The sequence below is a fragment of the Sphingomonas natans genome, from assembly GCF_030546695.1.
In the GTDB taxonomy this organism is placed as follows: Bacteria; Pseudomonadota; Alphaproteobacteria; order Sphingomonadales; family Sphingomonadaceae; genus Sphingomonas_I; species Sphingomonas_I natans.
The window spans coordinates 112253-167198 of sequence record NZ_JAUOTP010000012.1 but is presented as its reverse complement, the minus strand read 5'-3'; the positions used below and the strand labels follow the sequence as shown (position 1 = coordinate 167198).

Sequence of the window (54946 nt, the reverse complement as noted above, 5' to 3'; positions counted from 1 at the left end):
CGTCGACGATCGCCTTCAGCCGCGCGGCCTTGTCGGCATAAGGCTCCCATTCCATCGCGAAGCCATTGTCCGGATCGACCGAGCCATCCTTGGCGGGCAGATCGCGGACATGGCCATAGGAGGCGAGCACCTTGTGCCCGGCGCCGAGGTAACCCTCGATGGTCTTTGCTTTTGCAGGAGATTCTACGACGACCAGTTTCATAAGACGGCTTTGCCATTCCTTCACGTACACGCACGAGGGTGGAGAGGTCCGCGTGCAACCGTCAAGCGCCCATTCTCGTAACGGATTCGCAATAGGTCGTTTTCGGCCCTTTCACGATCTGCTAAGGGTGCAGGGTTAATGCGGACGCTCATGAAGCTTTCCGTCGCAAAAGAACAAGGGGCTTGGGGCGTGCGGGCGTTCGGGGTTTGGCTTGCGGGTATGGCCGCTGCGCTTTCGGCGCAGGCGGCTGTCGCGCAGGCGCCTGCGGACCATCGCGGGATGGAACAGGCCGTGCTCGCCGCGCTCAATGCGGCGCGCACCGATCCCGCGACCTATACCGGCGGGCTCAAGACCTATCGCGGCTTCTTCAAGGCCAATATCGTCGTGATGCCCGGCAACCCGGTCGATTATGAGACGGTCGAGGGGACCGCGCCGGTGGACGAGGCGATCGCCTATCTCGCGAGCCAGACCATGCTCGCCCCGCTCCAGCCCGCCGACATATTGGCGGCGGCGGCCGCCGACCATGTCGCCGAGCAGAGCATTTCGGGGCGCACCGGCCATTACAGCGCGGACGGCTCGGCGCCGAGCGACCGCGTCGTCAAGCGCGGCGGGGGGCCGCTCGTGGCCGAGGTCATCGCCTATGGCGCGGTGGATGCCGCCGACGTCATCCGCCAGCTGATCGTCGACGATGGCGTGCCCGATCGCGGCCACCGCAACATGCTGTTCGCCGGCCATCTGCGCTATGCGGGCGTCGCCTGCGGCCCGCATCCCGAATTCAAGATGATGTGCGTGATCGACATGGCCGACACGCCCGACGGGCAGAGCGGCGGATCGCTCCGCCGGGTCCGCGTCGCCGCCAGCGACGCGACGGGCAAGAAGTAGCGCGCCTCCTCCCCGCTCACTTGTACGAGACGGACAGGTCCAGCACGAAGATCGCGCGCTTGTTGACCGTGCCCGGCTGGAAGCGTGGCGGCGCCATCGCGACGATATTGCACAGATCGACGCTGCGGCCCTGCATCTGCAGCGGGCGCACGCTCGTGCATTTGCCCATCGATCCGTCGCGATTGACCGCGATTTCGGATTCGGCGAGCAGCAGGTAGAAATCGGGCGTCCTGCCCGCGCCATGCTCGGGCAGGCCCTCGTAGCTGACCTGAAGGCGGATATCGCTGGTCCGCGCCTTGGCATAATCCGCGCCCATCAGATTGGCGAGAAAGCCGCGCTCGCCGAACGGCCCGCAGTTGTTGCCGCTGGTGCCGAAGCGCGCGGGCCCCGATCCGCTCATCGTGCATTCGACGACCTCACCGGTCGGGGCGATGATCGCATGCGCGGTGAAGGTGCGGTCGCTGATCTCCTCGGTGGCGGTCTTGACCGGCAGCCGCCAGCGGACAACCTGATCGAAGGTCGCGGTCGTCGGCTGCCCCTTCTTGTCGATCAGCGGGTGGAAGCGCGCCCTTGCCATCAGCGCCTTGCAGGTCGCGCCGTCCAGCCCCTCGTTTCCGCTGCTCTTCACGATCCGGCACGCCGTCGGCTTGCCGTCCGGGCTGATCTCCACCGCGAAATGGACGATGCCCTCGGCCTTCTGCGCGATCGAGATGGGGGGATAATCCTCCGCCTGGAACCAGCCCGCCTGCTGTCCGATCGGCACGAGGATGCGGTAGGGCTTGGTCGCCGCCGCCGACGTGTCGGAGCTTGCGGCCATCATCATCGCCATCACCGCTATCATCGTCCGCTCCCCCGCCGCCTGATCCGCACTGTGGCGGCGGAGCCGCGCGCACTCAACCGCAAAGGCTGACCCGGCCGCCCGCATGGCGCTCCAGCCGTCCCGCGAGTTCGAACTCCAGCAGCACCGTCTGCACGAGAGCGGGCGCCAGCCCGGAGAGCCGCACGATCTCGTCGACGCCGACGGGGACCGGGCCGAGCAGATCGCCGATGGCCCGCCGTTCGCGATCCTCGACGTCGACCGGCATCGGCTCCTCGCGGAGAAGGCGGACGGGCGCCGCACCAGGACCGCCGAGCGGCTGGAGCGCCTCGATGATGTCGGCCGCGCTCTGGACGAGCGTCGCGCCCTCGCGGATCAGCAGATTGCAGCCCTGCGCGCGCGGATCGAGCGGCGAGCCGGGCACCGCCATCACCTCGCGCCCCGCCTCCGCAGCGAGCCGCGCGGTGATCAGCGATCCCGATCTGGGCGCCGCCTCGACGACGACCGTGCCGCGCGCGAGCCCGGCGATGATCCGGTTGCGATAGGGGAAATGGCGCGCGCGCGGTTCGGTGCCCGGCGGCTGTTCGGCGACGAGCAGCCCGCGCTCGCCGATCGCGCGCTGCAATCGCTCATTCTCGGGCGGGTAGAAGATGTCCGCGCCGCCCGCGACGACCGCGATCGTGCCGCCGTCGAGCGCGCCGACATGCGCGGCGGTATCGATCCCGCGCGCCAGCCCCGAGACGACGATTTCGCCCCCGGCCACCAGATCATGCGCCAGCGCGCGGGCGAAGCGGATCGCCGCCGCCGACGCGTTGCGCGCGCCGACCATCGCCACCGCCGGTCTGGCCGCGAGCGCGGCATCGCCGATCACGATCAGAGCGGGAGGCGCATCCTCCAGTTCGGCGAGCAGATCGGGGTAGCCCGGCCGGCCGAGCAGCAGATAGGCTCCACCGATCGCCCGCACCTTCTCCGCCTCGCGCGCGATCTCGCCGGCGGCGGGCATGGCAGGCGCGCGTCCGCCGCCGCGCCGCGCGAGATCGGGCAGCGCCTCGATCGCCGCGCGCGCCGATCCGAACCGTCCCAGCAACTGGCGAAAGGTGATCGGGCCGATCGACGGCGTGCGGATGAGCCTCAGCCGGTCGAGCGCGTCGGCGTCCAGAGCCGCCGGATCGATCGCCTCAGCGGTCGCCAATGCGCGGCTCGGTCCCAGCAAAGAGGCGGACGATATTGGCGCGGTGCGTCCACAGCACGGTCAGCCCGAATGCCAGGAACATGAGCGTCAGCGCAGATTCGAAGAAATAGGCCGCGCAGACGGGCGTCAGCAGGGCTGCGCCGATTCCGCCGATCGACGAATGGCGCGTCAGCAGCGAGGCCGCCAGCCAGACGATCGCGAAGGTCAGGCCGCACGGCCAGAACAAAGCCAGCGCGATGCCGAGATAGGTGGCGATCCCCTTGCCGCCGCGAAAGCGCAGCCAGACGGGGAAGAGGTGGCCGTAGAAGGCGAAGACGCCGGCGAGCGGCCCCAGCCCGGGCAGGACCCGTTCGGCGATCAGCACCGCGACAGCGCCCTTGGCGGCATCGAGCGCCAATGTCGCGGCGGCGAGGCCCTTGCGCCCGGTCCGCAGCACGTTGGTCGCGCCGATATTGCCGGAGCCGATCGCGCGGAGATCACCCGCGCCGCCGAAATGCGCCAGGATCAGGCCGAACGGAATCGATCCGAGCAGATAGCTGCCGAGTGCGACAAGCGCCGGAACCGTCCAAGCATTCAACCAACCATCCCCCACGCCCGGCAAAATAGAGGAATGGCTTCGCGATGCAATTGATCTCGATCATCGGCTAGGAACAAAAAGAAAACGCGCCGGCCGCAGGCCGACGCGTTTGCTGTCGTTCCGGGAGGGATCAGATCTTGTTGATCACGCCCTTCACGTCGCCCTTGGCGCTCTGCAGATCGCCCTTAGCTTCCTGCGCATCGCCCTCGGCGGTGATGTCGGGGCGGTCGGTATGCTCGCCGATCGCGCGCTTGACCTTGCCGATGGCTTCATTGGCTGCGCCCGTGATCTTGTCCGTGATCTCGCCCATGATGAAACTCCTATGTGTCCGGCGTCGTGCCGGGTTCGAGTGTGAAAACCCCCCACCCCCCTCCCGCGTTCCCACCATGGCTTCCGTCCCGGCGCACAATCGGCCATTGACCGTCCGCGTGACCAGAATTTTCCCCGTCCTATCGTCGATGGCCTTGCTGTCGGTTCTCGCCGGCTGTGCGACCGCGCCACCCCGCGTGGCCACCGCAGCGCCGACGCCGGCCCCGCCCGCCCCAGCTGCACCGGTGGCGACCGACACCGACTGGCGCGATCTGCCGCTTTCTGCCGGACGCTGGAGCTACGCGGCCGAGGCGAGCGGTTCGGCCGCGCGCTTCGGCAGCCCGGACAAGCCCGCGCTCGTGATCCGCTGCGATCGTGCCGCGCGGCGGATACACATGGTGCTGGCCGGCACCGCGACCGGCGCGCTGACGATCACCACCTCTTATGCGGGGCGCGATCTTCCGCTCGTCGCCGGCGCCGCCGGTCAGAGCGAGGCCAGTCTCGCCGCCGCCGATCCCTTCCTCGATCGCATCGCCTTCAGCCGCGGCCGCGTCTCCTATGCGGTGCCGGGGCAGCCCTTGCTGATGGTGCCCGCCTGGGCCGAGCCGGCGCGCGTGATCGAGGATTGCCGCAGCGGCGCCTGACGCGCGGCTTCCCGGCGGAAGCGCGCTATCCTGACGCGAAAAAATTGTGAATCAAGGGCTTGCGATGGGGCTCGATCTGACTCACATTCGCCTTGCTCTTCAACGTAGCGAAAGGAGGTGATCCGATGTCTCATGGTTCAGCTTGGGGGTCGGTTCAGTCCGTTCGGGAGACGCGCTCCTGAAGCCCTGAACACGGCCATCGTCGCATCGCGCGCGATGGAATGAATCAGGATGCTTCAGCGTAGCGCCGGGGGTCTCCCGGGCCGATTATCCGGCCGCTGACCATGTAAGAAGGGCCGTCGGGGCAACCCGGCGGTCCTTTTTTCTTTGAGGCTTCTTCGTCCTCCCCATCTTCGATGAGGAAGATGAGGTCAGCTTCGCTCCAGCAGTTCGTCCCGCACGCGGATCGCGGCGACGGCGATGCGGACCTCGATCAGGAACAGCATCAGGCTCGCGATCAGCAGCAGCAGCGAGATCGCGAACAGCAGCGACAAGGTTCGCGCGAAGCCTACGCCGACCAGCCGGGCGATGAAGATGCCCGCGACGAGGCTGCACAGCACCACCGCGCTCGCCGTCGCCAGGAAGATCGAATTGTTCACGATCGTCATGCGGCGATCGAGGATGCGCAGCTCGGCGACCTGCTGGGCGTGGCGGGGATGATCGCGCGGGGTGAACACCTCCTCGATGTCGCGCGCGCGATCGACGATGCGGCTCAAGCGCCCGGTCAGCATGTTGAGGATCAGGCCGATGCCGTTGAGCAGGAAGACCGGCGCGAGCGCGAACTGGATGTCGCGTGTCAGCCCCGGAAGCCCGGTGATGTGGAAGATGTCGTCGAAATCGACGGGCAGGGCCATCGGCGGCAATCCTCTCAAATCGGCGGCAGTCTCGCAGGCTCCGCGGGGGAGACAGCTCCTCCCCCGCAAGGGAGGAGCCGGGACTCAGCCCACGCGCCGCCCCGTATTGACCCCCATCGACTGGAGATATTTCTTCACGTTGCGCGCCGCCTGGCGCAGCCTCTGCTCATTCTCGACGAGCGCGATGCGGACATAGCCTTCGCCATTCTCGCCGTAACCGACGCCGGGCGCGACCGCGACCTTGGCATGCGTCAGCATCTGCTTGGAGAATTCGAGACTGCCCAGATGCGCGAGCGCCGGCGGCAGCGGCGCCCAGGCGAACATCGACGCGGCCGGGCTCGGAATGTCCCAGCCCGCCCGGCCGAAGCTTTCGACCAGCACGTCGCGGCGCTTGTGATAGAGTTCGCGATTCTGCGCGACGATGTCCTGCGGCCCGTTCAGCGCGGCGCAGGCGGCCGCCTGGATCGGCGTGAAGGCGCCATAATCGAGATAGGATTTCACGCGCGTCATCGCCGCGATGAGCTGCGTGTTGCCGACCGCGAAGCCGATCCGCCAGCCCGCCATCGAGAAGGTCTTGGAGAGCGACGTGAATTCGATCGCGACGTCCTTGGCGCCCTTCACCTGCAGGATCGAGACGGTCGGCTTGCCGTCATAATAAAGCTCGGAATAGGCGAGATCGGAGATGATCCAGACCTTGTTCTCGCGCGCCCACGCCACCAGCCGCTCGTAGAAGGCGAGGTCGACCGTCTCCGCCGTCGGGTTCGAGGGATAGTTGACGACGAGGATCGAGGGCCGCGGCACGGTGAAGTTCATCGCCCGCTCGAGGCTCTCGAAATAATGTTCGTCGGGCGTCGTCGGCACGGCGCGGATCGTCGCGCCGGCGATGATGAAGCCGAACGTGTGGATCGGGTAAGACGGGTTGGGCGCCATCACGACGTCGCCCGGCGCGGTGATCGCGGTGGCGAGGCTGGCGAGCCCCTCCTTCGATCCCATCGTCACGACCACCTCGGTCTCGGGATCGACATCGACGCCGAAACGACGCGCATAATAGCCGGCCTGCGCCTTGCGGAGGCCGGGAATCCCCTTCGAGGCGGAGTAGCCGTGCGCGTCCGGCTTCTGCGCGACCTCGACCAGCTTGGCGATGACGTGCGCGGGCGGCGGCAGATCCGGATTGCCCATGCCGAGATCGATGATGTCCTCTCCGCCCGCGCGCGCCGCGGCCCGCATCGCGTTGACTTCGGCGATGATATAGGGCGGCAAACGGCGGATGCGGTAGAAGTCTTCGGTCATCTCGTCCTCGGGTTGAAGGCCTTGAAAAGGCGCGCGCGGATCGCTCGCCGTGTCCCAGGCGCTTGCGCTATACGGGGTTTGCAGGCCAATTGGCAGTCCGAAGGCCCGGTGGAGAGATTTGATGGCGAAGCCCGGGAACGAGCCGCACGACGGCGGCGCTCTGCTCGCGGAAATGGCGCACTGGACGGGCGTGATCGGCAAGGCGCAGCAGCTTCTGATGGAGCATGGCGCGAGCGCCGCGCTGAAGGCCGGCGATGATTTCATGGCGCAGATGGGGCAGATGCCGGTCATGGATCCGGCGGGCATGGCCGCCGCGCCGGCCGCGATGTGGGCCGAGACGCTCGGCTTCTGGCGATCGATGCTGCCCGAGACCGAAGGCGCCGCCCCCGATCGCCGCTTCGCCGCGCCGGACTGGCAGGAGCCGCTCTTCGACCTGATCCGCCAGACCTATGCCGTCGCCGCCGACCAGTTCCTCTCGATCATCGATCAGGCGCCGGGGCTGAGCCCGCACCAGGCTGAGCAATTGCGCTTCGGCGCGCGCAATTTCGTGGAGGCGATGAGCCCCAGCAATTTCGCCTTCACCAATCCTCAGGTCGTGGCGAAGATCGTCGAAACGCGCGGCCAGAACCTGATCACCGGGCTCCAGCGGATGATCGAGGATGCGTCCAGCGGGCAGCTCCGCCATGTCGGCAAGGATGCGTTCGAGCTCGGCCGCAACATCGCGATGACGCCCGGCAAGGTCGTCTACGAAGCGCCGCTCTTCCAGCTGATCCAGTATAGCCCGACCACCGAGCAGGTCTCCGAAATCCCGCTCATCATCTTCCCGCCCTGGTTCAACCGCTTCTACATCCTCGATCTTTCGCCCGAGAAGAGCCTGGTCCAGTGGGCGGTCGATCAAGGCCTCACCGTCTTCATCGTCTCGTGGAAATCGGCCGACGCCAGCATCGCCCATGTCCTGATGGACGATTATGTCCTGAACGGGGAATGGGAGGCGATCGAGGTCGTCACCCGCCTGCTCGACGTGCCCAAGACGCATGTCGTCGGCTATTGCGTCGCGGGCACGGCGCTGTCGATGATGCTCGCCTGGGCGCATGCGACGGGCAACGAGGCCAAGATTGCCAGCGCGACCTTCTTCACCGCGCAGGTCGACTTCACCGAATCCGGCGATCTCTCGCTATTCGTCGACGATGCGCAGCTCAAGCTGATGGGCACGATGGCCAAGGACGGCGTGTTCGACGGCCGCTACATGGCGATGACCTTCAATCTGTTGCGCAGCCGCGACCTGATCTGGAACTATGTCGTCAACAATTACCTGCTGGCCGAAGACTATAAGAGCTTCGATCTGCTCCACTGGAATGGCGACGTCACCAATCTCCCCGCCGGCTGGCAGCTGCGCTACCTGACCGAGCTCTATCGCGACAATCTGCTGGTGAAGCCCGGCGCGCTTTCGGTCGCGGGCACTCCGATCGATCTGACGATCGTGAAGACGCCCGCTTATATCCAGGCGGGCCGCGAGGATCATATCGCGCCGGCCAAGAGCGTGTGGAAGATGCTCCATCATTTCGGCGGGCCGATGCGCTTCGTGCTCGCCGGATCGGGGCATATCGCGGGCGTCGTCAACCACCCGTCCGCCAACAAATATCAATATTGGACCAACGAGGCGAAGGTCGACACGCTCGACGACTTCGTCGCCGGCGCGACCGAGCATAAGGGCAGCTGGTGGCCGGACTGGCTGAAATGGCTTTCCGCGCACGATGCCGCCAAGGTACCGGCCGAAGGCGCGCGCATTCCCGGCGGCGGCGCGCTGCCTGCAATCGAGGACGCGCCCGGCCGCTACGCGCGGACGCGCTGAGCAGCGACCTGCCGCCTCAGCACGAGCGATATTTCTCGTTGCGCCGGAGCCCCTGCGCGACCTGCGCGACGGTCTCGCCGATCCGCCTTGCGCGCGTCTCGGGCCGCTTCGCCTCGGTCACCCAATCGATATAATCGCGCCGCTGGCCGGGCGCGAAGCCGGCGAAATGCGCCGCGGCTTGGGGATCGGCCGCCAGCGCGGAGGCGAGATCGTCGGGCAGCGCCGCTTCGCCCTTGGCGATGCGCCGCGGACGGGACGGGCGCTCGAGGCGCGCCTCGGCCGCGCGCGCCCGGATCAGCGCGACAAGCTCCGCATCGGGCGGCAGATCGGCGAGCGAGGCGATCCTGCCATATTGGCCGGCGCCCTCCTCTTCCCGGCCCGTCTCGGCGCCCTGCCAGAAGCCGAAGCCGCAATGCGCCTTGAACGCGGCCATGAACGCGAACGGTCGCCCGTCCAGCTCGAAGAAGGGGCGGCCCCACTTGATCGTTTCGACCAGCCCCGGCTCTGCCTCGTGCAGCGCGGCACGCAGCCTGCCGAGGATCGGCTTCGCGAAATCGCCCGCTTTGGCGATCGCGGCATCGACACGGTCATCCTTTGCCATGCCGGCGATCATGACTCCGACCGGCCCCGTTCCGCAAGATGAACGGCGCGTAGTTTGCGGTTCACGCAACCGCGGCCCCGCCGCTCCGTTCAACCCTCATAATAACGAGGAACAGATAATGAAGAGCTTCATCCTGGGCACGGCGCTGGCCGCGATGATCCTGCCCGCGGCCGCACCGGCACTGGCACAGCAGGGTTATTCGCGCGGCGATCGCGACGACCGCGGCGACAATGGCCGCGGCCGCGGCGACGATCGCCAGAATGGCCGACGCGATGATCGCGGCGGCCCGCGCGGTAACGATCGCGGCAATGATCGCGGGCGCGGCGGCCAGGATTGGCAGAGCTATCGCAACTATGACTGGAACCGCCCCGACCAGCGCTATGGCGGCTACGACGCGGCGCGCTACTATCGCGACGGCAATTACAGCGAGCGCCGCATCGGCCGCAACGATCGCATCTATCGCGGCGGCAACGGGCGTTATTATTGCCGCCGCACGGACGGCACGACCGGCCTGATCGTCGGCGGCGCGCTCGGCGGGCTGCTCGGCAATTCGCTCGCCAATGGCCGCTCCAGCACGGTCGCGACCCTGCTCGGCGTCGGCGGCGGTGCGCTGCTCGGCCAATCGATCGATCGCGGCAACGTGCGCTGCCGCTGAACGGCAGGCTAATGTCCGGCTCAGCGACCGTTCAGTCGCGGCCGGGCAAAAGCGACATCAGCATCGGATGAGCCTCCGATCGCAAGGGAGACAGGAACATGCGTCAGTGGATTTTCGCGGCGATGATCGCGGCGACCGCACCGGTGGCTCTCGCCGCGCCGGCCGTCGCGCAGTCGCGCGGCCAGGTCGAGGCACGATGGGCGGATGCCCAGCGCCGCTATCAGGCCGAGACCGAGCGTTATTATGCCGAGCGCGACCTCTATTATAATGCGCGTGGCGGCCCGCGCGGCGGTTACGGCGCGCCCCCGCCCACCGGCGCTTATGGCGGTGGCGGCTATGCCAATGACGATCGCGTCGAGAATTTCGATCCGGCCGCGACCTATCGCCCGGGTCAGCAGGAGCGCGTCCTCGCCCCCGACGAGCGCGTCTATGCCGGCAATGACGGCCGTTATTACTGCAAGCGTTCGGACGGCACGACCGGCCTGATCGCGGGCGGCGCCGCCGGCGGCATCCTCGGCAACGTCATCGACGGCGGCCACTCGCGCACCGCAGGTACCCTGCTCGGCGCCGCGATCGGCGCGCTCGCCGGCAAGGCGGTCGATCAGAACCAGGCGCAGATCAAGTGCCGCTAAGCGTCTGACGGCGTGAATGACGGGCCCATCGTCCTGCGCGGACGGTGGGCCTTTTCATATCGGGCGCAGCTTCGCACCGATGATGTGCCAGCGCCGCTGATCTGCCGTCGATCCGTCGACGTCGTTGACCCGACGCAGCGTGAAGCTGCCGGCGAAATGCTGGCGGCGCCCGCTTCTCAGCACCGCATCCACGCGCACCTTCACCTCGCAATAGACGCTGCCCGCGCCCGCATCCGCTTCAAACGGCGGGATCGGCGTCGCGCGGACATGCACGTTATCGGCATAGCCGGCACGCACCTGCGCCAGGCTGTAGCGCCCGTGCCAGAGCCGATAGGCGGCGCGATAGTCGCGCGCCTCGATCGCCGCATAATAATCACGCACGACGGCCACGGCCGCATCCACGGAAGCCTCGGCGGGCGGCGTCGGCGGCACGGCGGCCGACAGCGCCAGCGCAATCAGCGCCGCCATCATCGTCGGCACGCCTACCAGTAATCCCGCATGATCGCGCGCGCCCATTCGGGCTCATGGATCGGTTCGCGCGGCAGGAAGCCCGACAGGACCGGCTTGATGTCCAGCACCGGCGTCCCCTCGATCGCGTCGAGCCCGGCGACGATCAGCGCGCGCGGCTCCACCGCGATCAATCGGCAGACGGTGACCCCGATCCGGTTGGGTCGCGCCTTGCCGCGCTGCGCGAAGATGCCGACCTTCGGCCAGTCCGCCCGCCCGCGCGGATGGCGCGCGCCGGTGACGATCGCGGCCTCGGCGACGCGATCGAAATGATAGACGATTTCGACATGGCTGAAGTCGGCGAGGCCAGCCAGCGCATCGTCCGGCACATCCTGCGCCAGTTCGATCCGCGCCTGGACGGCATCCCAGCCGTCATCGTCCAGGCTCGCCCGCCCGCCGACGACCCGGCCGACCGGGCGCATCGCGATCATCGTCACGTCAGGCCGTCTCCAGCAGCCTTTCGCGCGCGATCTTCTCGCGCCACACGAGCGGCCCGGTAGTGTGGACGCTGGTGCCCGTCGCATCGACCGCGACCGTGACCGGCATGTCCTGCACCTCGAACTCGTAGATCGCCTCCATGCCGAGATCGGCGAAGCCGACGACCTTGGCCGCCTTGATCGCGCGCGCGACGAGATAGGCCGCACCGCCGACCGCCATCAGGTAAGCCGATTTGGCCTCCCTGATCGCCTCGATCGCCGCCGGCCCGCGCTCGGCCTTGCCGACCATCGCCAGCAGGCCCTGATCGAGCATCATCTTCGTGAACTTGTCCATCCGCGTCGCGGTCGTCGGGCCGGCCGGGCCGACCACCTCATCGCCGACCGGATCGACGGGGCCGACATAATAGATGACTCGGCCGGCGAACTCGACGGGCAGCGGCTCGCCCGCCGCCAGCATCTCCTGGATGCGCTTGTGCGCGGCGTCGCGGCCGGTCAGCATCTTGCCATTGAGCAGCAGGCGATCGCCCGGTTTCCAGCTCTGCACGACTTGCGGAGTCAACGTATCGAGATCGACGCGGATCGATTCCTTGCTCGGCGCCCACTCCACCTTCGGCCAGTCGTTGAGATCAGGCACGGGCAGAAAGACGGGTCCCGAGCCGTCGAGGTGGAAATGCGCGTGGCGCGTCGCCGCGCAATTCGGGATCATCGCGATCGGCTTGGACGCGGCATGCGTCGGATAATCGAGGATCTTCACATCGAGGATCGTCGCCAGCCCCCCCAGGCCCTGCGCGCCGATGCCGAGCGCATTGACCTTGTCGAATATCTCGATGCGCAGTTCCTCGATCTTGGTCTGCGCCCCGCGTTGCTTGAGCTGCGCCATGTCGATGTCGCCCATCAGCGATTCCTTGGCGAGCGTCATCGCCTTCTCGGCGGTGCCGCCGATGCCGATGCCGAGCATCCCCGGCGGGCACCAGCCCGCGCCCATTTGCGGGATCATCTCCAGCACCCAATCGACGATCGAATCGCTCGGGTTCATCATCTTGAACTTGGACTTGTTCTCGCTGCCCCCGCCCTTGGCGGCGAGCTGCACCTCGACATGATGGCCCGGCACCATCTCCACGTTCAGCACGCAGGGCGTATTGTCCTTGGTGTTGATGCGGCCGAAGGCAGGATCCTTGAGGATCGAGGCGCGCAGCCGGTTCTCGGGGTGGAGATAGGCGCGGCGCACGCCTTCATCGACGACGTCCTGCAGTGATTGCTCGCCACCGAGCAGACAGTGCTGGCCCCATTTGATGAAGACCGTGACGATGCCCGTATCCTGGCAGATCGGGCGGTGACCCTCGGCACACATCCGGCTGTTCGTCAGGATCTGCGCGATCGCGTCCTTCGCGGCCGGCCCCTGCTCGGCCTCATAGGCGACGCCCAGCGCGCGGATATAATCCATCGGGTGGTAGTAAGAGATATATTGGAGCGCGTCGGCGACGCTCTCGATCAGGTCTTCGGGACGGATGGTAACGGTCATCTAAGGTCTCCGGCGCGCACTTGGGCTGCCGCTTAGCCAATTTCGGCTGAATGCGAAATGCGCGCCCCGGTCAGTCCGGCGGCGGGCCGTCGGCAAACGGGAACATGTGCCAGTAAGGCTGCGCGTCGGCGACCACCCCTGCAAAGGCCGGCCAGGCGATGAGCCGCGCCAGATAGGTCTCGAGCGCGGGAAAGCGTCCGGCCAGCGGATGGACCTTGTCCGCATAGTAAAGCGACGGCGCGGCGGCGCAGTCGGCCAGCGTCGGCCGCTCGCCCGCCGCCCAGCCCGTGGTCGGGAGGTTCGTCTCCAGCCACGCATAGGCCTTGTCGAGCAGCGCGCGCGCCTGCGCGATCCCATAAGGATCCTTCGCCCCGGCGGGCCGGAGGAAATCGACGGTGAACGCCTGCATCGGCGCCATCACATACTGATCGAACATGCGGTCCAGGAAGCGGACGTGAAGCGCTGCCACCGGATCGGCGGGGATCAGCCGTCCGCCCCCCGCCAGCAGGTCCGCATATTCGACGATGACGCTGCTTTCGGCGAATTGCAGATCGCCATCCACGAGCAAAGGCATCTTCGCGATCGGCCAGCGGCGGGCGAATTCGGCGCCGATCTCGGGATGGTCCGGGTCCAGTTGCTGCAATTCGTAATCGAGGCCCAGTTCGCGCAGCGCGACGAACACCTTCCAGCAATAAGAGGAGAGCGGGTGACCATAGACCTGTAGCATCAGCCCCCTCCGAACAATCCCAGCGCGGCGACCTCCTCGGCCGTCAGGTCGATCCCGAACATCATGCTCAGCCGCATCCGATAGACGCGCGGATCGCCGATCTCGGCCTCGGTCGACTGATCCTTGCTGTGGCGACGATAAGCCCGCCCATTGAGCGTCGCAAAGCCGTGCGGCAGCGGCACGCTGACGATCCGATTTTGAACAAAGCGGCTCTCCGGCGCCTCGCTCACCCAGAAATTGCCGAGCGCGAGATCGGCGGGGAAGACCGGCGCGAGCGTGAAGCTATATTGATCCTGCCAGCCTTCGCCGGGGCTGCGCCCGTCGGTCATCCCGCCATGCCCGTTGCGCGAGAGCATCCAGCCGAATTCGGGATCGCGCGCGAGACGGAAGCGCGCGCCGTCGGGCGATTCGGCTTCCTCGCCATCGGCCAGCGGCATCGGCGGTGCATAGCTGCCGCCGAATCCCGCATCCGCGATCCACTCCGCGCCATCGATCGTCACCAGCGCTAGCGTGTGCGTCAGCGGCGGCACCGCCTCCGGACGCCCGAGCCAGACCCGCGCGAGCAGGGGCCGCGCCGCGAAGCCGAGCGCCTCCAGCGCATCAAGGAACAACTGGCCATGCTCGAAGCAATAGCCGCCGCGCTTGGCGCTCACGAGCTTGGCGAACACGCTCACCGGATCGATGCCGATCCCGCGGCCGAGCGCGATATCCAGATTCTCGAACGGGATCGCCAGCCGGTGCGCGCGCTGGAGCGTCGCCAGCCCATCGGCATCGGCGGCGGGCGCTTCCTTGAGCGCGATCCGCGCGAGATAGGCGTCGAGGGCGAAGGGCAGAGCGGGGATCGTCATGGCGCCGGGCTTTTCCATCCCCCGGCGCCCGCCCGCAAGCCCGAAGCTAGCGGACGAGGCGACGCGCGAGCCGCTGCATCTTCTTCGGCACCCAATCCTCGACGAAATGCCCATAGCGGACCTGCCAGTCGACCTTGTCGCCCGTGCCGGGGCGGGTCTGGAACGTGGTCGTGCGCGTCGGGACCGTCGCGTCGCTGGGAAAGGCGGTGTAATAATAGGTCGCGATCGACCGGCGCGAGCGATCCGGCGGGCAGGTCAGCGGCTCCGGCACGCCGTGGAAGCTCTGCAGCGTCGTGTTGAAGACGACGGCGCGCGCCATCACGGGATCGACCGAGACCGCGGCCTTGCGCATCTTCTTGTCCCACAATTCCAGCTGGCCGCCATAATCGGGACCCCAATCGTCGTTGAGGTAGATGAGCAGGTTCAGACGGCGTTCGACCTTCATTCCGTGATGCACGTTGAAATCGGCATGGACGCTGAGATGTCCGCCCGCGAGCGTCTCATGCAGGCCGCCGCCTGCAAAATAGGGATCGGAGATCAGATGCTCGATCCCCGTCATCTCGCTCAGGAAAGCGAGGAAAGGCTCGCCGTTCAGCTCCGCCAGCAGGTTGCGGACGCGGCCGCTGGCGACCGTGTTGGGATCGAACTGATATTTCAGCCGCTCCTGCGCGCGATCGAAATATCCCCGCCCTTCGCGATCGGGAAATTCCGCGAGCAACCGCCGCAGCACGTCCGCATCGAGGAAATCGTCCATGACGATATGCGGGAAGGGTGCGGCTTCGCGATAGGCTTCGGCGCGCGCCTTGCCTTCGCGCACGCATTGCTCGCGATCGAAATGGAGGTAGCCACCGGTTTCGTGAAGATCGAGTATCGCCATGCTGCCCCGCTGCCCTTACCCGTGCATTATCGCCGACGCGGGAGAGTGCGCAACGGATAAAGCCATCGCGATATCCGGCCGATAAGCGCTCGCTTCCGATTGCCGCGCCCCCCGCCGCACACCATATCCCGTTTATGGCGATCCAGATCCGTACCAGCCTCGACGAGCCCGAAACCGGGCAGAGCTTCATTCCGCACCGCCCGGCGCGGCCGGAGAAGAGCGAGGGCGGCAAGCCGTTCAAGCTCGTCTCCGAATATCAGCCTTCGGGCGACCAGCCGAGCGCGATCGCCGAACTCGCGGCGCAGGCGCAGGCGGGCGAGCGCGATCAGGTGCTGCTCGGCGTCACGGGCTCCGGCAAGACCTTCACGATGGCCAAGGTCATCGAGCAATTGCAGCGCCCGGCGCTGATCCTGGCGCCCAACAAGATCCTCGCCGCGCAGCTCTACGGCGAATTCCGCAGCTTCTTTCCCGAAAATGCGGTCGAATTCTTCGTCAGCTATTATGATTATTACCAGCCCGAGGCCTATGTGCCGCGCTCCGACACCTACATCGAGAAGGAAAGCTCGGTGAACGAGGCGATCGATCGGATGCGCCATTCGGCGACCCGATCGTTGCTTGAGCGCGACGATGTGCTGATCGTCGCCTCGGTCTCGTGCCTCTACGGCATCGGCTCGGTCGAGACCTATTCGGCGATGATCTTCGATCTCAAGAAGGGCCAGACGGTCGATCAGCGCGAGATCATCCGCAAGCTGGTCGCGCTTCAGTACAAGCGCAACGACCAGAGCTTCCAGCGCGGCAATTTCCGCGTGCGCGGCGCCAATCTCGAAATCTTCCCCTCGCATTATGACGACAGCGCGTGGCGGATCGAATTTTTCGGCGACGAGATCGACCAGATCACCGAATTCGACCCTTTGACCGGCAAGACGAGCGCGACGCTTAAGGAAATCCGCGTCTATGCCAACAGCCACTATGTGACCCCCGGTCCGACGCTGAAGCAGGCGGGCGAGGCGATCCGCCACGAACTGGCCGAGCGGCTCAAGGAGCTGATTGCCGAGGGCAAATTGATCGAGGCGCAGCGCATCGAGCAGCGGACCAATTTCGATCTCGAGATGATCGCGGCGACGGGCAGTTGCGCCGGCATTGAGAATTACAGCCGCTTCCTGACCGGCCGCCTGCCCGGCGAGCCGCCGCCCACGCTCTTCGAATATCTGCCCGAGAATGCGCTCCTGTTCGTCGACGAGAGCCACCAGACGATCGGCCAGATCAACGGCATGTCGCGCGGCGATCACCGCCGCAAGATCACGCTCGCCGAATATGGTTTCCGCCTGCCGTCGGCGATCGACAACCGCCCCTTGCGCTTCAACGAGTGGGAGGCGATGCGCCCGCAGACCGTCTACGTCTCGGCGACGCCCGGCACGTGGGAGATGGAGCAGACCGGCGGCGTCTTCGCCGAACAGGTCATCCGCCCGACCGGGCTGATCGATCCGCCGGTCGAGATCCGCCCGATCGAGAGCCAGGTCGACGATCTCGTCCACGAGGCGATGCTGACCGCCAAGGCCGGCTATCGCAGCCTCGTCACCACGCTGACCAAGCGCATGGCCGAGGATCTGACCGAATATCTGCACGAGGCCGGCCTCAAGGTCCGCTACATGCATAGCGACGTCGAGACGCTGGAGCGGATCGAGCTGATCCGCGACCTGCGGCTTGGCGTCTATGACGTGCTCGTCGGCATCAACCTGCTGCGCGAGGGCCTCGACATTCCCGAATGCGGATTGGTCGCGATCCTCGATGCGGACAAGGAAGGCTTCCTCCGCTCGGAGACCTCGCTGATCCAGACGATCGGCCGCGCCGCGCGCAACGTCGACGGCAAGGTCATCCTCTATGCCGATCGCATCACCGGATCGATGGAGCGCGCGATGCTCGAGACGTCGCGTCGGCGCGAGAAGCAGCAGGCTTACAATGCCGAACATGGCATCACCCCCGAGACGATCCGACGCAGTATCACCGACATCGTCAGCCACCTCTCGTCGCGCGATCAGGTGACGGTCGAGACGGGCGTCGAGGACCGACCGCACATGGTCGGCCACAATCTGCGCGCGTATATCGAGGAGCTGGAGTCCAAGATGCGCGCCGCCGCCGCCGATCTGGAATTCGAGGAAGCCGGACGCCTGCGCGACGAGATCCGCATCCTGGAAGCCGACGAGCTCGGCCTGCCCCCCGCCGAGCAGAAAGCCGGCGTGCGCGGCAATTCGACGCTCGGCAAACCGGGCACGCGCCAGACGCGCTACGGCAAGGCGCAAGCCGCACGGGCGGGCAAGAGGGGGCGGCCGAACTGACCCTCAAACCCACTATGACGGATTGGAAACGTCGCTCATGCTTCCCGCGAGGAGCGAGCAATGATTGCGGATTTTGCCGACAAGGAAACAGCGCGTGTGGCTGCCGGCATCCGCAGTCGCAAGTTGCCGCCAGACATCCAGCCACGCGCCCTGAGATTGCTACGCATCATGGATCGTGTGACCGACTGGTCCCAATTGCGCGAGCCGCCCGGCAACGATCTGCACGTCTTGCATGGCGATCGGGCAGGCCAATATGCTATACGCATCAATCGCCAGTGGCGGATCGTGTTCACGCCGCGCGATGGAGCGTGCGCCGATGTCGAAATCACCGACTATCACTGAGGGCAGCTGGTCGAGCGATCCGGCTGACTGGCTTCCGAATCCGAGTGCCAGTGAGATCCTGCGGATCGAATTCCTCGAGCCGATCGGTATGGCCGCAGACGAACTCGGCCGACATATCGATCTGCCCGCCGCGCGCCTAACAGACGTGCTAGAAGGGCATAAGCCCATGGATGCAGAGCTTGATCTGCGGCTTGCGCGGTATTTCCGCATGTCCGAAGGCTTCTTTCTTGGCCTGCAGGATCGCTACGAACTGCTGGAAGCCAAGCGAGCGCTCAATGGTGCGCTCGATCGGATCGTACCCCGCGCCGCCTGATCAGCCAAAAGCGACCCGCGCTCGCCGCCGGCGCATCGCCGCACCCGTGAGGCCGAAGCCCGCGATCATGAGCGCCCAGCCGGCCGGCTCCGGAACCGACGCCCCCGGCACAGGCAGCGCCGACGGATTGTAGGCGCTGAGCGTGAAGCTGCGGCTGACGTAAAAGCCGCGCGTGTCCGGAGTCGCATAGCCGACGTCCATCAGCGTCCGGTTCGGGCCGTCGATGCCGATCGAGAAATCGTAGGTGCCCCCGCTCGCGCTCGTACCGTTCAGCGTGCCGCTGAGCAGGACATAGGGGTAATAGAAGCTGTCGCTGGGCGTCGCACTCGCGATCACGTCCGCCAGACCATAGGACTTGGCACCGACGTTCAGTACGAAGCCGACCAGCGTCAACGCACGCGTGTCGCTATTGTAGGTGACCTTGTAGGCCCCCGTTGCAGACGGCACCGGGGCACCGGCGACGGCCGTGAAATCGGCGACGAAGTTGGTCTGATAGGTCGCCACGACGGCCTGTGCCGGCACGGCTGCAAGACAGGCGCCAACCAGCGCCGCGAAACCCGATGCACGCATACCACTCTCCCACCCCGAGTGGCGGCATTTGTGGCCGAAATAGGCCGATATCGCAAGCAGGCGCGGCGGCGGCGCGATCACCGCACCCTCTAGCGATAGGAGGAGATCTCGATCAGATTGCCGTCGGGATCGCGCACATAGACCGAGCAGATCGGTCCGCGGGCACCGCTCTTGGTAACGGGGCCAAGCTCGATCAGCACGCCGCACTGCCCGACATGCGCGACCACCGCATCCGGCGTTGCCGGGGTCAGAAAGCACAGATCGGCGCTGCCCGCGCAGGGCATCCGCCCCGTGAACCAGGTCTCCTGAGAGGCGTCGACGGGGCGAAGATTGATCTTGTTCTGGCCGAAGGTCATGCTCGTGCGCATCTCGCCCGAGGCAGACCGGGCGTCCGTGCGGTCCATCCCCAGCACGCGCCCATACCAGGCCGCCGAAGCGCCGACGTCACGGACATTCAGGACGAGATGATCAATGGCGTCGACGGTCAGCATCAGCGGCTCCTGCAAGACGGGAGGAACGCACGAGCCCGAACCGGCGATCCGCATGCGCACATCCCGCGGGGCCTCGCGCTTTATGCCAGCACGCCCTCGTGCAGGCGCAGCACGCGGTCCATCGCCGCCGCCAGCCGCTCGTTATGCGTGGCGATCAAAGCCGCCGCGCCCTCGCCGCGCACCAGCCGCACGAATTCGGCGAGCACGCGATCGGCGGTCTTCTCGTCGAGATTGCCGGTCGGCTCGTCGGCCAGCACCAGCAAAGGCCGGTTGGCCAGCGCGCGCGCGACCGCGACGCGCTGCTGCTCGCCACCCGACAGCGCCGCTGGGCGATGGTCGAGCCGTTCGGCCAGCCCGAGCGTCGACAGCAGGTCGTTGGCGCGCGTTTCCGCCGCCGGCTTCTTCGTGCCGCGCACGAGCTGGGGCAGCACGACATTCTCGGTCGCGGTGAAATCGGGCAACAGATGGTGGAATTGATAGACGAAGCCCAACGTCTCGCGGCGCAGCTTCGTCCGGCCGCGATCGTCGAGCGACGCGGCTTCCTGCCCGCCGATCCGGATCGAACCCTCGAACCCCCCTTCGAGCAGCCCTACCGCCTGGAGCAAGGTCGACTTGCCCGAGCCTGACGGGCCTAGCAGCGCCACGATCTCGCCCGCCTTCACCGACAGATCGACCCCGCGCAGCACGTGGATCGTCTTGCCACCCTGCGTGAAGGAGCGGGCAAGGCCGGTCGTGCCCAAGACTTCGCCTGCGAAGTCGTTCAAACGGCGTACCTCGTCACTCATAGCGCAGCACCTGCACCGGATCGGTCCGCGCCGCGCGCAGTGCCGGATAGAGCGTGAACAGCAGGGACATGACCATCGTCATCACGACGATCGACAGCACCTCGACCGGATCGGTGCGCGAGGGCAGTTCGGTCAGGAAGCGGATCTGCGGATCCCACAGATTCTGCCCCGTCACGAGCTGGACGAAGTTCACGACGCCCTGGCGGTAATAGAGGAAGATCGCCGCGAGGATCAGCCCGCCGATCGTGCCGAGCGCGCCGATCGTCAGCCCGACCGTGACGAAGATCCGCACCATCGACGATCGATCCGCGCCGACCGTGCGCAGGATCGCGATGTCGCGAGTCTTGGCGCGCACCAGCATGATCAGCGAGGAGAGGATGTTGAACGCCGCGACGACGATGATGATCGAAAGGACGATGAACATCGTCACCCGCTCCACCTGCAGCGCCTCGAACAGGCTCGCGTTCATCTGTCGCCAGTCGCGCACCTCGGCGACGCCCTTCGCCGCGGCGGCGACGGGCTTCAAGATCTGCTCGACGCGATCGGCATTCACCGTCTGCACCTCGACCATGCCGACCGCATCGCCCATCATCAGCAACGTCTGAGCATCCGCGATCGGCATGACGACGAAGGCGTTATCGTAATCGTAGATGCCGACCTCGAAGACGGCGGCGACGCGATAGGAAACGATGCGCGGCACCGTCCCGAACGGCGTCGTCTGCCCCGCCGGGCTGATCAGGCTGATATCGCCGCCGATGCCGACACCCAATTGCTCGGCCAGCCGCGCCCCCAGCGCGACCGTGCCGGCGCCCGGCGCGACCATCTTGATGTCGCCTGCGACGACGTTGCCGCCGATCTGCTTTCCCTGGATCTCCTGCTCGCGCATGCCGCGCAGCAGCACGCCCTCGACCCGCCCCGCCGCGCTCGCCATCAAGGGCTGCTCGATCAGCGGCACCGCCGAGGTCACGCCCTGCGTCTTCTGCGCGACCTCCACGATCCGCCGCCAGTCGGGCAATTTGCCGTCATAGCCCTGGATCACGGCATGGCCGTTGAGCGCGGTCGTCTTGTCGAACAGTTCGGCGCGGAAGCCGTTCATGACCGACATCACGACGACGAGCGCGGCGACGCCGAGCATCACGCCCATCAAAGCGAAGCCGACGACGACCGCGATGATCCCCTCGCCCTTGCCGGGCCACAGATAGCGCCGCGCGATGAGGCGTTCATAGGGGTTCAGGAACATCGGATATACGCCGATCGGCACTCCGGCGAATGCCGGAGTCCTGGATGAGGGGCGGCGCGCTCAACGGCCTGGATTCCGGCCTTCGCCGGAATATGGAGACTCACTTCGCCGAAACCCGCGCCACCGCATCTTCGGGCGACAACTCGACCTTCTCACCCGTCGCGCGCCGCTTCACTTCGACGACACCGTTGGCCAGCCCCTTCGGCCCGACCACGATCTGCCAGGGCAGGCCGATCAGATCCATCGTCGCGAACTTGGCGCCGCCGCGCTCGTCGCGATCGTCGTACAGCACCTCGACGCCCGCCGCGGTCAGCGTCGCGTACAGATCGTCCGCCGCCGCCGCGCAGGCCGCATCGTCTGCGCGCATGTTGATCAGCCCCACCGCATAAGGCGCGACCGCGTCGGGCCAGACGATGCCCTTGTCGTCATGGCTCGCCTCGATGATCGCGCCCATCAGCCGGCTGACGCCGATCCCGTAGCTGCCCATCTGCGGCACGATTTCGGTGCCGCCCGGCCCCTGCACCTTGAGACCCATCGAGTCCGAATATTTGGTGCCGAAATAGAAGATGTGGCCGACCTCGATCCCGCGTGACGTGCAGAGCGCCTCGCCCGCCTCGCGCTCGCGGTCCAGGTCGCGCTTCTCGTCGGTGGCGGCATAATCGGCGGTCAGCGCGCCGACGAACTCCTGCAAAGCCACCGCGTCGTCCGCATTCACGTCGAGCGCGCGATCCTGCTCCCAGGCAGTGTGATAGAAGACTTCGCTTTCGCCGGTCGGGGCGAGCACGATGAATTCGTGGCTGAGGTCGCCGCCGATCGGGCCGGTATCGGCCTGCATCGGGATCGCGCGCAGCCCCATCCGCTTGTAGGTGCGTAGATAGGCCACGAACATCCGGTTGTAGCTGTGGCGTGCGCCGGCCTCGTCCAGATCGAACGAATAAGCGTCCTTCATCAGGAATTCGCGGCCGCGCATCACGCCGAAGCGCGGGCGGACCTCGTCGCGGAACTTCCACTGGATGTGGTAGAGCGTGCGCGGCAGATCGCGATACGAGCGCGCCGCATCACGGAAGACGCTCGTGATCATCTCCTCGTTGGTCGGCCCGTAGAGGATCTCGCGATCGTGCCGGTCGGTGATGCGCAGCATCTCCGGCCCATAAGCGTCGTAACGGCCCGATTCGCGCCACAGATCGGCCGATTGCAGCGTCGGCATCAGCAATTCGATCGCGCCGGCGCGATCCTGCTCCTCGCGCACGATCTGCGAGATCTTCTGCAGCACGCGCAGCCCGAGCGGCAGCCAGGCGTAGATTCCCGCGGCGGTCTGCCGCACGAGGCCCGCGCGCAGCATCAGCTTGTGGCTGACGATCTGCGCCTCGGCGGGCGATTCCTTCATCACGGGCAGGAAATAACGGGAAAGGCGCATGGTCGTCCGTCGCTGTGGCGGGGGAGGTCGCTGCTTAGGGCCTGATCGTCCGCCGGGGAAGCGCAACGCATCGCAGGCGTACACCTGACCCGAACGCATGACGCACGTTAACCTTCCGCCGGCGACGCACTTCCGGCCGAACCGGGCTCTGTTGCGCGAAAAACACAGGGTGGAACCTTTCGCAATGTTAGCCTCTCATTAACGATGACAACGCAGGGAAGCCTCCGCTAGGCACCTCTCACGGACGACGGCCAATGGCTCGGGTTCGGGGAGGCTACGGCCCCGCACGGTGAAAACCGGAGCGAGTGGGCCGGGCACAGATCGGGGGCTGACGAGCGATCGTCACGCAGGCGCCCGGGCTACCTCAAGGGGTGGCCCGGGCGTTTGCCGTTTCAGCGGCACCTTTCCCGCCGGCCCGGCGTTCTTCTCCCGACAAAGGAGACGCCCATGGCAAGCCAACCCCCAGGCCCCGACGGCCCCGTGCCGACCCCGGTCGACGATCCGGTCCCCTCGCCGATCGATCCCGTGCCGCTGGAGCCGAGCGATCCCGTCGCGAACCCGGCGCCCGCTGGCAATCCGCTCTACGAAGGCCCCTGAGCTTCACCCGGTCTTAACCGCGGGGCGGTATCCCGCCGTCATGGTACCGCTCCGCTGGATCTTCCGCAGCCGCTGGGCGGCCCTGCTCTGGGCCGGCGGCATCTGCTATTCCGCGGTCCAATTCGCGGGCGGGGATGCGCCCTCGGTCAGCGCCGCCAATTCGGCGGACGGTCTGAAGGCCGCGTCCGCCGCCCTCAACGCCGAAGATCCGGAATAGCGAGACGCCGAAGGCGCACTCGCGGAATGCTTACTCGGCCACCTTAGCCACCGACGCCTGTTCCTTGCCATGTGCGTCGAGGATGGCGGCGATGAGTCCCGGAAAGCGCCCGTCCACCTCGCCGCAGCGCGAGGAATTGCGCACCTCTACCCCATGCCGCTCCGAGCGGATCAGCCCCGCTTCGCGCAGCACCTTGAAATGTTGCGACAGCGACGATTTGGGAATCACCCGATCGCCGACCGCCGCGAAGGCCGAGCAATTCTGGATGCAGGCGCCCGTGGCGATCGTGGCGAAGATCTCCGCGCGCACGGGATCGGACAAGGCATGCAGGATCGCCTCCAGCCGCACATCGTCGATCGAGGGATGAACCAGCGTCCGCATCTTTTTTAGTTAGGGGGGCTTGAACGCGAGTTCAATTGTTCCGATTTCCTGAACTACGGGACTAAGCGCGCCACTCCGGCGATCCGCATGTCCCGCAGGACTTGAAATCATGTCGAAACTCGCAGGCAAGGTCGCCATCGTCACCGGCGCATCCAAGGGCATCGGCGCCGGCATCGCCCGGGCGCTGGCAGCCGATGGCGCCGCCGTCGTCGTCAATTATGCTTCGAGCAAGGCCGGCGCCGAGGCGGTCGTGCAGGAGATCGTCGCCGCCGGCGGCACGGCCGTCACCGTGCAGGGCGATGTTGCCGATGCCGCGCAGGCGCAGGGCATCGTCGATGCCGCGATCGAGCATTTCGGTCGGCTCGACATCCTCGTGAACAATTCGGGCGTCTATGGCTTCGCCTCGATCGACGACATCACCGCCGATCAATATCGCTACATGTTCGACATCAACGTGCTCGGCCTGCTGCAGACGACGCAGGCAGCCGCGAAGCATCTCGGCGAGGGCGGCAGCGTGATCAACATCTCGTCCGCGATCACGAAGATCCTGCCCCCGGCATCGGCGGTCTATTCCGCGACGAAGGGCGCCGTCGACGCGATCACCGGCGTTCTCGCCAAGGAGCTCGGGCCGCGCCAGATCCGCGTCAACGGGATCAGCCCGGGCGTCGTCGAGACCGAGGGCTCGCACACGGCCGGCGTCATCGGCTCCGACATGGAGCGCGGCTTCGTCAGCCAGACCCCGCTCGGCCGCACCGGCCAACCCGACGACATCGCCCGCGTTGCGGTGTTCCTCGCCTCCGACGAATCGCGCTGGATCACCGGCGAGACGCTCACCGTCAGCGGCGGCCTGTAACTGCGGCATCGCGGCGCCCCGAAACCGGTTCGGGGTGCCGCGATCAGACCAAACGACTCTGCCGCAGCGCCGCCTCGATGAAGCTCGCGAACAAAGGATGCGGCTCGAACGGCTTGGACTTCAGTTCCGGGTGGAACTGGACGCCGATGAACCACGGATGGTCGGGCCGCTCGACGATCTCGGGCAGCGTCCCGTCGGGCGACATGCCCGAGAAGCGCAGACCGCCTTTCTCCAGCGCGTCCTTGTAATGGACGTTGACCTCGTAGCGGTGGCGATGCCGCTCCGAGATCGTCTCGCTCTCGTAGATCGAGGCGACATGGCTGTTGCCGGCGAGGCTCGCTTCATAGGCGCCGAGCCGCATCGTGCCGCCCATGTCGCCGCCGGCCGCGCGCGTCTGCAGGCCTTCGGCGCTCATCCATTCGGTGATCATGCCGACGACCGGCTCGTCGGTCGGGCCGAATTCGGTGGTCGAGGCGCCCTCGATTCCCGCCGTGTTCCGCGCGCCTTCGATGCAGGCCATCTGCATGCCCAGGCAGATGCCGAAATAGGGCACCTTGCGCTCGCGCGCGAAGCGGACGCTGGCGATCTTGCCCTCGGATCCGCGCTCGCCGAATCCGCCGGGGACGAGGATCGCGTGGCACGGCTCCAGCTTGGCGGCGAGCTCGTCCGAATCCTGCTCGAACATCTCGGCGTCCAGCCAGCGGATATTGACCTTCACGCGGTTGGCGATGCCGCCATGGACGAGCGCCTCGCTCAGCGACTTATAGGCGTCCGCCAGCCCGACATATTTGCCGACGACGCCGATCGTGACCTCGCCCTCGGGATTGGTCATGCGATCGATGATGTCGTCCCAGCGGCGCAGATCGGGGCTGGCGCCCGGATCGATCCGGAACGAGCGCAGCACCGCCTCGTCGAGGCCGGCGGCATGGTATTGGAGCGGCACCGCATAGATGCTCTTCGCGTCGAGCGCCGGGATCACCGCATCCTCGGCGACGTTGCAGAACAAGGCGATCTTGGTGCGCTCGGCCTCGGGCAAGGGATGCTCGCAGCGACAGACGAGCACGTCGGGCTGGATGCCGAGGCTCGTCAGGTCGCGCACGCTATGCTGGGTCGGCTTGGTCTTCAGCTCGCCCGCGGCGGCGATATACGGCACGAGCGTCAGGTGAACGAAGCAGGTATTGTCGCGCCCCAGATCGTTCCGCAGCTGGCGCAGCGCCTCCATGAAGGGCAGCGATTCGATGTCGCCGACGGTGCCGCCGATCTCGCACAGCACGAAATCGAGATCCTCGATGTCGGCCAGCGCGAACGCCTTGATCTCGTTCGTGACGTGCGGGATCACCTGCACCGTCGCGCCGAGATAGTCGCCGCGCCGCTCCTTCGTGATGATGTCGCGGTAGATGCGGCCCGAAGTCACATTGTCCGATTGCCGCGCGGAGACGCCGGTGAAGCGCTCGTAATGGCCGAGATCGAGATCGGTCTCCGCGCCATCGTCGGTGACGTACACCTCCCCATGTTGATACGGGCTCATCGTGCCCGGATCGACGTTGAGATAAGGATCGAATTTCCGGATCCGGACGCGGTATCCACGCGCTTGGAGGAGCGCCGCGAGCGACGCCGCCATCAGGCCTTTGCCAAGCGAGGAGACCACGCCGCCGGTTATGAAAATGAACCGCGTCATGGGAGAAAAGGCTTAGACGGGGGATGCTGCGTTAGGCAAGCGCTGGCGGACCGGCGCGCGATTTCCATCCACAGGAAAAGCATCCTCCCCGGCACGGGGAGGGGAACCAGCCGCAGGCTGGTGGAGGGGGATCGCAATGGGCGCGTCCCCCATCTGGAGAGCCCCCTTCGTCATCGCTGCGCGATACCACCTCCCCGTTCCGGGAGGGATAAGATTATTTCGCGAGCGGGACCGCGCCGTTATCGGCAGCAGGCGCCACGGGCGCGGCCGGAGCCGTCGAGACCGGCGCCGCCTTGCGCGCCAGCGACGTATCGATCTTGCGCGGGCCCGTCTGCAACGTCGCGAGCGCGGCGAGGCCGATGCTCATGACGATGAACAGGGTGCCGAGGATCGAGGTCGCGCGCGTCAGGAAGTCGGCCGCGCCGCGCGCGCTCATCAGCCCGCCCGAATTGCCGCTGGAGGTCAGGCCGCCGCCTTCCGATCGCTGGATCAGGATGACGCCCACGAGGGCAGCGGCGATGATCGCGTGAATGACGAGCAGGAAGGTGAACATGGGCGCGCCGATAAAGGATGCGGGCCTCGGGGGCAACTATCCCTTCGGTGTCTCGGACGCCCGCGCCTCGGGCTCGCGCCGGCGCGCGCTGCCGCCTTTCTCCTTCTCGGCGCGGACCACCTCCAGATCGTGATCGAGCGCGGCGGCAAGCAGCCGCGGCCGCCACGCTTCCTCCAGGCTGCGCGCCATCTGCCGCGCGAAGGACAGGTCGAACAGCAGCCGCCCGTCCTGCGTGATCTTGAGCAGATGGTTGCGATAGCCGCGCTCGATATCGATGCAGCGCCCCATCGCGCCGTCGACGATCTCGCCGCGGCCGGGCTTGAGCTCGGCCCAGTGGGTGATGCTCTCGAGCGCGCAGAGCTTCCAGTCGTTGAGCGCGGTGTCGGCGGCAAGCGCTTCCGCATCGCCGGTGGCACCGTCGTGCCGCGCGATCATTTCTTCGGGCGTGAAGGCGGGCAGTTCCTGCAGGCCGAGGAAATAGGCCGCGCTGACCTTGCCGAGCGCGATCCCCTTGGCGTCCACCTTGGCAGGCGGAGCCTCGGTCTGGGCGGAGACCCCCGTCGCAAGAGCGAAGGCGAAGAGCGGGAGAGCAAGGAGACGCATTTCGCCCGAACGGTCGCGCCGGCCCAAGGGTCCCTCGCTCAGAGCGCAGCCGTTGCTTCGATGATCGGCACGAACAAGGCGGCGGTCAGGCTCGCGCCGCCGACCAAAGCGCCGTCGACATTGGGCACCGCCATCAGCTCGGCGGCATTGTCGGGCTTCACCGAGCCGCCATAGAGGATGCGGACGCGCGGCCCTTCCTCGCCGAGCAACTCGTCCAGCTTCGCGCGAATCAGCCCGTGCATCTCGGCGACGTCGCGCACCGACGGCGTCCGCCCCGTGCCGATCGCCCAGACGGGCTCATAGGCGATCACGAGATTGTCCGCGGTGCCCGCAGGCGGCACAGATCCCTGCATCTGGCCCGACACGACCATGCCCGCCTTGCCGGCGTCGCGCTCGGCCTCGGTCTCGCCGACGCACAAGATCGCGGTCAGGCCCGCCGCCAGCACCGCCCAGGCCTTGGTCTGCACGTCGGCGTCGGTTTCGCTCTGGTCGGCGCGGCGCTCGCTATGCCCGACGATCACATAGGTAGCACCCAGATCGGCGATCATCGTCGCCGAGATGCAGCCCGTATGCGCGCCCTTCTCGGCATGGTGGCAGTCCTGCGCGCCGATCGGCAGCGAGGGCGCCTGCGCGATCGCGGCATCGATCAATGTGAAGGGCGGGCAGATCGCGACATCCAGCGAAGGGGCGCCGGCCGCCGCATCGGCGATCGCGCCCAGCTCGGCCAGCGCGGCGCGCGTACCATTCATCTTCCAATTGCCCGCCACCAGCTTCCGCAACGCCATACTCTGCCCCCGCCCGCGATTCTCTCCGATCGGCTAGCAGGGCGGGCCGATCCCGCCAACGCTTGTCGGCCGGGCGCGTGAGGCCTAAGGGCGATCCCCTTCCCCGCTCTTCATTTCCGGGTTTCCAGATGCTCGCCTTTTTCCGTCGCGCCCTCGGCTCCTGGTATGTCCTGGGATTGTTCGGCATCATCCTGATCGCCTTCATCGTCACCGGCGTCAGCTCGCCTTCGGGCATGGGCGGGCTGACCGGCCCCGGCGCGGACAATGTCGCCACGGTCGATGGCAAGGCGATCCCGACGACCGATATCGAGCGGCGCGCGCAGAACCAGCTTGCCCAGGCGCGCCAGCAGCAGCCCGATCTCGACATGACCAAGCTGCTCGCCGCGGTCGGCGGCGTCGGCCCGATCGTCGATCAATATATCAGCGGCCGCACTTTGGAGGCCTGGGCGACGCGCCACGGCATCGTCGCCAGCGATCGCCTGATCGACGGCGAGGTCGCCAGCATCCCCGCCTTCCAGGGCACGACCGGCCGGTTCGACGAGAAGGTCATGCGCTCGATCCTCGCGCAGCAGCGCATCAGCGAAGTTTCCTTGCGCGACGGCATGCGCGGCGATCTGATCCGCCGCCAGCTGCTCATCCCGATCAGCGCGGGCATCCGCCCGACCCCGGCGATGATCGAGCCTTATGCCGGCGTGCTCGTCGCCAACCGCTCCGGCCTCGTCGGCATGATCCCGGCCAAGCCCGAGGCGGTGAAGCCGCCGACCGACGCCGACGTCGCCGGCTGGTACAAGAGCCACATCGCGGCCTACTCGCTGCCCGAGCGCCGCGTGCTGCGCTATGCCGCGCTCGATATCGCCCCGGCGGTGCCGACCGACGCCGAGATCGCCGCCCAGTACAAGGCCGACGCCGCCAAATATGCGCCGAGCGCCGCGCGCACGCTCAGCCAGGTGATCCTGCCGAGCGAGGCCGCCGCGAAGGCGCTCGCCGCCAAGGTCCAGGCCGGCACGCCGTTCGCCGATGCCGCCGCCGCCGCCGGCTTTGCCGCCAAGGACATCGCGCTCGGCGAGCAGCAGCGCGACATGTTCGAGACGATCACGTCCAAGCCGATCGCCGACGCGGCCTTCACCGCCTCGGCCGGCGCGATCACCGCGCCGCTCAAGTCGGTGCTCGGCTGGCACGTCGTCCATGTCGATGCGATCAACGACAAGCCCGGCAAGACGCTGGAGCAGGCCAAGGCCGATGTCGTCGCCGATCTCGTCAAGATGAAGCGCGCCGAGGGCCTGTCCGCACTCGCGACCAAGATCGAGGATGCGGTCGGCGACGGCGCGACCTTCGACGAGATCGTCAAGGCCAATGCGCTAAAGGTCGCGACGACCCCGGCGCTGACCGCGACCGGCGTCTCCCCCGCCGATCCCGCCTTCAAGCCCGATCCGGTCGTGACGGCATTGCTCAAGCCCGGCTTCGTCGCCGGCGCCGACGACGAGCCCTCGCTCGAGCGCACCGGCCCCGACGGCGCGGCTTTGCTCGATGTCGCGCGCATCGATGCGGCGGCGCCCGTGCCGCTCGCGCAGGTCCGCCCGCGCATCCTCCAGGACCTGATCGTCGATCGCGCGCAATCCACCGCGCGCGCCACCGCCAAGGCCTTGCTCGACCAGATCAACAAGGGTGGCGACATGGCAGCCGCCTTCGCCAAGGCCGGCCTCGCCGCGCCCGCGCCGATCTCGGCGAGCCAGCTGGAGCTGAGCCGGATGCAGCAAGCGCCCGCCGCCGCGCGCACCCTGTTCCAGATCCCCCCCGGCAAGGCGACGCTCGCGCCTGCGCCGACCGGCTGGTTCATCATCAAGGTGCTCAAGATCGATCCCGCCGCACCGCAGATGCGCACGACGATCGCGCAGCAGATGCGCGCCGATCTCGGCCGCGCGATGGGCGATGAGCTGCTCGAGCAATTCTCGCACGCGGCGGCGGCCGAAGTGACCGTCAAGCGCAACCCCAAGGCGATCGCCGATCTCGGCAAGCAGCTCACCGGGCAGGCGCCCGCCGAGGGCCAGTGATCCGGATCGAGACAAGCCTTCTCGACCCGTTCGTGCTGAGCCTGTCGAAGCACCGTCCCTCTTCTGAGCCGAGGCAGGAAGGACGGCACTTCGACAAGCTCAGTGCGAACGGACGGGGAAACTCGATGACGGTTTCAATGTCGTGATCGGCGGAGACGATGCAGTCGCGCGCGCCACGCTCGCCGCGGGCCGCCCCGCGCTCGTCTGGCGGCGCCAGCTCGCCGACACCGACACGCCCGTCGCGGCCGCGCTCAAGCTGATCGAGCCCGGCCGCGGCGATTTCCTGCTCGAATCGGTCGAGGATGGCGCGACGCGCGGGCGCTACAGCCTGCTCGGCCTCGCCCCCGATCTGCTGTTCCGCGCGCGCGGCCGCGAGGCCGAGATCAACCGCCGCTGGCTGACCCAACCCGACGCGTTCGAACCCGTCCCCGGCGATCCGCTCGCGGCGCTCCGCGCTCTGGTCGGCGAATGCCGGATGGACGTGCCGGAGGGCCTGCCCCCCGCTCTGGCCTGCCTCGTCGGTTATTTCGGCTACGAAACGGTCGGACTCGTCGAGAAGCTCCCCAGACCTGCCCCGAACCCGCTCGATCTGCCCGACATGCTGTTCGGCCGGCCGACCCTGCTGCTCGTCTTCGATCGCCTCGCCGACATTCTCTTCCTCGTCGCGCCCGTCTGGCCGGCGCTAAGCGATCCCGATGTCCAGATCGCCGACGCGGTCGAGCGGATCGAGACCGCCGCCGCGCGCCTCGCCGCGCCGCTGCCCGCAGCCGCGCGCAACCCCGGCGAACTGCCCGATGTCGCGCCGACACCGATCCTGCCCGCGGGCCGCTATGGCGAGATGGTCGCGGCGGCAAAGGAGTATATCGCGGCAGGCGACATCTTTCAGGTCGTGCTCGCGCAGCGCTTCACCGCGCCATTCCCGCTGCCGCCCTTCGATCTCTATCGCGCGCTGCGCCGGATCAACCCGTCGCCCTTCCTCTACCATCTCGATCTGCCCGGCTTCGCGCTGACCGGATCGAGCCCGGAGATCCTCGTCCGCGTCCGCGATGGCGAGGTCACGATCCGCCCGATCGCGGGCACGCGGCCGCGAGGGCGTACGACCGAGGAGGATGCCGCGAACCGCGAGAGCCTGCTCGCCGATCCCAAGGAGCGCGCCGAGCATCTGATGTTGCTCGATCTCGGCCGCAACGATGTCGGCCGCGTCGCCAAGGCCGGCACGGTCCACGTCACCGAAAGCTATGCGGTCGAGCTCTACAGCCACGTCATGCACATCGTCTCGAACGTCGCCGGCCGGCTCGATCCCACGAAGGACGCGCTCGACGCCCTGTTCGCGGGCTTCCCGGCAGGCACCGTCTCGGGCGCGCCCAAGGTCCGCGCCTGCGAGATCATCGCCGAACTGGAGCATGAGACGCGCGGCGCTTATGCCGGCTGCGTCGGCTACTTCTCGCCCGACGGGAATATGGACAGCTGCATCGTCCTGCGCACGGCGGTGGTGAAGGACGGCGTCATGCACGTCCAGGCCGGCGCGGGCATCGTCGCCGACAGCGATCCGGCCGGCGAACAGCGGGAATGCGAGCAGAAGTCCGGTGCGCTCTTCGCGGCCGCGCGCGAGGCGATCGCCCAGGCGGGGGCGGCGAGGTTCGGGCAATAGGGTCGCCTTACCGAGTTCCTCCCCATCGCAGATGGTGAGGGGGACCGCCGAAGGCGGTGGAGCGGCCGCCGCAAAGCGGCGGTGAGCGTCAGAGACTCACCCCTCCACCATGCTGCGCCCTTCAACGTCGCCTGCGGCGTCGCTCAGGACAGGCATGGTCCCCCTCCCCATGCTCGCATAGGGAGGAACTGACGTCTGCAACCCGGTCAATGCGGCTATCCCGGACAAATTGTCCCAGCGCCCGAACCGGCAATGACGCACCCGCGTTGACGCTCTATATCCGCTCGACGGAAGGGAAGCTTCGTAATGCCCAGACTCAGTTTCGGCGAAGGCATCACGCGCGGCCTCAAGCGCCACTGCCCGCATTGCGATTCGCCGACGCTGTTCCAAGGCTATCTCAAGGTGCGCCCGATCTGCCCGGTGTGCAGCGCGGACAATGGCCAGCACCGCGTCGACGATATTGCCTCCTACGTGACCGTGCTGCTGGTCGCGCACGTGCTGATCGCGCCGGCTCTGGCGGTACCTTGGTTCTGGGGGCTGCCGCTCTGGGCGGCGCTCACGATCCTGCTCTCGGCGATGACCGCCGCGACGCTCGCGGCTCTGCCCTTCATCAAGGGCGGCGTGATCGGCGCACTGACCGTGACGAGCCAGCCCGCCGTCTGATCGGGGCGTTCGCCGGCCGTTGACAGAAGGCTTGCCTTGATCGGAATGTGCCTGGAGACGGTTTTCCGTCGGCTCTCTGGGGAGGGGGGAGATGGCGAAGACGCTGGTCGTCTGTTGCGACGGCACATGGAACACCGCCGATCAGGCAGGCGGCCCCACGAACGTCACCAAGATGGCACGCGCCATCGTACCGATGAGCCCGGAAGGACGCGCCCAGATCGTCTATTATGACGAGGGTGTCGGCGTCGGCAATGTCGTCGAGCGGTTCGTCGGCGGCGCGATCGGCACTGGCCTCGCCGAGAATGTGCAGCAAGCCTATCGCTTCTGCTGCCTGAATTATGAGCCCGGTGACAGCATCCTGCTGTTCGGCTTCTCGCGCGGCGCCTTCACCGTGCGCAGCCTCGCGGGACTGATCGGGCTGGTCGGTCTGCTTCGCAAGGGCGACCTCGAATATATGCCCGACATCTGGACGCGCTACCGCACGGCTCCCGCGGAGCGCACCGGTCTGCCGGATCCGCAATGGAAGGATGCGCGCGAGGCCGACATCGATCTGGTCGGGGTCTGGGACACGGTCGGGTCGCTCGGCATTCCCGGCAACTGGTTTCGCGGGATCGCCCGCGCGCGCTACGCCTTCCACGACGTCCGCCTCGGCGCCAAGATCCAGCGCGCTTATCATGCCCTGGCGATCGACGAGCAGCGCAAGAATTTCGCGCCCACGATCTGGGACACCAGCAATCTCAGGAAGGGACAGATCGTCGAGCAGCGCTGGTTCGCGGGCGTCCATTCCAATATCGGCGGCGGCTACCGCGATCGCGTCCTGTCCGACATCACCTTCCTGTGGATGTGCGAGAAGGTGGGACAGTTGCTGGCGTTCGACCAGCCGTATCTCGAAACCAAGGTTCACCGTGTCGCCGAAGGCATGGCCGAAGGGCAGCTGGTCAATTCCGCGGCAAGCCTATTCTATCGGGCGCTGGGAAAGAAGGTGCGGGTCATCGGCGCGGACGCGAGCGAGGGGGTGCATCCGAGCGCCATCGCTCGCTACAAGATCGGGCAAAGCGATCACGACCCCGTGCCCTATATTCCCTTTCCCTACGACCCCAAAAACATGACGCTGTTCTTGGACCAGCGTCAGCCGGCTGGCGGAGCTAGCTAGGCGGAGCGCGAACGGGCTTCACGCGAAATTGCCGCCGCCGGGCTCGCCTTCCTCCTCGATCTGTTCCTCTTCGTCGCCCTCGGGTTCGGTCGGCGTGAAGTCCAGATCGTCGGGGTCGGGATCTTCGGGTCCGCTTGTCATCGTCGCTCTCCTCGGGTTTCGCACAACCACAAAGCGCATTAAGGGCACCACATGATCCTCGTCGTCGACAATTACGACAGCTTTACCTGGAACCTCGTCCACTACCTTCAGGAGTTGGGCGCGGAAGTCGAGGTCGTGCGCAACGATGCGATCGGCGTCGGCCAGGCGATGACATCGGGCGCCGAGGCCTTCCTGATCTCGCCCGGCCCCTGCACCCCCAACGAGGCGGGCATCAGCCTCGATCTCGTCGCCGCCTGCGCCGAGGCCCGGCGTCCGCTGTTCGGCGTCTGCCTCGGCCATCAGGCGATCGGGCAGAGCTTCGGCGGCACCGTCGTCCGCGCCGCCGAGCTGATGCACGGCAAGACCTGCCCCGTCATCCACGACGGCACCGGCATCTATGAAGGCCTGCCCTCGCCCTTCACCGCGACGCGCTACCATTCGCTGATCGTGCGCGAGGAGGATCTGCCCGCCTGCCTCATCGTCAATGCGCGCGCGCCCGACGGGACGGTGATGGGCTTCCGTCACGAGAGCCTGCCGATCCACGGCGTGCAATTCCATCCCGAAAGCATCGCCACCGAACATGGCCATAAGATGCTCGCCAATTTCATGCGCCTCGCCGGCATGAAGGTGCTGGAGCGCGCGTGACGACACTGGCGTTGCTGCCCGATCCCGCGCGGCCGCTGGAGGGCCATGTCGCCGAACAGGCCTTTGCCGACATCCTCGACGGCAAGGTGCCCGACGAGAGCGTCGCCCATTTCCTGTCCGAAATGGCGCTGCGCGACGAGACGAGCATCGAGATCGCCGCCGCCGCGCGCGCGCTGCGCCACCGGATGATCCCGATCAGCGCGCCGGCGAATGCGATCGACGTCTGCGGCACGGGCGGGGACGGCGCGCACAGCCTCAACATCTCCACCGCGGTCGCGATCGTCGTTGCCGCCTGCGGCGTGCCCGTCGCCAAGCATGGCAACCGCGCCGCCTCGTCCAAATCGGGCGCGGCCGACGTGCTGGAGGCGCTCGGCCTGAACCTCGATCGCGCCGCCGCGACCGCCGAGGAGAGCCTCGCCGAACTCGGCATCGCCTTCCTCTTCGCGCAGAAGCACCACCCCGCGCTCGGCCGGCTCGCCCCGATCCGCCGCACGATCGGCCGCCGCACGATCTTTAATATCGTCGGGCCTTTGTGCAGCCCGGCGCGCGTCACCCGCCAGCTGATGGGCGTCGCGCGCGTCGATTATCTGCATACGGTCGCCGAGGCGCTGGAGCTGCTCGGCAGCGAGGCGGCGATGATCGTCTCGGGCGAGGAAAGCCTCGACGAACTGTCGATCGCCGGCCCGAGCCAGATCGTCGCGACGGGCCTCTGCGCGGTGTCGGAGGCAAGGATCGCGCCCGAGGATGCGGGCCTGACCCGCCACCCGCTCGATGCGATCCGCGGCGGCGATTCTGCTTACAACGCCGCCGCCCTCGCCGCTCTGCTCGACGGTGCACCCGGCGCCTATCGCGACGCGGTGCTGCTCAACGCCGCCGGTGCGCTGATCGTCGCCGGCAAGACCGATGGCTGGACGAACGGCGCGCAGATCGCCGCCGACGCGCTCGACAGCCGCGCCGCGCGCCGCCTGTTCGAGGCCTGGATCGCGTTTTAACGACCACGCTTCGGCACACCTGCATTGCCGAATGTCACGCGCGGATTTTAGCGCTGCAATCCCGTGCAATTCCCCCGTGACGTGTCTTTCCGACAACATCGCCACGGATCGCCTCCCCCCTTTTCCAAGCGATCCGGCCCGATGCCAGCCAGGAAAGGCGTGATCGCCCATGAAGATGTTTCCCCCCATCGCCCCGCAGCCCGAACCCGACATCCGCCTGATCGACAACACCTTCGCCCCCGAGATACTCGCCACCGGCATGTCGGGCCTGTCGCTGATGAACGGCGTCGTCACGATCACGTTCGAAAGCCTGCACTGCGATCATTCCAAGTCGCCGCCGCCGATGGAGCGCGTCGTCGTCGCCCGCCTGACCACCCCCGTCGCCGCGGCGCAGGCTTTGCTCGTCGGCCTCCACCAGTTTCTCGGCCAGCACGGCCTGAGCCCGCTTACCCAGCCGACGGAGACCTGCCAGTGACCTATGTCCCGCTCTCCACACTGGTCCCCTCGCCCGCCGCGCGCGGCGTGAATTGCGTCGTCGATCGCGTGACCGCGGCGATGCCGGGCTTCCACGCGACGAGCCTTTCCTACAGCCTCGGCGTCTGCTTCTTCGGGAGCCGCCGGCCGCGGCGCTGACCGTTCCGCCATACCCGCCCTTCCACCGGACCGAAACGCTGGTGTAGGGCGGGCGCCATGAGCAACCGCCTCACCCAGATCCTCGTCGACAAGCGCGTCCACGTCGCCGCGCGCAAGACCCAGCTCAGCCTGTCGACCCTCGAAGCGCAGGCCGGCGGCCAGACGCGGCCGCGCGGCTTTCGCGCCGCACTGGAGGCCAAAGCGAAGGCCGGCGGCTACGGGCTGATCGCCGAAATCAAGCGCGCCTCGCCCTCCAAGGGGCTGATCCGGGCCAATTTCGATCCGCCCGCGCACGCCCGTTCCTATGAAGCGGGCGGCGCGGCGTGCCTCTCGGTGCTGACCGACATGCCCTATTTCCAGGGCGCGGACGAGTTCCTCGTCGCCGCGCGCGCGGCCTGTGCACTGCCCTGCCTGCGGAAGGATTTCATGGTCGATCCCTGGCAGGTGCTGGAGGCGCGCGCCTTGGGCGCCGACGCGATCCTGATCATCGTCGCCGCGCTGGACGACGGGGCGATGGCCGAGATCGAGGCGGCGGCGCTCGGGCTCGGCATGGACGTGCTCGTCGAAGTCCATGACGCGGCCGAGATGGAGCGCGCACTCTCGCTCCGATCGCGCCTGATCGGGGTCAACAATCGCGACCTCAGGGATTTCTCGGTCGATTTCGCGCGGACCTACGATCTCGTCGGCCGCGCGCCCGAGGGCTGCACCTTCGTTGCCGAGAGCGGGCTGACGAACCGCGCCGATCTCGATGCGATGGCCGCGCATGGAGTCCGCTGCTTCCTCGTCGGCGAAAGCCTCATGCGGCAGGCCGATGTCGAGGCGGCCACGCGGGCGCTGCTCGCGGCATGACACGCCTCACGCATCTCGACGAGGCGGGCGCCGCGCACATGGTCGATGTCTCGGCCAAGCCCGCGACGAAGCGCGAGGCGATCGCCGCCGGGCGCATCGCCATGTCGCCCGAGGCGCTCGCCGCGATCCGCGACGGGGCGCTCGCGAAGGGCGATGCGCTCGCCGTCGCGCGCGTCGCCGGGATCATGGCCGCCAAGCGCACCCCCGATCTGATCCCGCTCTGCCACCCGATCGCGATTGCGAAGGTGGCGATCGATCTCGCGATCGAGGCCGACGGCATCGCCTGCACCGCGACCGTCGCCACCACCGGCCCGACGGGAGTCGAGATGGAGGCGCTCACCGCCTGCACCGCCGCTTTGCTGACGATCTACGACATGGCCAAGGCGATCGACCGCGGCATGACGATCGAGCGCGTTTCGCTCCTCGCCAAATCGGGCGGCCGCTCGGGCGAGTGGCGGGCCTGATGCTGGCCGTCGCCGAGGCGCAGGCGCGCCTGCTGGCGCTGGCCGAGCCTCTCCCGATCGAGACCGTCCTTCTCGCCGAAGCCGCCGGACGCTTCGCCGCCTCGGCCGTTGCCGCCCGCCGCACCCAGCCCGCCGCCGACCTCTCGGCGATGGACGGCTATGCGATCCGCTTCGCCGATCTGCCGGGGCCATGGCGCGTCGTCGGCGAGAGTGCGGCCGGCGCCGGCCTCGATCGCGCGATCGGCGCGGGCGAGGCGGCGCGAATTTTCACGGGCGCGCCGCTGCCGGCCGGCGCCGACACGATCCTGATCCAGGAGGAGACCAGCCGCGACGGCGATCGCGTCTCCCTTACCGGCGACGCCCCCGCGCGACAGGGCCTGTTCGTCCGCCCGAAAGGCTCGGACTTCACCGACGACGCGCCCCTGATCGCGCCCGGCGCCCGCCTGACCCCCGCGCGCATCGCGCTCGCCGCGATCGGTGGCCACGGCTGCCTCGCCGTCCGCCGCCGCCCGTGCGTGACGATCCTCGCGACCGGCGACGAACTGGTCGAGCCCGGCGCGCCGACCGCAGGCGTGATGCTCCCCTCTTCCAACGGGCCGATGCTGGCGGCGATGCTCGGCGACGCCGCCGACGTCACGCTCCACGCCATCGTCCGCGACGATCTCGATGCGCTTGCCCAAGCCATCACCGAAGCCGCCGCCCACGCCGACATTCTCGTCACGATCGGCGGCGCCTCGGTCGGCGATCACGATCTCGTCCGCCCCGCGCTCTCCCGGGCCGGGGCGGAACTCGATTTCTGGCGCGTCGCGATGCGTCCCGGCAAGCCGCTCATGGCCGGCCGTCTCGGCGGGACGACCGTCCTCGGCCTGCCCGGCAACCCCGTCTCAGCCTTCGTCACCGCCACCCTGTTCCTGCGTCCGCTCGTCGCGCACCTCGCCGGCGCGGCCGATCCGTTACCCACGACGCACTACCTCCCCATCGCCGATACACTTCCCGCCAATGGCGAACGCGCCGCATATCTGCGCGCGCGGATCGCGGACGGCGCGCTCCATGTGCTGCCCGATCAGGACAGCGCCTCGCTCTCGACGCTCGCCGCTGCCGACGCGCTCGTCATCCGCCCGCCGCACGCGCCGGCCCTCCCCGCAGCCGCCAGCGCCGCGTTCCTGCCGCTCGCTTGACAGCGACTCGATCGTTTCCTACACGTTCCGCATACGTTCCTCGCCTTCAGGAAAAAGCGATGCTCACCGTCAAGCAACATGAGCTGCTCTGCTTCATCAACGATCGCCTGAACGAGACCGGCGTCTCGCCCTCGTTCGAGGAGATGAAGGACGCGCTCGATCTCAAGTCCAAGTCGGGCGTCCACCGCCTGATCTCGGCGCTCGAGGAACGCAGCTTCATCCGCCGCCTGCCCAATCGCGCGCGCGCGCTCGAAATCGTCAAGCTGCCCGATGCGGTGAAGGCCAAGACCAAGCCCGGCAAGAGCGCGGACGTGGTGACGCTGAAGCCCAAGACCGCGCTGCCTCCGGTCGCGAACGACGTGCTGGAAATCCCGCTCCACGGCCGCATCGCCGCGGGTCTGCCGATCGAGGCGATGGAGGGGCAGACGAGCCTGTCGGTTCCCGCCGCTCTGCTCGGCCCCGGCGAACATTATGCGTTGGAAGTGTCGGGCGATTCGATGGTCGAGGCGGGCATCCTCGACGGCGATTATGCGCTCGTCCGCAAGGCCGATACCGCGCGCGACGGCGAGATCGTCGTGGCGCTCGTCGACGAGAGCGAGGCGACGCTCAAGTTCTTCCGCCGCGAAGGGACGATGGTCCGCCTCGATCCCGCCAATCGCGCTTATGATCCGCAGCGCTACAAGCCCAACCAGATCCGCATCCAGGGCAAGCTTGCCGGCCTGCTCCGGCGCTACTGAGGACGAAGGCGATGGTGCGCGGACGGATCGACTTCATCGAATTGCCCTGCGGCGACGTCGCCGAGATGCAGGGTTTCTATGGGGCGGTGTTCGGCTGGGAGTTCGAGCAGTTCGGCCCGACCTATGCCTGCACGATGACGGGCGACGTCGATATCGGCTTTCAGGCCGATACGCCCGAACAGTCCGATGCGCCCCTGCCCGTGATCCAGGTCCCCGATCTCGAGGCGGCGCTCGCCTCGGTCGAAGCCGTCGGCGGCGACGTCACCCGCCCGATCTTCGCCTTCCCCGGCGGCCGCCGCTTCCACTTCCGCGACCCCGCCGGCAACGAGATCGCCGCGCACAAGCCGGATTGAGGGGGCGGGGCGGGATCCGACGCTTAACGACTGCTAATGGTGGTGAGCGGACGTTTGGCTCCCCTCCCTGGAAGAGCATCAGGTGAACAGCGCCCCCGCGCTGTTCAGGTCATGCTGGGGGCATGACCGACCTGATGCTGGGCTGGGGGTGGGTCGCCATCCACCGATGCGCTCGGCTGGACAGCAACCCACCCCTCAATCCCCTCCCTTTCAGGGAGGGGAGGTAACGGCGGCAATCGTGTGAGCGAACGCTCAGCAAGCCCTCTCCGCTTCGAGGGAGCGGGGGCGCCGCGTTTGAGGGATAAGTCCGCTATTGGGGCGAAAGCAGACGGTCCGCTTGTGGCGCCGGCCTTAGCCCTCTCTCGCTTTCGCGGGAGAGGGATCAGAAGCAAGTCCGTTTGCGGTCGCACGCTTTCGATCTAGGTCGGTGCAAGATTCTCGCACGACAACAAAGACAACTATGTCTCACCGACGCGCCGAACCTCGGTCAGCGTCGAGGACGCACCACATTCCAGCCACAGCTGCTGAAGTCCCACTCTCACCGGATCGGCACGATACGCCTCGAAAGCGCTGGCGTCCGGGAAGTGGACCAGATGGACCTCTGTTGCCTGATCCGTGGAGCGCAACCGTTCGACGAGCTTGGCGCCGTGGCTTCCGAGCAAGGCGAGGACCCGCGCCTCATACTCGTCGAACAGCGCCATCTCCGCTTGGGAAATATCGAGCTGAACGAGAAGGAGCATCGGCGGTTCGACTCTCTACAGTGAATCAAATTTCGCGAAAAACGGCGGCGGGTCAATCGGAGGTGAGGTGCTGATAGGCCAGCCGGAGCCGGCATGCTTGCGCCAGTCGCCTAAAGCAAAGCCCATTTTTCAAACACTTGTGCACCGCACCAAATTTCTTCGCCGCCCCCGCTTGGCAAAAAGATACCTACCGGTATAAAAGTCGTTGACGGAACGACCCGGCGCTTTATATACCGCTCGGTACGGAACGCCGCCGAACAGACTCGGCGGCACCGGCCAAGGAGCCCGCTTATGAAGTTGGTCACTCTCTAGCCCAGACGTCGGCGCTCGCGCCGCGCTTCATCAACATCGCCCGGCCCGCTTGCGCGGTCGTCGGGCACCACAATCTCGCGTCCGATGACGGCGAGCGGGCGCGAGGCGCGTCCGCTGTCGCCCGGCCGCGCCCAAAGAACGCCCAAGAACAGGGGACCGACCATGGCCTATATGGATCTCAATCAGGCATTTGCCGGCGGCGTGCCGTACCTGCCCGCCGAAACCGTCGCGAAGACGCCCGCCCAGGGCGCCGGCACCGGCTTTTCGGGCCTCGAGTGGAGCGTGATCGCGCTCTCCGCGAAGGACACGCTGGCGAGCCTCGGCGAGCCCGGCCGCCTGTCGCGCGCGCTCGGCAGCCTGTTCGGGCTCGGCAGCAGCTCCAAGCTCGCCGATCCGCGGCTCGAGGCGCTGCGCCAGACCGCGGTCCAGGCCTGGCATCACGGCTATCTGCTGCCCGCATCCGAGATCGGCCGCTTCATCGCCGCCGGCTTCAGCCTCGATCAGTTCGAGACGATGCTCGCGAGCATCGCCACGCGCCGCAGCACGCGCCGCCAGAGGATCGCGGCATGAACATGGAAACCCGCATCGCCACGGTCGAGGCGGACGCGTCGGACAGGCGCCCGCGCAATTGGCGGCGCAACGGCGCGCTCGGCGTCGCGGCGGCCGCCGTCGCGTTCGGCGGCTACAGCCTGCTCCACCGCGGCGCGCCCGCCGAAGCGACCGCGCCGCCGCCCACCGTCAGCGTCGCCGCGCCGCTCGTCCGCGACGTCAGCCAGTGGGATGATTATGTCGGCCGCTTCGCCCCCAGCCGCACGGTCGAGATCCGCCCGCGCGTCTCAGGCGCCGTGACGGGCGTCCACTTCAAGGACGGCGACATCGTCCGCGCCGGGCAATTGCTGTTCACGATCGACCAGCGCCCGTTCGCGGCCGCGCTCGCCGAGGCGCGCGCCAATGCGGCGAGCGCCGCCAGCACCGTCGCGCTCGCCCGCGCCGATCTCGGCCGCGTCAACCGGCTCGCGGGCGACGAGGCGGTCTCGGCGGGCGAGATCGATGCGATCAAGGCGCGCCTCCAGGCGGCCGAAGCGGGTCTCGCCGCCGCCACCGCGCGCGTTCGCTCGCGCGCGCTCGATCTGGAATTCACGACCGTCCGCGCGCCGATAGCGGGGCGCATCTCGGATCGGCGGATCGACGCGGGCAATCTCGTCGCCGGCGGCGACAATGGGGCCGGCACGTTGCTGACCACGATTAACGCGCTCGACCCGATCTATTTCTCCTTCGACGGCTCGGAAGCGCTCTATCTGAAGGCGCAGCGCGATCGCCAGACGGGCGGCGCGCAGCCGGTCGAGATCCAGCTCCAGGACGAGAGCGGCTATCGCTGGAAAGGGCGCCTCGATTTCACTGACAACCGGCTCGATACGCGCTCCGGCACGATCCGCGGCCGCGCCGTGCTCGCCAATCCGGACTATTTCCTGACCCCCGGCATGTTCGGCAACATGCGGCTCGGCCATAGCGGCACGGTCAAGGCGATGCTCGTCCCCGATGCCGCGATCCAGACCGATCAGGCGCGCAAGACCCTCCTTGTCGTCGACGCCGGCGGCACGGTCGCGGCCAAGCCGGTGACGCTCGGCCCCGTGATCGAGGGGCTGCGCATCATCCGCACCGGCCTCGCCGCCGGCGACCGCGTCGTCATCGCCGGCACGCAGGTCGCGGTCCCCGGCGCAAAGGTCACCGCGTCGCCCGGCCGGATCGTCCCCGAACAGGCCACCGCGACCACGACCGAAGCCGCCCCCGCGGCGGCCGCCGAGGCGACCTTCGCGCGGTAACGCCACCGATCCGTTCGCCCTGGGCTTGTCGAGCACCGTCCTCCTTTTCCCCCGGAAGGACGGTGCTCAACCAGCCCAGGGCGAGCGGCAGGCACACGCCCATCTCGCGCTGAGAGGCGCCCTCCATCCCGGAGACACATCATGCGCTTCTCGCGCTTCTTCATCACGCGGCCGATCTTCGCCGCGGTGATCGCGGTCGTCATCACCATCGTCGGCGCGCTCGCCTATTTCGCGCTGCCCATCTCGCAATATCCGGACATCGTGCCGCCGACCGTGACGGTCAGCGCGCAATATCCGGGCGCCTCGTCCGAGACCGTCGCCGAGACCGTCGCCGCGCCGATCGAACAGGAGATCAACGGCGTCGACAACATGCTCTACCAGTCGAGCCAATCGACGGGTGACGGCAAGCTGACGATCACCGTCACCTTCAAGATCGGCACCGATCTGGATGCAGCGCAGGTGCTCGTCCAGAATCGCGTCGCGGTCGCGCTGCCGCGTTTGCCCGAGGACGTGCAGCGCTTCGGCGTCGTCACGAAGAAAACCTCGCCCGACTTCCTGATGGTCGTCAATCTCGTCTCCCCCGACGACAGCCTCGATCGCGGCTACATCTCCAATTATGCGCTGACGCAGGTCCGCGACCGGCTCGCGCGCATCGACGGCGTCGGCGACGTGCAATTGTTCGGCAGCCGCGATTTCTCGATGCGGGTCTGGATCGATCCCAACCGCGCCGCCGCGCTCGATCTGACCCCCGGGGAAATCGTCGCGGCCTTGCGCGCGCAGAACGTCCAGGTCGCCTCGGGCGCGATCGGCGCGCCGCCTTATGCGCAGGGAAATGCCTTCCAGCTCAGCGTCGAGACGCAAGGGCGCCTGACCGAGCCGCAGCAATTCGCCGACGTCATCATCCGCACCGATGCCGATGGCCGCCAGGTCCGCGTCGGCGACGTCGCCCGCGTCGAATTGGGCGCGCAGGATTATGGCAGCAACACATACCTGTCCGGCAAGCCGACCGTGATCGTCGCGGTCTTCCAGCGCCCCGGGTCGAACGCGCTCGCCGCCGCGCAGGGCGTCTCCGCCGCGATGGAGGAGATGAAGGCCAAGTTCCCGAAGGGCCTCGGCTACAGCGTCATCTACAATCCGACCGAGTTCATCGCCCAGTCGATCGACGCGGTGAAGCATACCTTGTTCGAAGCGGTGATCCTCGTCGTGCTCGTCATCCTGGTGTTCCTCCAGAAGTGGCGCGCGGCGATCATCCCCGTGGTCGCGATCCCCGTCTCGCTGATCGGCACGTTCGCGGTGCTCGCCGCGGTCGGCTATTCGCTCAACAACCTGTCGCTGTTCGGCATGGTGCTCGCGATCGGCATCGTCGTCGACGATGCGATCGTCGTCGTCGAGAATGTCGAGCGCAATCTCGAGCACGGCCTCAGCCCCCTGGAAGCAGCACGCAAGTCGATGGACGAGGTCTCGACCGCGCTCGTCGCGATCGTGCTCGTGCTGTGCGCGGTGTTCATCCCGACGCTCTTCCTCACGGGCCTGTCGGGCGCCTTCTACCGCCAGTTCGCGGTGACGATCTCGACCGCGACGATCATCTCGCTCCTGCTCTCGCTCACCCTCTCGCCCGCGCTCGCCGCGATGCTGCTGCGCCCGCGTGAGGATGTGTCGGGCGGTCCGCGCTGGAAGCGGATCCTCTCGGACGCGGGCGACCGCTTCAACCGCGGCTTCGAGCGGATGAGCGAGGGCTATGCCAAGCTCACGCGCAAGCTCGTGCTGATGCCGAAGCGGATGATGATCGCCTATGCCGGGCTCATCGCGGTCACCGGCGCGGTCTTCTGGGTCACGCCCACGGGCTTCGTCCCCGCGCAGGACCAGGGCTATTTCCTCACCGTCATCCAGCTTCCGCCCGGCTCCTCGGTCGAGCGCACCGATGCGGTGATGAAGAAGGTCGCCCAGCGCATCCTGCCGCTCGCCGGCGTCAAGGGCGCGGTGATGCTCGCGGGCTTCGACGGCCCCTCGCAGACGCTCGCCCCCAATTCGGCCGCGGCCTATATCCCGCTCAAGAGCTTCGCCGATCGCGAGAAGCTCGGCGTCACGCTCGGCTCGATCATGGCCGAGGCGGGCAAGGCCACCGCCGACATCAACGAGGCGCGCCTGCTCATGATTCCGCCTCCGCTCATCCAGGGCATCGGCTCGGCCGGCGGCTATCGCCTGATGATCCAGGACAAGGGCGGCAACGGCTATAAGAAGCTCGGCGAGACGAGCTTCGGCCTGATCGGCAAGGCCAACCAGACCCCCGGCCTCAAGCAGATCTACACCTTCTTTGATACCGCCACGCCGCGCATCTTCGCCGATATCGATCGTCGCAAGGCGAACCTGATCGGCCTGCCGCCGGAGCGCGTGTTCGAAGCGCTGCAGGTCTATCTGGGCTCGACCTTCGTCAACGACTTCAACCTGCTGGGGCGCACCTATCGCGTCACCGCCCAGGCCGATGCGCGCTTCCGCAACACGACCGCGGACATCGCCAATCTGAAGACCCGCTCCGCCTCCGGCGCGATGGTCCCTATCGGCTCGGTCGCGACCTTCCAGGACAAGTCCGGCCCCTATCGCGTCGTCCGCTACAATCTTTTCCCCGCGGTCGAGGTCGATGGCGATACCGCGCCGGGAGTCTCGTCGGGCCAGGCGCTCGGCACGATGGAGAAGCTCGCCGCCGAGACGTTGCCAGCCAGCTACGACAGCGAATGGACGGGCATCGCCTATCAGCAGAAGTCGGCGGGCAATTCCTCCGCGCTCGTCTTCGGCATGGCGGTCGTGTTCGTCTTCCTCGTCCTCGCCGCGCAATATGAGAGCCTGACATTGCCGCTCGCGATCATCCTGATCGTGCCGATGTGCCTGCTCGCGGCGATGACCGGGGTGAACATCCGCGGCATGGACAATAATGTGCTGACGCAGATCGGGCTGGTCGTGCTGATCGCGCTCGCCGCCAAGAATGCGATCCTCGTGGTCGAATTCGCGCGGCAGGCCGAGGAGGAGGACGGGCTCTCCCCCGTCGATGCCGCGGTCCGCGCCGCGAAGGATCGGCTCCGCCCGATCCTGATGACGAGCTTCGCCTTCATCCTCGGCGCCGTGCCGCTGGTGCTGGCGAAGGGCGCGGGCTCGGAGCTGCGCCAGGCGCTCGGCACCGCGGTCTTCTCAGGGATGATCGGCGTCACCGGCTTCGGCCTGATCTTCACCCCCACCTTCTACGTCGTCTGCCGCGGGCTCGCGCAGCGTCTGGAGCGCCGCCGCCCCGGCGCCGCCCCGGCCGCGCTGCAGCCGGCCGAATAGGACAGTTGCTATGAACAACTTTGCCAAGACGCCCACCCCCGCTCATCCTGAGGAGCCATTGAGCGCAGTCGAAATGGCGTCTCGAAGGACGGCCGCAGCAGTGCTGGTCCTTCGAGACGAGGCTTCGACAGGCTCAGCCTCTCCTCAGGATGAGCGGATCGCGGCGACGAACGCCGTCGGAAACGCGATGTCGCGCCGTCTCCGCGCCCTCCTCGCTCCCGTCTCTTTGCTCGCGCTCGCCGCCTGCGCGGTCGGACCGAATTATGTCCCGCCCATCGCCAGCGCGAGCAGGACCGCGCCGCTCATCGCCGCCGGCGCGCCCGTCGCCGAGAGCGAGACGCCCGATCGCTGGTGGCAGCTCTACAACGATCCCGTCCTCGATCGCCTGATCGCCGATGCGCTTGCCGCCAACACCGATCTGCGCGTCGCCGTCGCCCGGCTCGACAAGGCGCGCGCCGACCTGCGCGAGGCGCGCAACGATCGCCTGCCCCAGACCGATCTCTCGGCCGCCCCGCAATATGGCCGCTTCTCCTCGAACCGCCGCCCGATCGGCGCGGATCGCGAGGATTGGAGCGTCAATCTCGGGCTCGACGTCTCCTACGAGCTCGATCTCTCCGGCCGCGTGAAGCGCGAGATCGAGGCCGCGCGCGGCGATGTCGGCGCGGCCGCGGCCGACAGCCAGGCGGTCCGCATCGCCGTCGTCGCCGAGGTGACGAGCGCTTATGTCGAGGCCGCCGCCGCCGCGCAGCAGCAGGCCGTGGCCGAGCGCGTGCTCGGCCTGCTCGATCGCTCGCTCGACGTCACCGACAAGCGCTTCCGGGCCGGCCGCGCCGAGCGGCTCGACGTCGCCCGGCTCGCCGCGCTGCGCGAACAGCGCCGCGCCGAGATCCCGCCGCTTATCGCCCAGCGCCAGGCCGCGCTCTATCGCCTCGCGATGCTCACCGGCCGCACACCGAACGAGCTCCCCGCCGACGCGTCGGTGCGCACCGCCCCGCCCGAAATCGCCCAGCCGATCCCGATCGGCGACGGCGGCGCCTTGCTCGCGCGCCGGCCCGACGTGCGCGCGGCCGAGCGGCGGCTCGCGGCGGATACGGCGCGGATCGGCGTCGCCACGTCCGAACTCTATCCGCACATCTCGCTGGGCGGTTCGATCGCGTCGAGCGGCAACGGCTTCTCGAATATCTTCGGCGCCGGCCCCCTGGGCTGGCTGCTCGGGCCGCTGATCAGCTGGACCTTCCCCAATCAGGAGGGCGCCCGCGCGCGCATCGCCGGCGCGCGCGCCGACACGCAGGCCTCGCTCGCCAGCTTCGACGGCACGGTGCTGCGCGCGATTCAGGAGACTGACACCGCGCTCTCCAATTATGCCCGCCTGATCGATCGCCGCCGCGCGCTCGCCAGCGCGCGCGACGAGGCCGCGCGCGCGGTCCGCATCGTCCGCGCCCGCCAGCGCGAGGGCGTCGTCGATTTCCTCGTATTGCTCGATTCCGAACGCACCTTCGCCGACACCGAAGCCGCGCTCGCGCAAGCCGATGCGGCGCTGGCGCTGGCGCAGGTGGACGTGTTCAAGGCATTGGGCGGCGGCTGGCAGACCCCGGATGCGCCGGTAACGGTGGCGGGGCGGTAACCTCTTCCCTTCTCGGGAAGGGGCCGTTGCAAAACTCGGACTAGCCCCAAAAAACCGTTTGTGCTGAGCCTGTCGAAGCACGGTCTTTCTTCCGAGAAGCTCAGGGCAAACGGAGTGGGGGTTCGAGCCTTGCATGCATTGCTTGAGACAATTGCCGCTTTAGCCACGAATCACCCGCTGCCCTCTCGCCCAGCAAAACCGCTTCAGCCCCGCGCATTCCCGGCTATGCTGCCCGCCGAAGGAGCACCGCATGGCGAACTGGAACAGGCGCAAGATCATCGTGCCCTCGGCCGAGATGGCGGCCGAGCATCGCCTCGCGCGGACGCTCAGCTGGCCGCACCTGATCGCATTGGGCGTCGGCGCGATCGTCGGCACCGGGATCCTCACCCTGATCGGCGTCGGCGCGGACAAGGCCGGGCCAGCGGTGATCCTGTCGTTCGCGATCGCCGGCGCGATCTGCGCCTGCGCCGCGCTCGCTTATGCCGAAATGGCGACGATGATCCCCGCCTCGGGCAGCGCCTACACCTACACCTATGTCGTGATCGGCGAGCTCGTCGCCTGGGTGATCGGCTGGAGCCTGATCCTCGAATATAGCCTCGTCGTCAGCGCGGTCGCGGTCGGCTGGTCGGGCTATGCCGCGCCCTTGCTCCAGGCGGCGCTCGGCGTGCCGATGAGCGTGATGCAGGGCCCGGCGCTGGGCGGCGTCGCCAATCTGCCGGCGATCCTCATCATCGCCGTCGTCGCCGGGCTGCTGATCGTCGGCACGCGCGAGAGCGCGACGCTCAATGCTTGTCTGGTCCTCGTGAAGATCGTCGCGCTCGCCGTCTTCGTCGCAGTCGCCTTGCCCTATTTCAACGCCGCGCACCTCCACCCCTTCGCCCCGTTCGGCTTCATCAAGGCGACCGGGCCGGACGGAGTCGAGCGCGGGGTGATGGCCGCCGCCGCGATCATCTTCTTCGCCTTCTACGGCTTCGATGCGATCGCCACCGCCGCCGAGGAGACGAAGAACCCAAGCCGCGATCTGCCGATCGGCATCGTCGGATCGATGCTCGTCTGCATCCTCATCTATGTCGGCGTCGCCGGCGCCGCGGTCGGCGCGATCCCGTTCACGAGCTTCGCCAAGAGCCCCGAGCCGCTGGCGCTGATCCTGCGCGAGCTGGGCCAGCCCAAGGCCGCGACCTTCCTCGCCGCCTCCGCGGTGATCGCCTTGCCCACGGTGATCCTCGCCTTCTTCTACGGCCAGTCGCGTATCTTTTTCGTGATGGCGCGCGATGGCCTGCTGCCGGGCAGCCTCGCCACGGTCTCGGCGCGGGGCACGCCGGTGCGGATCACGCTCTTCACCGCGGTCATCGTCGGGGCGATCGCGGGCCTGTTCCCGCTCGACGAGATCGCGGCGCTCGCCAATGCCGGCACGCTCGCCGCCTTCGTCGCGGTCTGCGCCTGCATGCTGATCATGCGGGTGCGCGCGCCCGATGCGCCGCGCACCTTCCGCACCCCCGCCGCCTGGTTCGTCGGCGGCTTCGGCATCCTGGGCTGCCTCTATCTGTTCGCCAGCCTGCCCGCGAAGACGCAGGGCTATTTCGTCGTCTGGAACGCGCTCGGCCTGGCGATCTACGCCGCCACCGGCGCGCGCCGCCGGACGATCGCGATCGACTAAAGCGGGGTCAGCTCTTCGGCTTGGTATAAGGCACGAACTCGCCGAGCCCGACGAACGAGCGCGGGAAGCGGCTCGTGCGGTCGACGAGCCGCACCTGATCCAGGCTGCACAATTGCGATCCCCAGATCTTGGTGACGAGGATATCGTCGTTGCGCAGCGAATCCGCGCCGATCCGCGGCCGGTTCACGTAGAGCGTCCGCCCGGTCGACTGGTACACGACTGCAGTGCCGTCGATGATCCGGCTGGATTGCGAATTGGTCGTGCTGATGCAGTTGACCGGCTTGCCCGCGACGCGGCCGTCCAGCAGCTTGGCAAGCTCCGCCTCGCCCTTGATATTGGGCTGGGCCGACCTGGCCGATGCGCCGCCCGCGATCAGAGCGGCGGCGAGCATGATTGGGAGTGCGTGTCGCATATTCCTCTCCTCGCGATGTTCTTGTCCTGCTCTTTGCGCCCACCAGCCTGAACCAGCGCTGAGCGCGCACTCGCCCTCCCGGCCCTCAGGCAGTGCGCCCGGCGTCGCCCTGCAGCAAACGATCGACGCGGATCGCGAGATCGCCGATCGCGAACGGCTTGGTCAGCACTTCCATGCCGCGCTCGATATGCCCGTGGTTCAGCACCGCATTCTCGGCATAGCCGGTGATGAACAGCACCTTCAGCGCCGGCCGCAGCGCGCGCGCCGCATCCGCCACCTGTCGCCCGTTGAGCCCGCCGGGCAAGCCGACATCGGTGATCAGCAGATCGATCCGGTCGTTCGTCTGCAGGATGCGCAGCCCCGCTGGCCCGTCCGCCGCCTCCACGCAGGCATAGCCCAGGTCCTCCAGCGCATCGACGATCAGCATCCGCACCGTCGGCTCGTCATCCACGATCAGGACCGTCGCTCCGCTCTGCGCAGGCGTCGCGGCAGACGCGGCCGTCGTCTCGACTTCGTCTTCCTCGCCGACATGGCGGGGGAGGTAGATGCAGACCATCGTCCCCTGCCCCAGCTCCGAATAGATGCGGACATGGCCGTGCGACTGGCGCGCGAAGCCGTAGACCATCGACAGCCCCAGCCCCGTCCCCTCGCCGATCGGCTTGGTCGTGAAGAAGGGATCGAAGACGCGCTTCAGGATCGCCTTCTCGATGCCCGTGCCCGTATCGCTGACGCACACCGTCACATATTGCCCCGCCTGGAGCCCGCGCTCGTTGGCGGCGCGCTCGTCGAGCCACTTGTTGCCCGTCTCGATCGTGATCCGCCCGCCGTCCGGCATCGCGTCGCGCGCGTTGATGCACAGGTTGAGGATCGCATTCTCCAGCTGGTTGGCGTCGACGAGCGTGGGCCACAGCCCGACCGCCGCGATCGTCTCCACCTCGATCGACGGCCCGACGGTGCGCTGCACGAGCTCGACCAGGTCCGACATCAGCCGATTGATCACGACCGACTTGGGCGAGAGCGTCTGGCGGCGCGAGAAAGCGAGCAAGCGGTGCGTGAGCGCGGCGGCGCGGCGCGCGGCACCTTGCCCGGCCGCCAGATATTTCTCGACGTCGAGCGTGCGCCCCTGCGCGAGCCGCGTCCCGATCATCTCGAACGCGCCGGCGATGCCCGCGAGCAGATTATTGAAATCATGCGCGAGGCCGCCGGTCAGCTGGCCGACCGCTTCCATCTTCTGCGCCTGCCGCAGCGCATCTTCGGCATCGCGCAGCCGCTCCTGCTCGCGCAGCCGATCGCTGACGTCGTAGGCGAATTGATAGGCGCCGATGCGCTCGCCGTCCTTGTCGCGCAGAATGCTGGAGCGGACCTCGAAATGGCGCCGCGCCCCGGGTTCGCCGACGGCGATGACCTCGGTGAATTCCTCGCCCGCGAAGCTGCGCGTCCACAGCGCGCGGACGTCATCGAGGTTGACCGGTTTGTCGGCGAGCAGCTCCAGCATATTGTCGCCGACCTTCGGCAGGACGCCGAACGTCGCCTTGAAGTCGCGCGCGGCCGCGCCGTTGATCGCGAGCCAGCGATAGTCGGTATCGAGAACATGGACGAGCGCGTTGCTGCCTTCGACGATGTCGGCCAGCAGCTTGCGCTCGGCCAGCGCCTCGGCGACGCGCCGCTCCAGCGTCCGGTTGAGCTCGACGAGCTCCAGCTCGGCCTTGCGGCGGCCGGTAACGTCCTGGAACAGCACCGCCACCTCGCGCCGGCTCGCCGGTTCGATCCGGAAGGCGGAGAGCGACAGATAGCGCCCCGTCGCCTCCAGTTCGCGCTCGAAGCGGATCGGGATGCCCGTCTCCAGCACAGGCCGATAGAGCTCTACCCAGCCGCCGGCCTCGTCGGGGACCATGTCGCGCACCTTCTGGCCGACGACATTGGGGATCCCCGCGTTCAGCTCATAGGCCGCATTCGCCTCGACATGGACATAGTCGCTGAGTGGTCCGTCCGGCCCGTCGAGGAATTCGATGATGCAGAAGCCTTCGTCCATCGAATTGAACAAGGTGCGGTAACGCTGGTCGGCATGGCCGCGCTCGCGGATCGTCAGCCGCAGATCGAGCTGATCCATCACCTGCTGCGCCAGGATCCGCAACGTGCGCTGCTGCAGCTCGGTCAGCGCCTTGGGTGCGACATCCAGCACGCACAACGTGCCGATCGGATAGCCGTCCTGCGTCTTGAGCAGCGCGCCCGCGTAGAAGCGCAGATGGGGTTCGCCGGTGACGAGCGGATTGCCCGCGAAGCGCGGATCGGCGCTCGCATCGGGCACGAGCAGGAACTCATCTTCGAGAATCGCCTTGGCGCAGAAGGACGATTCCAGCGGCGTCTCGCGCACGCCGAGCCCCACCTCGGCCTTGAAGAACTGGCGGCCGTCGCCGATCAGATTGACCACCCCGATCGGCGCGCCGCAGATATCGGCGGCGAGCCGCGCGACATCGTCGAACGCCGTCTCGCGCGGCGTATCGAGGATCTCGTAACGGCTGAGCGCCTCGAGGCGGCGCACCTCCCACTGCCGGGAGTTCGTATCAGTCATGGGTATTGCGGGCCCGTTCGCTGCTGGTGCGCCTTATGGCGGTTTACGTGCGTCGGTAGGGATGCGCCAAGCCCCGGAAGGTTCCCGCGGGACGGCGCTTTCGCGCATCGAGCGTCACTTGTTTGGGATCAGTCTGATCGCGGTCTGCCGGCCATCGAGGAAGCGCACGCGCGTGCCATCGAAATAGGCATTCTCCTCGGCCCGGAACTGCACCTCCTGCCCGCCCCATTCGGGCACCGCCAGGTAAGCTGCCAGCTCGATCGACCAGGTCGTGTTCGGCGCGATCGGAGTGCTGCCGCGCTCGTCGCCTCTCTGGTCGTCCCAGAAGCCGATCGCGGGCCCGGCGGCGTGGCCATGATAGCCCAGCGGATGCGAATAGATGGACGGCTTCAGTCCGGCCGCGATCGCCTTGGCGCGCGCCGCGGCCAGCACCTCGTTGCCCGTGGCACCCACGCGGAACGAGGAGAGCAAGGCATCCTGCACGCCATTGGCTGCGCGCAGGCCGGCGCGCAGCCCCGCCGGCGCCTCCGTCTCGCCCTGCTTCAGCACATAAGCGAGATGCTGCGTATCCGTGTTGAGCCGCAAATAGGTGATGCCGAAATCGGTCCACAGCAGATCGCCCGGCTGGATGATCGTATCGCCCTCCAGCATCGCGGCGCTGCCCTTGCGGATCACACCGATCGACGGATGGAACCAAGGCACGAGCCCGAGATCGGACAGGCGCTGGCGATACCACCAGACGACGTCGTCGGCGGTGGTCCGGCCCGGCGTGATGACCTTTCGTGAAAAAGCATCGGCGATGATCGAATGCGCCAGCCTAAGAATGCCGGGATAGGCCTGCATCTCCATCGGCGAGCGCGTCTGCAGCCAGCCGATCGCCAATTTCTCGCCGGAGACGATCCGGTCGCGCGCGGCCTGGGGCAGCGCGGCGGTCAGATCCTTATACTGGCTCAGCGTCATCCCGTCGGCGAAGGCCGAGAGCGAGGAGGTGTTGATCGCGATCGCCTTGGGGTTCCGCGCGGCGACGATCTCGGCGACGGCTTTCCACTGATCGGGCTGCTTGTCCGGATCCCAGGCCGGCTGGAACAGGCCGCCCAGCCCGTAACGGCTTACGGTGAGCCGCTCGATCGGCTTGCCGGCACCCGGATCGAAGAAGATCAGGATCGTCCGGCGGCGCGCGTGCAGGCTCTCCGCATTGAGCATGGTCGCGACGACCGGATCCTCGAAATATTCGCGCGCGACCAGCACCCACATGTCGATCTTCTGCGCGCGCATGATCGCGGGGACGACCGTGTCGAGCCGCTCGGCGAGGATCGCATTTTCAAGTGCGGCCCGATCGCGGATGCCGAGGATAAAGGGCGGCGCGGGCGACGCCTGCTCGACGTCGCTCATCGGCAGGATCGGTGCCGTCACGGGCGCCTTGGCCATGCGCTGCCCCATCTGCGCCGTCGTCGGCGCCTGCGCAGCTCCGGCCCAGGCGATCAGCGCCGCAGCGACGCCCGCGATCGGCCCACGGCCGCGACGAATTCCCATATGATCAGCGCCCCCTCTGCAACGGGGCGAGCATAACCGGATGTCCGCGACAGGCCAGTGCCGTCTCGACCGGCTCCGGGCCGGTCAGGCGGTCGCGGCGTCCCGGAAGGAGATCATGCGCCGGGATTTTTCGTCCCACAGCGCCAACCGGATCGTCCGGAAGCTCTGGCGCAGCGTCATGCGCCCGACCTCCCTGAGCTGCGGCGCCGCCGCCAGCGCGCGCTGCATGCGATAGAAGGGGATCGTGCTGCACAGATGATGCACGTGATGAACGCCGATATTCGCGCTGAACCAGCGCAGGACCGGCGGCAGATCATAATGCGAGCTGCCGTGCAGCGCCGCCTTCTGGAACGACCAGTCTTCGGCCGTATCCCAGCTGGTCTGCTCGAACTGGTGCTGGATATAGAAGAGCCAGATGCCGAGCGACGCCGCGACGAGCGTGATCGGCAGGTGGACGAGGAAGAAGGTCGTCAGCCCGAAGCCCGCGATCAGGCCGAGGCACAGCAGAGCGATCGCGATGTTCGTGCCCATCACGCTCATCCACAGCGCCCGCGAGCCGCGCGCGATCCCGACCGGAAAGCGGTGGACGAGCAGGAACTGGAAGGCCGGCCCGAGGACGAACAGCACGATCGGGTTCCGATACATACGATAGCGCAGCTGCTGCCAGCGCGATCGCTGGCGGAATTCGGCGAGCGTCAGCGTATCGATGTCGCCCGTCCCGCGACGATCCAGATTGCCCGTCCCGGCGTGGTGATGGGCATGGCTCCGCCGCCAGAATTCGTAGGGCGTGAAGGTCAGCACGCCGATCACCCGCCCGACCCAGCCATTCGCCTGGCGCCCGCGGAAGAAGGATCCGTGC

Annotated in this window: 59 protein-coding genes (2 of these 59 cut by a window edge); 29 read left to right on the top strand and 30 right to left on the bottom strand. The window is 67.6% G+C overall.

Going from position 1 to position 54946, the window contains the following annotated elements:
• Positions 1–202, bottom strand: partial view of a type I DNA topoisomerase gene (topA, locus tag Q4F19_RS21010; RefSeq protein ID WP_303546761.1) — the 5' end (the start) only. The gene continues 2372 nt to the left of window position 1, outside the view; only the first 202 of its 2574 coding nucleotides appear in the window; its start codon is at positions 200–202; its stop codon lies off the left edge, out of view.
• Positions 203–421: 219 nt separating this feature from the next.
• Between topA and Q4F19_RS21005 the strand changes: the two genes are divergently transcribed.
• Positions 422–1084, top strand: coding sequence for a CAP domain-containing protein (locus tag Q4F19_RS21005; protein ID WP_303546760.1), 663 nt, complete (start codon positions 422–424; stop codon positions 1082–1084).
• Between the two features lie 16 nt (positions 1085–1100).
• Here the strand turns inward: Q4F19_RS21005 and Q4F19_RS21000 are convergent, their stop codons facing one another.
• The 4 genes from Q4F19_RS21000 to Q4F19_RS20985 all read right to left on the bottom strand — a co-directional run bounded on the left by Q4F19_RS21000 (position 1101) and on the right by Q4F19_RS20985 (position 3980).
• Positions 1101–1925, bottom strand: coding sequence for an energy transducer TonB (locus Q4F19_RS21000; RefSeq protein WP_303546758.1), 825 nt, complete (start codon positions 1923–1925; stop codon positions 1101–1103).
• Between the two features lie 52 nt (positions 1926–1977).
• Positions 1978–3093: a DNA-processing protein DprA gene (gene dprA, locus Q4F19_RS20995; RefSeq protein ID WP_303546756.1), complete on the bottom strand. Its 1116-nt coding sequence runs from the start codon at positions 3091–3093 to the stop codon at positions 1978–1980.
• Positions 3080–3670, bottom strand: coding sequence for a glycerol-3-phosphate 1-O-acyltransferase PlsY (plsY, locus tag Q4F19_RS20990; protein WP_303546754.1), 591 nt, complete (start codon positions 3668–3670; stop codon positions 3080–3082). The genes dprA and plsY overlap by 14 nt, the downstream gene beginning before the upstream one ends.
• Before the next feature lie 130 nt (positions 3671–3800).
• The gene (locus Q4F19_RS20985; protein ID WP_303546752.1) at positions 3801–3980 is read right to left on the bottom strand and encodes a CsbD family protein; all 180 of its coding nucleotides are present in this window, start codon (positions 3978–3980) and stop codon (positions 3801–3803) included.
• 118 nt (positions 3981–4098) lie between these two features.
• Here Q4F19_RS20985 and Q4F19_RS20980 point away from each other — a divergent pair, with 118 nt between their 5' ends.
• The gene (locus tag Q4F19_RS20980; protein WP_303546750.1) at positions 4099–4623 is read left to right on the top strand and encodes a hypothetical protein; all 525 of its coding nucleotides are present in this window, start codon (positions 4099–4101) and stop codon (positions 4621–4623) included.
• Positions 4624–4994: 371 nt separating this feature from the next.
• Here Q4F19_RS20980 and Q4F19_RS20975 read toward each other — a convergent pair whose 3' ends face one another.
• On the bottom strand, positions 4995–5477 hold the full coding sequence (locus tag Q4F19_RS20975; protein WP_303546748.1) for a DUF2721 domain-containing protein: 483 nt from the start codon (positions 5475–5477) through the stop codon (positions 4995–4997).
• Between the two features lie 84 nt (positions 5478–5561).
• Entirely contained in the window at positions 5562–6767 is a 1206-nt protein-coding gene (locus Q4F19_RS20970; RefSeq protein ID WP_303546747.1) for an LL-diaminopimelate aminotransferase, read from the bottom strand.
• 121 nt (positions 6768–6888) lie between these two features.
• Between Q4F19_RS20970 and Q4F19_RS20965 the strand changes: the two genes are divergently transcribed.
• Complete coding sequence (locus tag Q4F19_RS20965) at positions 6889–8619, top strand: PHA/PHB synthase family protein (protein ID WP_303546745.1); 1731 nt, start codon at positions 6889–6891, stop codon at positions 8617–8619.
• Positions 8620–8635: 16 nt separating this feature from the next.
• Here Q4F19_RS20965 and Q4F19_RS20960 read toward each other — a convergent pair whose 3' ends face one another.
• Positions 8636–9220: a YdeI/OmpD-associated family protein gene (locus Q4F19_RS20960; protein ID WP_303546743.1), complete on the bottom strand. Its 585-nt coding sequence runs from the start codon at positions 9218–9220 to the stop codon at positions 8636–8638.
• 118 nt (positions 9221–9338) lie between these two features.
• Between Q4F19_RS20960 and Q4F19_RS20955 the strand changes: the two genes are divergently transcribed.
• Entirely contained in the window at positions 9339–9875 is a 537-nt protein-coding gene (locus Q4F19_RS20955; RefSeq protein WP_303546741.1) for a glycine zipper 2TM domain-containing protein, read from the top strand.
• Between the two features lie 98 nt (positions 9876–9973).
• Positions 9974–10507: a glycine zipper 2TM domain-containing protein gene (locus Q4F19_RS20950; RefSeq protein WP_303546740.1), complete on the top strand. Its 534-nt coding sequence runs from the start codon at positions 9974–9976 to the stop codon at positions 10505–10507.
• Positions 10508–10561: 54 nt separating this feature from the next.
• Here the strand turns inward: Q4F19_RS20950 and Q4F19_RS20945 are convergent, their stop codons facing one another.
• The 6 genes from Q4F19_RS20945 to Q4F19_RS20920 all read right to left on the bottom strand — a co-directional run bounded on the left by Q4F19_RS20945 (position 10562) and on the right by Q4F19_RS20920 (position 15425).
• A complete protein-coding gene (locus Q4F19_RS20945) occupies positions 10562–11023 on the bottom strand; it encodes a hypothetical protein (RefSeq protein WP_303546738.1) in 462 nt (153 codons plus the stop codon).
• The gene (locus tag Q4F19_RS20940) at positions 10990–11445 is read right to left on the bottom strand and encodes an SAM-dependent methyltransferase (RefSeq protein ID WP_303546788.1); all 456 of its coding nucleotides are present in this window, start codon (positions 11443–11445) and stop codon (positions 10990–10992) included. The genes Q4F19_RS20945 and Q4F19_RS20940 overlap by 34 nt, the downstream gene beginning before the upstream one ends.
• 7 nt (positions 11446–11452) lie before the next feature.
• The gene (locus tag Q4F19_RS20935) at positions 11453–12973 is read right to left on the bottom strand and encodes a fumarate hydratase (RefSeq protein ID WP_303546736.1); all 1521 of its coding nucleotides are present in this window, start codon (positions 12971–12973) and stop codon (positions 11453–11455) included.
• A gap of 70 nt (positions 12974–13043) precedes the next feature.
• Complete coding sequence (locus Q4F19_RS20930; RefSeq protein WP_303546734.1) at positions 13044–13700, bottom strand: glutathione S-transferase family protein; 657 nt, start codon at positions 13698–13700, stop codon at positions 13044–13046.
• Positions 13700–14566, bottom strand: coding sequence for an arylamine N-acetyltransferase family protein (locus Q4F19_RS20925; RefSeq protein ID WP_303546733.1), 867 nt, complete (start codon positions 14564–14566; stop codon positions 13700–13702). The genes Q4F19_RS20930 and Q4F19_RS20925 overlap by 1 nt, the downstream gene beginning before the upstream one ends.
• 28 nt (positions 14567–14594) lie before the next feature.
• Positions 14595–15425: a 2OG-Fe(II) oxygenase gene (locus Q4F19_RS20920; RefSeq protein ID WP_303546731.1), complete on the bottom strand. Its 831-nt coding sequence runs from the start codon at positions 15423–15425 to the stop codon at positions 14595–14597.
• A gap of 134 nt (positions 15426–15559) precedes the next feature.
• Here Q4F19_RS20920 and uvrB point away from each other — a divergent pair, with 134 nt between their 5' ends.
• Genes uvrB through Q4F19_RS20905 form a run of 3 tightly spaced genes read left to right on the top strand, consistent with a single transcriptional unit; the run spans position 15560 to position 18416 of the window.
• The gene (gene uvrB / locus Q4F19_RS20915) at positions 15560–17761 is read left to right on the top strand and encodes an excinuclease ABC subunit UvrB (RefSeq protein WP_303546729.1); all 2202 of its coding nucleotides are present in this window, start codon (positions 15560–15562) and stop codon (positions 17759–17761) included.
• A gap of 60 nt (positions 17762–17821) precedes the next feature.
• A complete protein-coding gene (locus tag Q4F19_RS20910) occupies positions 17822–18103 on the top strand; it encodes a type II toxin-antitoxin system RelE/ParE family toxin (protein ID WP_303546727.1) in 282 nt (93 codons plus the stop codon).
• Entirely contained in the window at positions 18063–18416 is a 354-nt protein-coding gene (locus Q4F19_RS20905; RefSeq protein ID WP_303546725.1) for a HigA family addiction module antitoxin, read from the top strand. Before Q4F19_RS20910 ends, Q4F19_RS20905 begins: the two co-directional genes overlap by 41 nt.
• Here the strand turns inward: Q4F19_RS20905 and Q4F19_RS20900 are convergent, their stop codons facing one another.
• From Q4F19_RS20900 to proS, 5 genes are all read right to left on the bottom strand, one after another.
• Positions 18417–18986 carry a PEPxxWA-CTERM sorting domain-containing protein gene (locus Q4F19_RS20900; RefSeq protein ID WP_303546723.1) on the bottom strand — a complete coding sequence of 190 codons (570 nt, stop codon included), beginning with the start codon at positions 18984–18986 and terminating at the stop codon, positions 18417–18419.
• Positions 18987–19075: 89 nt separating this feature from the next.
• Positions 19076–19477, bottom strand: a complete 402-nt coding sequence (locus tag Q4F19_RS20895) for a VOC family protein (protein WP_303546721.1) — start codon at positions 19475–19477, stop codon at positions 19076–19078.
• An 80-nt stretch (positions 19478–19557) separates the two neighbouring features.
• Complete coding sequence (locus tag Q4F19_RS20890; RefSeq protein ID WP_431312441.1) at positions 19558–20262, bottom strand: ABC transporter ATP-binding protein; 705 nt, start codon at positions 20260–20262, stop codon at positions 19558–19560.
• Positions 20255–21502 carry a lipoprotein-releasing ABC transporter permease subunit gene (locus Q4F19_RS20885; RefSeq protein WP_303546717.1) on the bottom strand — a complete coding sequence of 416 codons (1248 nt, stop codon included), beginning with the start codon at positions 21500–21502 and terminating at the stop codon, positions 20255–20257. Before Q4F19_RS20885 ends, Q4F19_RS20890 begins: the two co-directional genes overlap by 8 nt.
• Before the next feature lie 100 nt (positions 21503–21602).
• A complete protein-coding gene (gene proS / locus Q4F19_RS20880) occupies positions 21603–22919 on the bottom strand; it encodes a proline--tRNA ligase (RefSeq protein ID WP_303546716.1) in 1317 nt (438 codons plus the stop codon).
• A 447-nt stretch (positions 22920–23366) separates the two neighbouring features.
• On the opposite strand from proS, the gene Q4F19_RS20875 reads away from it, so the two are divergent.
• Together Q4F19_RS20875 and Q4F19_RS20870 are read left to right on the top strand one after the other, a co-directional pair.
• A complete protein-coding gene (locus Q4F19_RS20875) occupies positions 23367–23516 on the top strand; it encodes a hypothetical protein (protein WP_303546714.1) in 150 nt (49 codons plus the stop codon).
• 40 nt (positions 23517–23556) lie between these two features.
• The gene (locus Q4F19_RS20870) at positions 23557–23733 is read left to right on the top strand and encodes a hypothetical protein (protein ID WP_303546712.1); all 177 of its coding nucleotides are present in this window, start codon (positions 23557–23559) and stop codon (positions 23731–23733) included.
• A 30-nt stretch (positions 23734–23763) separates the two neighbouring features.
• On the opposite strand, the gene Q4F19_RS20865 is transcribed toward Q4F19_RS20870, so the two are convergent.
• The gene (locus Q4F19_RS20865; RefSeq protein ID WP_303546710.1) at positions 23764–24114 is read right to left on the bottom strand and encodes an ArsR/SmtB family transcription factor; all 351 of its coding nucleotides are present in this window, start codon (positions 24112–24114) and stop codon (positions 23764–23766) included.
• 109 nt (positions 24115–24223) lie between these two features.
• Here Q4F19_RS20865 and Q4F19_RS20860 point away from each other — a divergent pair, with 109 nt between their 5' ends.
• Positions 24224–24967 carry a glucose 1-dehydrogenase gene (locus Q4F19_RS20860; RefSeq protein WP_303546708.1) on the top strand — a complete coding sequence of 248 codons (744 nt, stop codon included), beginning with the start codon at positions 24224–24226 and terminating at the stop codon, positions 24965–24967.
• A 43-nt stretch (positions 24968–25010) separates the two neighbouring features.
• On the opposite strand, the gene Q4F19_RS20855 is transcribed toward Q4F19_RS20860, so the two are convergent.
• From Q4F19_RS20855 to tpiA, 4 genes are all read right to left on the bottom strand, one after another.
• Positions 25011–26645 carry a CTP synthase gene (locus Q4F19_RS20855; RefSeq protein ID WP_303546707.1) on the bottom strand — a complete coding sequence of 545 codons (1635 nt, stop codon included), beginning with the start codon at positions 26643–26645 and terminating at the stop codon, positions 25011–25013.
• A 214-nt stretch (positions 26646–26859) separates the two neighbouring features.
• A complete protein-coding gene (gene secG, locus Q4F19_RS20850) occupies positions 26860–27198 on the bottom strand; it encodes a preprotein translocase subunit SecG (protein ID WP_303546705.1) in 339 nt (112 codons plus the stop codon).
• Positions 27199–27234: 36 nt separating this feature from the next.
• Positions 27235–27801, bottom strand: a complete 567-nt coding sequence (locus tag Q4F19_RS20845) for a hypothetical protein (protein WP_303546703.1) — start codon at positions 27799–27801, stop codon at positions 27235–27237.
• Between the two features lie 38 nt (positions 27802–27839).
• Complete coding sequence (tpiA, locus tag Q4F19_RS20840) at positions 27840–28586, bottom strand: triose-phosphate isomerase (RefSeq protein WP_303546701.1); 747 nt, start codon at positions 28584–28586, stop codon at positions 27840–27842.
• A gap of 128 nt (positions 28587–28714) precedes the next feature.
• On the opposite strand from tpiA, the gene Q4F19_RS20835 reads away from it, so the two are divergent.
• The 4 genes from Q4F19_RS20835 (at position 28715) to Q4F19_RS20820 (ending at position 34104) form a co-directional block, all read left to right on the top strand.
• Positions 28715–30637 (top strand): peptidylprolyl isomerase, encoded by a 1923-nt coding sequence (locus Q4F19_RS20835; RefSeq protein ID WP_303546699.1) that lies wholly within the window; start codon positions 28715–28717, stop codon positions 30635–30637.
• 142 nt (positions 30638–30779) lie between these two features.
• The gene (trpE, locus tag Q4F19_RS20830; protein WP_303546697.1) at positions 30780–32288 is read left to right on the top strand and encodes an anthranilate synthase component I; all 1509 of its coding nucleotides are present in this window, start codon (positions 30780–30782) and stop codon (positions 32286–32288) included.
• Between the two features lie 306 nt (positions 32289–32594).
• Entirely contained in the window at positions 32595–32951 is a 357-nt protein-coding gene (locus Q4F19_RS20825) for a DUF983 domain-containing protein (protein WP_303546696.1), read from the top strand.
• Positions 32952–33042: 91 nt separating this feature from the next.
• Positions 33043–34104, top strand: a complete 1062-nt coding sequence (locus Q4F19_RS20820) for a DUF2235 domain-containing protein (RefSeq protein ID WP_303546695.1) — start codon at positions 33043–33045, stop codon at positions 34102–34104.
• 18 nt (positions 34105–34122) lie between these two features.
• On the opposite strand, the gene Q4F19_RS20815 is transcribed toward Q4F19_RS20820, so the two are convergent.
• The gene (locus tag Q4F19_RS20815) at positions 34123–34245 is read right to left on the bottom strand and encodes a hypothetical protein (protein WP_303546693.1); all 123 of its coding nucleotides are present in this window, start codon (positions 34243–34245) and stop codon (positions 34123–34125) included.
• Positions 34246–34296: 51 nt separating this feature from the next.
• On the opposite strand from Q4F19_RS20815, the gene Q4F19_RS20810 reads away from it, so the two are divergent.
• The 9 genes from Q4F19_RS20810 to Q4F19_RS20770 all read left to right on the top strand — a co-directional run bounded on the left by Q4F19_RS20810 (position 34297) and on the right by Q4F19_RS20770 (position 40096).
• Positions 34297–34890, top strand: a complete 594-nt coding sequence (locus Q4F19_RS20810; RefSeq protein ID WP_303546692.1) for an anthranilate synthase component II — start codon at positions 34297–34299, stop codon at positions 34888–34890.
• On the top strand, positions 34887–35882 hold the full coding sequence (gene trpD, locus Q4F19_RS20805; RefSeq protein ID WP_303546690.1) for an anthranilate phosphoribosyltransferase: 996 nt from the start codon (positions 34887–34889) through the stop codon (positions 35880–35882). Before Q4F19_RS20810 ends, trpD begins: the two co-directional genes overlap by 4 nt.
• 169 nt (positions 35883–36051) lie before the next feature.
• Positions 36052–36357, top strand: a complete 306-nt coding sequence (locus Q4F19_RS20800; protein ID WP_303546689.1) for a hypothetical protein — start codon at positions 36052–36054, stop codon at positions 36355–36357.
• On the top strand, positions 36354–36515 hold the full coding sequence (locus Q4F19_RS20795; protein WP_303546687.1) for a hypothetical protein: 162 nt from the start codon (positions 36354–36356) through the stop codon (positions 36513–36515). The genes Q4F19_RS20800 and Q4F19_RS20795 overlap by 4 nt, the downstream gene beginning before the upstream one ends.
• A gap of 57 nt (positions 36516–36572) precedes the next feature.
• Positions 36573–37364: an indole-3-glycerol phosphate synthase TrpC gene (gene trpC, locus Q4F19_RS20790; RefSeq protein WP_303546686.1), complete on the top strand. Its 792-nt coding sequence runs from the start codon at positions 36573–36575 to the stop codon at positions 37362–37364.
• On the top strand, positions 37361–37828 hold the full coding sequence (gene moaC, locus Q4F19_RS20785; protein ID WP_303546684.1) for a cyclic pyranopterin monophosphate synthase MoaC: 468 nt from the start codon (positions 37361–37363) through the stop codon (positions 37826–37828). The genes trpC and moaC overlap by 4 nt, the downstream gene beginning before the upstream one ends.
• Positions 37828–39006, top strand: a complete 1179-nt coding sequence (locus Q4F19_RS20780) for a molybdopterin molybdotransferase MoeA (RefSeq protein WP_303546682.1) — start codon at positions 37828–37830, stop codon at positions 39004–39006. Before moaC ends, Q4F19_RS20780 begins: the two co-directional genes overlap by 1 nt.
• Before the next feature lie 59 nt (positions 39007–39065).
• Positions 39066–39743: a transcriptional repressor LexA gene (lexA, locus tag Q4F19_RS20775; protein WP_303546680.1), complete on the top strand. Its 678-nt coding sequence runs from the start codon at positions 39066–39068 to the stop codon at positions 39741–39743.
• An 11-nt stretch (positions 39744–39754) separates the two neighbouring features.
• Positions 39755–40096 (top strand): VOC family protein, encoded by a 342-nt coding sequence (locus Q4F19_RS20770; RefSeq protein WP_303546678.1) that lies wholly within the window; start codon positions 39755–39757, stop codon positions 40094–40096.
• 458 nt (positions 40097–40554) lie between these two features.
• On the opposite strand, the gene Q4F19_RS20765 is transcribed toward Q4F19_RS20770, so the two are convergent.
• Positions 40555–40836, bottom strand: a complete 282-nt coding sequence (locus tag Q4F19_RS20765; protein ID WP_303546676.1) for a DUF1330 domain-containing protein — start codon at positions 40834–40836, stop codon at positions 40555–40557.
• Positions 40837–41310: 474 nt separating this feature from the next.
• Here Q4F19_RS20765 and Q4F19_RS20760 point away from each other — a divergent pair, with 474 nt between their 5' ends.
• The 5 genes from Q4F19_RS20760 to Q4F19_RS20740 all read left to right on the top strand — a co-directional run bounded on the left by Q4F19_RS20760 (position 41311) and on the right by Q4F19_RS20740 (position 49570).
• A complete protein-coding gene (locus Q4F19_RS20760) occupies positions 41311–41718 on the top strand; it encodes a hypothetical protein (protein ID WP_303546674.1) in 408 nt (135 codons plus the stop codon).
• On the top strand, positions 41715–42971 hold the full coding sequence (locus Q4F19_RS20755) for an efflux RND transporter periplasmic adaptor subunit (protein WP_303546672.1): 1257 nt from the start codon (positions 41715–41717) through the stop codon (positions 42969–42971). The genes Q4F19_RS20760 and Q4F19_RS20755 overlap by 4 nt, the downstream gene beginning before the upstream one ends.
• A 141-nt stretch (positions 42972–43112) precedes the next feature.
• Positions 43113–46289, top strand: a complete 3177-nt coding sequence (locus Q4F19_RS20750) for an efflux RND transporter permease subunit (RefSeq protein ID WP_303546670.1) — start codon at positions 43113–43115, stop codon at positions 46287–46289.
• Positions 46290–46476: 187 nt separating this feature from the next.
• Positions 46477–47913: an efflux transporter outer membrane subunit gene (locus Q4F19_RS20745; RefSeq protein WP_303546668.1), complete on the top strand. Its 1437-nt coding sequence runs from the start codon at positions 46477–46479 to the stop codon at positions 47911–47913.
• A gap of 250 nt (positions 47914–48163) precedes the next feature.
• Positions 48164–49570 (top strand): amino acid permease, encoded by a 1407-nt coding sequence (locus Q4F19_RS20740; RefSeq protein WP_303546666.1) that lies wholly within the window; start codon positions 48164–48166, stop codon positions 49568–49570.
• 7 nt (positions 49571–49577) lie between these two features.
• Here the strand turns inward: Q4F19_RS20740 and Q4F19_RS20735 are convergent, their stop codons facing one another.
• The 4 genes from Q4F19_RS20735 to Q4F19_RS20720 form a co-directional block, all read right to left on the bottom strand.
• Entirely contained in the window at positions 49578–49982 is a 405-nt protein-coding gene (locus tag Q4F19_RS20735) for a hypothetical protein (RefSeq protein ID WP_303546664.1), read from the bottom strand.
• Positions 49983–50067: 85 nt separating this feature from the next.
• A complete protein-coding gene (locus tag Q4F19_RS20730; protein ID WP_303546662.1) occupies positions 50068–52554 on the bottom strand; it encodes an ATP-binding protein in 2487 nt (828 codons plus the stop codon).
• Between the two features lie 114 nt (positions 52555–52668).
• Positions 52669–54087 carry a M24 family metallopeptidase gene (locus tag Q4F19_RS20725; RefSeq protein ID WP_303546661.1) on the bottom strand — a complete coding sequence of 473 codons (1419 nt, stop codon included), beginning with the start codon at positions 54085–54087 and terminating at the stop codon, positions 52669–52671.
• An 84-nt stretch (positions 54088–54171) separates the two neighbouring features.
• On the bottom strand, positions 54172–54946 hold the 3' portion of the coding sequence (locus tag Q4F19_RS20720) for a fatty acid desaturase (protein ID WP_303546659.1). It continues 272 nt past the right edge of the window; the window shows 775 of its 1047 coding nt (coding positions 273–1047); the start codon falls outside the window, past its right edge; it ends in the stop codon at positions 54172–54174.

Bases quoted from the DNA above. Each gene is read 5' to 3' on its own strand.
- Q4F19_RS21005 (WP_303546760.1), top strand. From the start codon at position 422: ATGGCCGCTGCGCTTTCGGCGCAGGCGGCTGTCGCGCAGGCGCCTGCG.
- Q4F19_RS21000 (WP_303546758.1), bottom strand. From the start codon at position 1,925: ATGATAGCGGTGATGGCGATGATGATGGCCGCAAGCTCCGACACGTCG.
- Q4F19_RS20985 (WP_303546752.1), bottom strand. From the start codon at position 3,980: ATGGGCGAGATCACGGACAAGATCACGGGCGCAGCCAATGAAGCCATC.
- Q4F19_RS20975 (WP_303546748.1), bottom strand. From the start codon at position 5,477: ATGGCCCTGCCCGTCGATTTCGACGACATCTTCCACATCACCGGGCTT.
- Q4F19_RS20970 (WP_303546747.1), bottom strand. From the start codon at position 6,767: ATGACCGAAGACTTCTACCGCATCCGCCGTTTGCCGCCCTATATCATC.
- Q4F19_RS20965 (WP_303546745.1), top strand. From the start codon at position 6,889: ATGGCGAAGCCCGGGAACGAGCCGCACGACGGCGGCGCTCTGCTCGCG.
- Q4F19_RS20960 (WP_303546743.1), bottom strand. From the start codon at position 9,220: ATGGCAAAGGATGACCGTGTCGATGCCGCGATCGCCAAAGCGGGCGAT.
- Q4F19_RS20955 (WP_303546741.1), top strand. From the start codon at position 9,339: ATGAAGAGCTTCATCCTGGGCACGGCGCTGGCCGCGATGATCCTGCCC.
- Q4F19_RS20950 (WP_303546740.1), top strand. From the start codon at position 9,974: ATGCGTCAGTGGATTTTCGCGGCGATGATCGCGGCGACCGCACCGGTG.
- Q4F19_RS20945 (WP_303546738.1), bottom strand. From the start codon at position 11,023: ATGGGCGCGCGCGATCATGCGGGATTACTGGTAGGCGTGCCGACGATG.
- Q4F19_RS20940 (WP_303546788.1), bottom strand. From the start codon at position 11,445: ATGATCGCGATGCGCCCGGTCGGCCGGGTCGTCGGCGGGCGGGCGAGC.
- Q4F19_RS20935 (WP_303546736.1), bottom strand. From the start codon at position 12,973: ATGACCGTTACCATCCGTCCCGAAGACCTGATCGAGAGCGTCGCCGAC.
- Q4F19_RS20930 (WP_303546734.1), bottom strand. From the start codon at position 13,700: ATGCTACAGGTCTATGGTCACCCGCTCTCCTCTTATTGCTGGAAGGTG.
- Q4F19_RS20925 (WP_303546733.1), bottom strand. From the start codon at position 14,566: ATGGAAAAGCCCGGCGCCATGACGATCCCCGCTCTGCCCTTCGCCCTC.
- Q4F19_RS20920 (WP_303546731.1), bottom strand. From the start codon at position 15,425: ATGGCGATACTCGATCTTCACGAAACCGGTGGCTACCTCCATTTCGAT.
- uvrB (WP_303546729.1), top strand. From the start codon at position 15,560: ATGGCGATCCAGATCCGTACCAGCCTCGACGAGCCCGAAACCGGGCAG.
- Q4F19_RS20910 (WP_303546727.1), top strand. From the start codon at position 17,822: ATGATTGCGGATTTTGCCGACAAGGAAACAGCGCGTGTGGCTGCCGGC.
- Q4F19_RS20905 (WP_303546725.1), top strand. From the start codon at position 18,063: ATGGAGCGTGCGCCGATGTCGAAATCACCGACTATCACTGAGGGCAGC.
- Q4F19_RS20900 (WP_303546723.1), bottom strand. From the start codon at position 18,986: ATGCGTGCATCGGGTTTCGCGGCGCTGGTTGGCGCCTGTCTTGCAGCC.
- Q4F19_RS20895 (WP_303546721.1), bottom strand. From the start codon at position 19,477: ATGCTGACCGTCGACGCCATTGATCATCTCGTCCTGAATGTCCGTGAC.
- Q4F19_RS20890 (WP_431312441.1), bottom strand. From the start codon at position 20,262: ATGAGTGACGAGGTACGCCGTTTGAACGACTTCGCAGGCGAAGTCTTG.
- Q4F19_RS20885 (WP_303546717.1), bottom strand. From the start codon at position 21,502: ATGTTCCTGAACCCCTATGAACGCCTCATCGCGCGGCGCTATCTGTGG.
- proS (WP_303546716.1), bottom strand. From the start codon at position 22,919: ATGCGCCTTTCCCGTTATTTCCTGCCCGTGATGAAGGAATCGCCCGCC.
- Q4F19_RS20875 (WP_303546714.1), top strand. From the start codon at position 23,367: ATGGCAAGCCAACCCCCAGGCCCCGACGGCCCCGTGCCGACCCCGGTC.
- Q4F19_RS20870 (WP_303546712.1), top strand. From the start codon at position 23,557: ATGGTACCGCTCCGCTGGATCTTCCGCAGCCGCTGGGCGGCCCTGCTC.
- Q4F19_RS20865 (WP_303546710.1), bottom strand. From the start codon at position 24,114: ATGCGGACGCTGGTTCATCCCTCGATCGACGATGTGCGGCTGGAGGCG.
- Q4F19_RS20860 (WP_303546708.1), top strand. From the start codon at position 24,224: ATGTCGAAACTCGCAGGCAAGGTCGCCATCGTCACCGGCGCATCCAAG.
- Q4F19_RS20855 (WP_303546707.1), bottom strand. From the start codon at position 26,645: ATGACGCGGTTCATTTTCATAACCGGCGGCGTGGTCTCCTCGCTTGGC.
- secG (WP_303546705.1), bottom strand. From the start codon at position 27,198: ATGTTCACCTTCCTGCTCGTCATTCACGCGATCATCGCCGCTGCCCTC.
- Q4F19_RS20845 (WP_303546703.1), bottom strand. From the start codon at position 27,801: ATGCGTCTCCTTGCTCTCCCGCTCTTCGCCTTCGCTCTTGCGACGGGG.
- tpiA (WP_303546701.1), bottom strand. From the start codon at position 28,586: ATGGCGTTGCGGAAGCTGGTGGCGGGCAATTGGAAGATGAATGGTACG.
- Q4F19_RS20835 (WP_303546699.1), top strand. From the start codon at position 28,715: ATGCTCGCCTTTTTCCGTCGCGCCCTCGGCTCCTGGTATGTCCTGGGA.
- Q4F19_RS20825 (WP_303546696.1), top strand. From the start codon at position 32,595: ATGCCCAGACTCAGTTTCGGCGAAGGCATCACGCGCGGCCTCAAGCGC.
- Q4F19_RS20820 (WP_303546695.1), top strand. From the start codon at position 33,043: ATGGCGAAGACGCTGGTCGTCTGTTGCGACGGCACATGGAACACCGCC.
- Q4F19_RS20815 (WP_303546693.1), bottom strand. From the start codon at position 34,245: ATGACAAGCGGACCCGAAGATCCCGACCCCGACGATCTGGACTTCACG.
- Q4F19_RS20810 (WP_303546692.1), top strand. From the start codon at position 34,297: ATGATCCTCGTCGTCGACAATTACGACAGCTTTACCTGGAACCTCGTC.
- Q4F19_RS20800 (WP_303546689.1), top strand. From the start codon at position 36,052: ATGAAGATGTTTCCCCCCATCGCCCCGCAGCCCGAACCCGACATCCGC.
- trpC (WP_303546686.1), top strand. From the start codon at position 36,573: ATGAGCAACCGCCTCACCCAGATCCTCGTCGACAAGCGCGTCCACGTC.
- moaC (WP_303546684.1), top strand. From the start codon at position 37,361: ATGACACGCCTCACGCATCTCGACGAGGCGGGCGCCGCGCACATGGTC.
- Q4F19_RS20780 (WP_303546682.1), top strand. From the start codon at position 37,828: ATGCTGGCCGTCGCCGAGGCGCAGGCGCGCCTGCTGGCGCTGGCCGAG.
- lexA (WP_303546680.1), top strand. From the start codon at position 39,066: ATGCTCACCGTCAAGCAACATGAGCTGCTCTGCTTCATCAACGATCGC.
- Q4F19_RS20770 (WP_303546678.1), top strand. From the start codon at position 39,755: ATGGTGCGCGGACGGATCGACTTCATCGAATTGCCCTGCGGCGACGTC.
- Q4F19_RS20765 (WP_303546676.1), bottom strand. From the start codon at position 40,836: ATGCTCCTTCTCGTTCAGCTCGATATTTCCCAAGCGGAGATGGCGCTG.
- Q4F19_RS20760 (WP_303546674.1), top strand. From the start codon at position 41,311: ATGGCCTATATGGATCTCAATCAGGCATTTGCCGGCGGCGTGCCGTAC.
- Q4F19_RS20755 (WP_303546672.1), top strand. From the start codon at position 41,715: ATGAACATGGAAACCCGCATCGCCACGGTCGAGGCGGACGCGTCGGAC.
- Q4F19_RS20750 (WP_303546670.1), top strand. From the start codon at position 43,113: ATGCGCTTCTCGCGCTTCTTCATCACGCGGCCGATCTTCGCCGCGGTG.
- Q4F19_RS20745 (WP_303546668.1), top strand. From the start codon at position 46,477: ATGTCGCGCCGTCTCCGCGCCCTCCTCGCTCCCGTCTCTTTGCTCGCG.
- Q4F19_RS20740 (WP_303546666.1), top strand. From the start codon at position 48,164: ATGGCGAACTGGAACAGGCGCAAGATCATCGTGCCCTCGGCCGAGATG.
- Q4F19_RS20735 (WP_303546664.1), bottom strand. From the start codon at position 49,982: ATGCGACACGCACTCCCAATCATGCTCGCCGCCGCTCTGATCGCGGGC.
- Q4F19_RS20730 (WP_303546662.1), bottom strand. From the start codon at position 52,554: ATGACTGATACGAACTCCCGGCAGTGGGAGGTGCGCCGCCTCGAGGCG.
- Q4F19_RS20725 (WP_303546661.1), bottom strand. From the start codon at position 54,087: ATGGGAATTCGTCGCGGCCGTGGGCCGATCGCGGGCGTCGCTGCGGCG.